Source organism: Lactonifactor sp. BIOML-A5 (genome assembly GCF_009677585.1).
Classification (GTDB): Bacteria; Bacillota; Clostridia; order Lachnospirales; family Lachnospiraceae; genus Lactonifactor.
Genome location: NZ_WKYV01000007.1, coordinates 1 through 50,590, shown reverse-complemented (window position 1 = coordinate 50,590; position 50,590 = coordinate 1). Strand labels below are relative to the sequence as shown.

The following is a 50,590-nucleotide window of genomic DNA, read 5'->3' as shown; positions in this document are numbered from 1 at the left end:
CTATATCCTGGCAGAGACTCACTTCACATTCACGGAAAACGGGTGGGGAAGGTCGAGAGTTGTACACTTTTCCTCTGGTTTCACACTATTGATAACTCGATATTTTGGATAAATAGCCCCCCCTGGAACTTCCCCATACCCAGGTGAGAGGAATTCTGTGGCGGTGGGCTGGCTGGTTCGGGCGGGAGGGAGGCTTAAGTTCCGGGGACGATTCCGCAGGAGTGAGTAGAGAGTCTTAGGCAAAACCGGGATTCACGCTGGAGATTTTTTCGGCAGTCAGGGCCGAAAAAAAGTGAGCATGGGCAGAGAATGCACATCAAGCATTCTTTGCACATACGAACGGTGCTCCGGCGGGGATTCCGGTTTTGTCTTAGACTCTCTTCTCGACGGAGGTGTCCCCGGAACTTAAGCCTCCCTCCCGTCCGAACCAGACGGACCGCTGCCGCGGGATTTGTCTCACCGTCCCCCTGCCACCTACACCTGCCGTCCTGAATCACCTTGAGCCGAAGTCCAAGTGCTACACCCCTAAATCCCAATTAGTAACAACTGCCCCATCTAATAAATATACCTATACCTCTCCACAGCCCTCCCCATCTCAATCACATTTTCAGGCGAACACCATGCCGGAATGCTGTTTGAGTCTGATAGGATATACCCTCCCCCAGGTCCCAGCAAATCAATGCAGTTTTTAACTTCCCGATCAACCTCCCCCAAAGGGGCATCTTTCAGAATGTAATTAATATCCACATTCCCTACCATACAGAGCTTTTCCCCATATGTCTCCTTCAGCCATCTGGTATCCATAGATCCTTTTTCTATGGGATGAATGCCGTAAGCTCCGATATCCACAATATCATCCAATAGCAGCTGATAATTTCCATCGCTGTGATAAATCCACGGCTTGCTTATGGTGGATGCTGCCTTTTTCATATTATCCTTGAAAAACTTCCTGAACATATCCGGGGATATCAGAAGACTTGAAGTAAATGCCACATCGTCGAAGGCCCAGAAGAAATCAAAGTCCAATTCACTGAGATTTTTGTTCATTCTGCGGCTCCAGTCTGTAAACATTTCAATGGTTCTGGGCAGCGTCTCATCTTCATCTGCGTAGAATGCGGCAATATTTTCCATTCCCATACTCAGGAGTGCAGGAGAAACTCCCAGCCGGATTCTGGCGCCCATGGCGAAGTCCCCTTTATAGCGTTTTATCATCTCATCAACAGATTTCAGAAGCTTTTCATCGTCCGGATCAGGCATCTGGATCTGTCTTAGTGCGTTCTCTCCGTCTATCAGTCCCTGACTGACACAAGCATCTCCGTCTTTTACCACCCAATTCACAAACATGGGAGGCAAAACCTGTATCTGAATAGCGTCCAGTCCAATCTTTTTGGCCGCTTCGGGTATTACTGTCAATGCCGGTACTACCTGTGCATTCTCTGCCGGACTGCCGAGCCATCCTGCATTATTCAGACCGTTGTAGGTAGGCTCCTCTATTTTGTGTCTGACTATCTGTTCCTGAACATTTATCATAACAGTGTTTAAAATAAACGGTACTTTATCCGGTTTGCCCCCTTTAAGAGCTGTCACAACACGTTCCGCATTTTGCATATGTATTCCTCCCATCAAAACAGTAATTTCGGTAAAAACATTGATACCGGTTCACAAAATACTGTAATTAAAAGTGCAATTACCAGGGCCGCAAAAAATGGCCACAATTTTTTGCTGAATTCCCCGATAGAACAGCCGCTGATTCCGCATCCGATATACATGCACATTCCGACAGGGGGAGTAATCAGGCCAATACAGAGATTCAATATCATAAACACACCGAAATGTACGGGGCTAATTCCCAAAGTTGTCATAAGCGGCAACAAAACCGGCGTCATTAAGAGCACTATTGCAGTTGTTTCCATAAAACATCCCAGCACTAATAGTATTAAGTTCACCAGCAGCAGAATAATAACCTTATTGTCAGTGACAGAGAGCAGTGCCTCACTGAGGATAGTAGGTATGCGCTCTTTTGTCATCAGCCATCCAAGCACCCCGGCTGCGGCAATTATAATTGTAACCTGAGCGGTTTGTTTGAATACCTGCCGGCAGATAGGAAGAACATCTTTTAATTTTAGTTCCTTATAGACAAATTTACCTACCAAAAATGCATATAATGAGGCAATTACTGCTGCTTCCGTAGGGGTAAATATTCCAGTCAGCATACCGCCTACAATCAGAATCGGCATTAACAGGGCCCAGAGAGCATCCAAAAACGCTTTGCCCCTTTCTTTTCAGGTAGCCTTTGGATCTTTCGGCCACTTTTCTTTTTTAGCTATAATCCCGGTTATCAGCATCAGCATGACTCCCATGACAATACCCGGGAAAAATCCCGCAATCAGAAGCTGACCCACGGATACGCTGGCCGTAACCCCATAGATAACCATCTGTATGCTGGGAGGGATAATAGGCCCGATGGTAGCTCCTGCTGCCAGTATCACTGTGCTGGTGGCTACAGGATATTTTTTTCCTTCATTCTTGGCAAAAGAACGGTTCCCAGCATAGAGGCATCCGCATAGGCAGAACCTGAGATCCCCGCGAACAGCATACTTGCCAGTATCATGACCTGGGCAAGTCCCCCCTTAATATGACCCACTAAGGTAGACGCAAATTTTATGATGCGGTTGCTGATGCCTCCATGATTCATAAATTGCCCTGCCAGTATAAAAAAAGGAATGGCCAGCTGTGAAAAAGAATCTACGCCATACTGCATACGCTGGGCCACTATTTGAATGGGCATTTCCGTCTGCAGTCCAAACACTACAGCTGAGGATAATACCATAGCTATAGCTATAGGTGCCCCAAGCAGCATCAGGCCAAAAAATAAAATAATAAGAAGTGCCATGCTCAATCCTCCCCTCCTCTGCTGAATGCGCCCTTAACATCCTGAACAATATTCCACAGGGAAAAGAGAATTATTAGCAAGGCTCCCAGCAATACGCTAAAACCTATATAGTTCATGGGTATGTGCATGGCAGTAGAAAAAGATCCTTCTGCCACATCCATAGACGCCTTCGCCGATATAGTAAGAAAAACAGAAAATCCCAGTATTATCACATCGAGAATAAGCTGCAGGATTTTTCTTATTCTTATGGGCAGATTGTTGAAAATAATTTCAACGTATAAGTGCCCCCGCTCATATATTAGCAGTGCAGCGCCCAGAAATGTTATGTACACAAACAGATATCTTGCAAATTCCTCCGTCCATGTCAGCGGGGAGTTAAATATATATCTCATAATCACCTGAAGCAGGACAACAACCGTCATCAGCAAAATCATTAAACCGCCTATCCATTCAAGTCCCTGTGACATTTTCTGAATGATTTTTTTCATATGTCAGCTCCTTTCGAAGGTTCCTGCAGTATTTACTTGTACGACATTACCTTGTCATATAAGCCGTCTCCCCATTCATTCACCATATCAGGAAGCATTGGTTCCACTGCATCACGGAATGGCTTTAAGTCAGGCTCATATACCTTAACCCCTTCCTCTTTCATCATCTTCAGATACTCCTCTTCCTTTTCGTGCAACAGATCATTCTGATAATTTCCTGCATCCACGGATGCTTCTTCCAATATTTTTTTCTGTTCATCAGACAGCATATTGAATTTCTGATCGTTAATCAGTACAGTCATTACAGAATACACATGATTTGTCATAACCAGATTCTTACACACTTCATAAAATTTATTGTCGTAAATCCAATCCAAAGGACACTCCATACCGTCAACAACACCTTGCTGCAGTGAGGAATATGTCTCGTTAAAGGCAATGATTGTAGGCTTTGCGCCAAGAAGTTCATACCCTTTTAAATAGGAATCTATTTCCGGCAAACGGATTTTTACCCCCGCAAAATCCGGCAGATCTTCCACATCCTTAGAAAAGATACTCTGTCTTGTACCCCGTTCCCAGTTTTGAGTAAGGACGCGCACTCCCGTCTTATCCAGAAACTTATCCGCAATTTCCTGCCCTAATTCCCCTTCCGCTACCTTTTTTAAATGTTCCTCGCTCTCAAACATATACATCGCATCGAAAATATAATATTCAGGAAGATAGAGTGCCGAAATTCCAGCCGCAGGAATTCCCATATCAATAGTGCCTCCCACGATTCCTTCCAGAATATCTCTGTCCGCACCCAACTGGCTGGCAGGATAGTTCGTGATCTTTATGGAACCCCCGGACCTTTCCTCTACCAGTTCTATAAAGTGCTCTACTGCAAGGTTCGAGGGAGATTCTAAGGCTCCAATATGAGCAATAGAAAGTTCTACTGTATTCTCTCCGGAAGACGCCTTGTCTGACGCCTGGGCTGTGTCTTCTTTTTTCGCTGTATCTGCATCTGATTTAGAGTTTCCAAAGCATCCTGTCAAAAGCCCGCAAGTCAACGCTGCCATACATATTACCGCGGTAATTCTAAAAAACTTCTTATTGTTTTTCATATAATCTCTCTCCTTTTCATCTTCTCAACCCAGACACCGTATTTCATCATTTACTACCGGAATTGTGACCGGGCCTTCCGGCATCACTGTCACACTTGCCCCAGTTCCTTTAATTAAAAAAGCTTTTTTCACAGCTTCCTCTATACTGACTGCATGAATTAGAAAAAGCTTTTCGGAAAGTGCTTGATCAATGCCGTCACTTACCAGAATTATTTTATATTTTTTTAATGCTCTGGCAAGAATCTGCACCTGCCATTTGTCTGCCGTTGACGGCGGAGATGACATTTTGCAGTGCAGTTCTTCAACGCTGCGGCAGGAAAGAATCAAATCCTCAAAGTTTTTATGACCTACTTTTTCCATGCACTCTGCAGCAACTATTATTACCCCTCCTTCCTTTACAATCTTTGATGCTGTATCTATCCCTTTTACAACCTGGTACAAATTTCGGTCTAATGGATAGCCGTTATTAGTGGCGATGACAATATCCGTTCGTTTTGCCGCAACTGACATCATTCTCTTAACATATTCACATCCGCATGTGTGGGCTTTCACCGGATCTCCCGCAAAAGCCCCCACAATCTTTTTACTGCGATCCAGCGCCACATTTAATATAAATGCAAGTTTTCCCATTTTAGCCGCCTCCTGGCACTCTTTATGTATGGGATTGCCATCTAAGTTAGCTCCTGTTGCATATGGGCTTGCTATATTTTCAGGCCTGTGATTATGTAATATTGTCTCTTCTCCTGCAACCCCCGGCAGTATACTTTTTCGCCCTCCGCTGTAACCGGCAAAAAAATGAGGTTCTATAAAGCCCTCTGAGATGATTAGGTCATGCTCCACAAGAAGCTTGTTCAGCCAAAGTACATTTCCCGATGACAGTCTGCCAAAATCAACTAACTGTGTACGATCCGAAGCATTATGATTCACTATTCTGTATTTGCTGCAGATTTCCTCCCCAAATTGTTCCCGCATTTCTTCTTCTCTCATCTCCCTGTGGAGACCATTGGCAATCAAAATAGTAATATCATAATACCTTTCATCCCAATAAAAACTCCTTATGATAGCAGGAATCGTTATTTTACTTGGCATTGGACGAGTATTATCATTGGTTATAATCAGAATTTTCTTCACGCCTTTTGTAAGTTCTTTTAAACTTATAGAGCCCATTGGATGCTCCAAAGCTTCTCTTACAATCACTTCCTCATCCCGTTCATTTAGAACAGGATTTGGTTCTACGAGCTGGACACTGCCCAATTTGTTCAGATCCAGCTCAATAAATCTTTTCCCATAAGGTAATTTTTGCACACGTCCCATAATTTAACCCCACTCTAATTTTCTACTTTAATATAATCCGGTGCACCTTCCTCGTTAAACTGCTTAATTAAGGCCAGTTTTCTCTGCTCTACATGGTTCTCCATAACAATCCTGGCTTTCTCCTCGTTATGTTCTCTAATTGCTTCCACAATCTCTATATGCTGTTGTAAAGAACTTTCTACTGTAGAGAAAGAAAGATTGCTCTGTGTAATATAATTTTTAAGGATATCTTTAATTGTTTTGTAGGTAGCAGACATAATGTGATTTCTGGACATTTCTCCAATCATCTCATGAAATAAAATATCCAATTGGTTAAAACGGTTGGTATCTTTATGATTCACCACCTCCCTCATTTTCCGCAACAGCTCATCTAAAGTCTCTAGTTCTTCTTCCGTCCGATTTCTGGCAGCAAGTCTGGCATTCCCGGATTCTACAAACAGCCTTGCATCATAGATTTGGCTAATCCCCAGATTATCCAATACAATAGCAGAGAAAAGTGGTTTCATCATTGTGCCGAAGTCAATTCTGTTTACAAAGGTTCCCTCTCCCTGCTTTATTGTTACAACCCCAAGCATGTTAAGCTTTTTAAAGCTTTCCCGGATTGTCACACGGCTTACGCCAAAATAATCCACAAAATAATGCTCCGGCGGCAGCTTCTCATTCTCCGAGTACTCACCTCTGCTGATCATTGATAATATTTCCTCTACTACAATATCACATTTCGTTTTTGCCTGAAGCATCCCTGACTTTTTCCCTGCCATATCATCACCATCCAAGTTCCTTTATAGGCCGATAATATCATAATACCTTTAACGTGTCAATATATTTTGAACTGTTCTCTATAAAATGTAACTTATCAGACTATAGTTAACGCTTACTGTATTATTTCTATTCTTTATTTGTTTTTCCGCACACCCTTCTTAAAAAGGGACAGGCCGGATCGATTTGGGGACGTGTTCCTTTTAGAAAGAACACGTCCCCAAATGCACCAAACTTATTATTTATTCTTATTCACAATTCTTGTCTCGTAGTCCCCTGTAGTAATATCAATAAAACGTACGAACAGGGATACTTTATTGTCTTCATTCAGGCTGGTCCATAACGTATCGGTAAAGGCGTCAATGTCATCCGGAATATCAACCAGGGTGGGCTCTCCCTCAAAGCTTGGGAGAGGATTGCCGTCACATTTATATGTATGGATAAAGTGTCCTTCCCCTGCTGCTGCATTTTCATAGGCAAAGGTATAACGGTTGCAGGAATCAGGGTTTCCGTTGTTGCTTTTTAAGATAGACATTGCATAGCTGTATGTTCCGTTTTCTACATGCATAACACCGGAGATCCTGGGGGTATAATTGGGTGCGTCCGGCTCAAATTCTCTGGAGCGGAGAGACTGCTCAAAGGTCATCTGCCGATCCATTCCCTCGTAGATTGTATCTGTCTGATCTCCGTTTGTGACAATGGTCTTATTGCCCAGCACTCTTACAGGTGCATAGATAATGAGACTGGGATCCTGCATTTTAGAAGGGTCGTAAGCCTGGGTGCGGATTCCCTCCCCGTCTTCTACGAAGATACGGTTTCTGCTGTTCTCACTTCTTCCCATAATAAAGTAAGCTGCCACTGCCTTTGTTCCGTCAGCGGATCGTCCAAGAACAATACCGCGTCCCGGATATGCATTCTCCTGTAATTCCTTTGCGATTGACACCATTTCCATAAATTTCTCTCCTTTTTTGCATTTGTTGGTAATGTTTTCATGTTCTTTTTATAATACCATTCCCTGTGAAGGAATAATATGCAGCAACACAATCAGCCTAACCTAAAGCCCCAGACGCTTTCTGAATTTATTCCACACCTGCACCTGAAAATATTCGTACGCCCTGTCAAATATAAACAAAACCACCTGACCGCCTGCGATAAAAGCCAGCATTACTCCTCCATGCACTTCCCCTGCAAATAAGAGTTTGGGAAAGAAGTACAGCATGGGAAGGTACATAACATTAAAAACCAGATATTTCATAATCCAGAAAACCGCTTTTCTGTTTTGAAACCGTTTGGTTTTTCCCAGGGCCACCCAGGATACCTCTACCATCAGGACATAGAATCCCATGGCTGCGAAGGTAATACAGTACAGCTTGTTAGGGGCAACCAATACTCCTAATATAATGGCCGCAATATAAAATGCCACTCCCATCCGCAGATTAAATTCACGGATGATAATTCCCACAAAAAAAGATGCGGCAGCTAAAAGAAACAGTGTATTAGTCTCAATGATGCCGCTGAGCACAATGAATACTACCGCAAGGGCCAGCGACAGGCCCCCAACTGCCATCCTCTTTCCTTTTAAATACATGGACAGAGATCTCCTCCCATACATTCACAGCAACTGTCAGCACACCACAAATCACAGCAGAAATTCCCGGTAGAATATGCCGGCCGGCCGCCCCCGTAGCTGTTCGTCTGATACCTCTGAGAACTCCACTGGAGCTGATTCAGAAGGTTCGTATATTCCGGATTGTTGGGTTCCATATTCACAGCCTGACGGGCATGATTCAAAGCCTCCACATTATTCCCGATTCCTGCATTGGCTGCAGCGCTGCAGTAGTACCATCTGGCACTTCTTCTGCTCATCCGGGTCAAAACGTTCAGGGCCTCCCGGTAATGGCGGGAGTTTATATAATTCACAGCCGCATTCAGCTGTACCATATCCTCACTGCTGTCCTGGCTGTAGCTTGTGCCGGCATCCTGATAACCGCTTTGGGAATACCCTGCCCCGGCATATCCGCCCTCTCTGTCTTTCATAATTTGATCGTAGGCTTCCTGCACCTCTTTAAATTTCTCCTCCGCCAGGTCTGCCAGAGGATTATCCACATAAGAATCCGGATGATATTTTCTGCTTAGATCCCTGTAAGCCTTCTTTACTTCATCATTGGAGGCATTTGGTGAGATTCCCAAAATGCTGTATGGATCATTTACCATTTTTTTGTTCCTTTCCTTCTTTCCTGTCTTTTTGAATTTTATCATATTTAGTCCAGACGCCTGCATACAGGATATTCCTCAGGATATCCGCGTCTAACAGGCAGGGCAGCTTTTCAAACTCACTGCTGCATTCTGCCATCATCATGGTCATCATCTGCCGGCACTCTTCTTCATAGACTTCATTTTCTTCTTTTTCATAAAGGAAATTCAGAGGATTGTAATTTCCTTTCTCCCTGTCTTTTTCCAAATCATCATAGGCATCCATAATGTAGATAAATTTCCCCAGATAAAAGGCAAGCCTTCTAAGGCCTTCCTCCCACTGATCCCTTCGGTAGATAAAGAGCTCTTCCATAAGCCTTCCGAAACATCCTGCCACTTTATCAATACTTGTCTCATTTGCCTCTTCACAGCGGGACAGTTCTTCCAGACAGGTGTAAATTTTCTTGCATTTTTTCGGATATTTTCTGATGACCCCGGACGCTTTGCTTTTTAAAGCATGAATCCCGGAGAGACCGGTTAGTTTTCTTTCATCCTTCCAGTCATCCAGGAAATGATAATAGGCTAAAAGCAGATTCATCTCTGCGGCATATTCCGTAATTTCATTCTGGAGCATCCCGGTCTTTTTCACCGGATGCACTTTACAGTGTTTCATAGACATCCTGGACTCACTTTCATACAAAGATGTCAATAAAAGGGTAACAAAAGTAAAATCATACGTCAGAGTCATCTGCCCAGTAAACCCGTATTTTTCTTTCAAGGTCTGGCACAGGCCGCAGTAGTATGCTTTATACTTATAGTAGTCCTTTACTTTCAGCTCAGGTTTATAAATCGTAACATATCCAAACATCTATCAGTTCTCCACTTATTTTTAGCCTTTATACCGGATTATACTACATAATTATTTAAAATACAATTTAGGACGTCATTTTTTCATAAAAACAACGTCCTAACCTATTTTTCTTCTGCTATTTTATAAGTTCTACTTCTACCGGTATGGATGGATCTACCGTTTCTCCTGCCAAAATCTGAAGTGCAGCTGCAACAGCGGTTTCCCCCATCTTGTCAGGCTTCTGAGCAACTGTTGCTGCCATCTTCCCTGCTTTTACAGCCTCCTGGGCATCATCCGTGGCATCAAATCCTACCACTTTAATATCTTTTCCTGAGGCGGCAATGGCCTCCACAGCCCCCAGCGCCATCTCATCGTTGTGGGCAAATACCCCTTGAATACTGCTGTCTGACTGGAGAATATTTTCCATTACCGTCATGCCCTCCGCACGGTTAAAGTTTGCAGTCTGACTTGCCACCACATCAAAAGCCGTATCTGCCACCTGATGGAATCCCTCTCCTCTGTCAATGGTGGCAGATGCCCCCGGTACGCCTTCCAGTTCCGCAACCTTGGCGCCTTTTCCGATGAGCTCTTCCAGATACTCAGTTGCCATTTTGGCACCCGCCACATTATCAGACGCAATCTGACAGTCAACCTCCACTCCGTTTACTACCCGGTCAACGGCAATGACCTTAATCCCTTTGGATACCGCATTTTTTACAGCCGGGGCAACTGCGTCGGAATCCACCGGATTCACAATCAATACCCCTACATTTCTGGAGATTAAATCTTCTATGTCACTGGTCTGCTTCGCCGCGTCATCCCCTGCATCTACCACGATCAGGTTTGCTCCCTCTTCTTCCGCCTTAGCTTTAGCCCCGTCTGCCAGAGATACAAAAAATGGATTATTCAGGGTTGAGACAGAAAAGCCAATGGCATTCCCCCCTTTTGCAGAACCTTCTGAGGTATCCTCCCCATCGATCGTAATCGCATTGCAGCCCGCAAGGCCGGCTGCCAAAGCGATGGCTGCCGCAAATACCGCACATTTTTTAAGGAACGTAAATCTTTTCATGAGTTCTTCCCCCTATCTTTTTCTATCAGATAATACAGCTACAAGAATAACCAGGCCTTTGATAACATCCTGATAGTAAGAGGATACCCCCAGAATGTTGAGACCGTTGTTCAGCACCGCTATAATCAGCACACCAATAAATGTTCCGTAAATCTTACCTCTTCCTCCGCTCATACTGGTTCCGCCCAAGGCTACCGCAGCGATAGCATCCAGTTCATACCCGTCCCCCAGTGTGGGCTGGGCCGATCCTAATCTGGAGAGAAGAATCAGTCCGGAGAGTGCTGCCATAAGGCCGGAGATACCATACACGATAATCTTTGTCTTATGTATATTTACCCCTGCCAGCTTCGCAGACTTCCAGTTGCTGCCGGTTGCGTAAACCCGTCTTCCAAACGTTGTCTTGTTCAGCAGAAAGAAGAAGATCAGGAAAATAAGAATCAGAAGAATGACTGGGATAGGTATATGATAAAAGTTCCCTTTTCCTACTAATTTAAGGACAAAGCTGTCACCCAGATTGGAAATGGGTTTTCCATTGGTAAAGATCATAGTCAGTCCCCGGTACACGGTCATAGTAATCAGTGTAGCGATAAACGGCTGGAGACGTCCCTTTGTAACCAAAACACCGCTGACAACACCCAGGGCGGCTCCCAGGATAAGAGCCAGAATCATAGCCAGACCTGCCGGAACTCCGGCTGTAATCATACCTGCACACAGAGCCGTACTGAGCGCCAGCACGGAACCTACAGACAGGTCAATGGCATCTGTGAGAATTACACATGTCATACCAAATGCAATCAGTCCGTTGATGGAAGACTGACGCAGCAGTGATAAAAAGTTGGACCAGGTTCTGAATTCAGGGCTTGCGATACTGATTCCCAGGATTAATACCACCAGAGCAATCAGAGCTCCGAAGTCCTGGGCATAGTTTAAAACTTTTTTCTTATTTTCATTCATTATAAGGTACCTCCCGTAGCTAATGTCATTACTTTTTCCTGATTTGCCTCTTCCTGAGCAATGATTCCCCGAATCAGCCCTTCCCGCACAACCATAATCCGATCGCTCATTCCAAGTATTTCCGGCAGTTCTGATGATACCATGATAATTGCTACGCCCTTGGCTGCCAGCTCATTAATAATACTGTATATTTCCTTTTTTGCGCCTATGTCCACACCCCTGGTTGGCTCATCCAGTATCAGAATTCTGGGATTCGTATAAATCCATTTGGCAAAGACTACCTTCTGCTGGTTTCCTCCGCTTAAATTATTGCATTCGTGGAAAGGACCAAAGCATTTGATGCGGAGCTCTTCTATCGCCTTGCCCACAAGTTCATCCTCCGCCGCTCTGCTGATAACTCCGGCCTTTCCTGAGATCCGCCCCAGATTTGCCAGGGAGATATTATTTTTGATGCTCTCTTCCAGCATAAGCCCCTCGGTCTTTCGGTCTTCTGTGATAAAACCAATGCCTTGCTCCATAGCGTGAAGCGGATTCTTTATCGTAGCCTTCCGGCCGTCAATATAAATATTTCCCTGATCCCAGGACAGATTTCCGAAGATAGTCTGCATGATCTCCGTCCGGCCTGCACCCATCAGGCCGGATACTCCCAGCACTTCACCGGCGTGCACAGAAAAGTTCACATCCTGAAACACTCCCTTTTTTGTCAGTCCTTCAACCCGGAGCATCTCTCTTCCTATGGTAACCTCCCTTTTCGGATAACGCTCTCCGATTTCACGCCCTATCATCATTTTAACAATTTCATTCATATTCGTCTCAGGAATGTTCTTTGTCCCTATATAGGATCCATCCCGAAGCACGGTGATCCTGTCGCACAATTCAAAAATCTCTTCCATCCGATGAGAGATATAGACAATAGACACCCCTTTTTTCCTCAAAGACTGAATCACCTCAAAAAGCACTGCCGTCTCGCTCTGGGTAAGGGCAGCGGTAGGTTCATCCATAATAATCACCCTGGCATCCACCATAAGGGCTTTGCAGATTTCAATCATCTGCTGCTGTCCCACAGAAAGCTCAGACATTACCCGATCAACGGGAATCTGAACCCCAAGCTTTTCCAGGGTTGCTTCCGCTTTCTTTCTCATGGCCTTCTGATTGCACATCCCCAGCCGGTTTCTAATCTCTCTGCCCAGAAACAGATTCTCTTCCACTGTGAGGTCAAACAGTACATTTAATTCCTGATGGATAAACACAATGCCGGCTCTCTCGGCCTCCTGAGGGTTCTTAAACAGCACTTCCTTCCCGTCTACGGTTACCGTTCCCCCATCTCTGGTATACACTCCTGTAAGAATCTTCATTAACGTAGACTTGCCGGCGCCGTTTTCCCCCATTAATGCATGTACCTCGCCGGGAGCCAGCACAAACCCGGCATCCTTCAGCACCTGATTCTGTCCAAAGGATTTGTCAATCCCCTTCATCTCTATCTGCATGGCAACTTCCTCCCTTCCTTCTTGCTGTCCTATACAGCATTCTAACTACGAAAATATACAGCCAGACTGCAAAATAATATTCGCATAGGGCGTTGTCTCACCGGTACGAATTACTGCCCTGCATTGTTTTGTCTGCTTTTTTAGTTCCTCATGGGAAACAAACTCCACGTTGAAACCGGTTTCTATAACCTGAAAAAGTTCCTTAATCTCGCTCAGAATAGCTGGATTCTTTTCTTTTATTTCTTCAGCCAATACAATCTTTTCTACTTTCATGTCTTCTGAAACCGCTTTCAAAACTTCCATAAAACCAGGTTTTCCCAAAGTCAGCGCCAGGTCTATTCTCTCCGTCTCATCGGGGACAGGCAGACCACAGTCCCCTACTGCAATGGTGTCTGTGTGTCCCATATAGCTGAGCACCCTGGATATATCGCTGTTTACTATTCCATGTTTCTTCATCCTTTTTCCTCCGCTTTCTCTGCCGGTATCTATTTCTCCCATAAGAAATCTATACCGGCCTTAGATTTTACCTTTTATGCTTCCATTTCCTTGATTACTTCTTCCAGAGTAGGCATACCGCCCTGTGCCCCGAACTTTTCTGTGGACAGGCTGGCAGCTGTATTGGCCAGTTTCAGTGCACTTTCTATATCCCTGCCTTTTGCAATCTCTACGGTGAAAGCTCCGTTGAGCGTATCACCCGCCCCTGTGGTATCCACTACATCTGCCTTTCTGGCTGGGACCAGGAGAATCTCACCAGTTTTTCTGCAGGTAATAACACCTTTGGAGCCCAGGGTAATCACAAGCTTTTCCGGATATTTTTTCAGGAGTTCTTCTGTGGAGCACTCATTTCCAAATAAAATAGCCGCCTCGTGTTCATTAGGGGTAAGGTAGGTAACCTTTTCCAGAATCCCCTGCTTTACCGGCCTTGCAGGCGCAGGATTCAGCACCACTTTAATCCCCTGCCCGGTGCAGATATCAACCACATATTCTACAGTCTCCTGAGGAATTTCATGCTGCAGCAGCACGATATCGCACTGGAAAAGTTCCTCTTTTATACTGTCCACATATGCTCTATCCACGCAGTTATTAGCGCCTGCCACCACGATAATGGTGTTGTCATTCTCTCCCACTGTAATCAGGGCGATGCCTGTGGGAACATCCTTCACAATTCTGATATGACCAGTACTGACACCTGCCTCCTGCATGTTCTTTATGAGCTTCTGTCCTGCCTCATCATCGCCCACACATCCGAACATCTCTACCTCTGCTCCCAGCTTTGCCATTGCCACAGCCTGATTGGCCCCCTTGCCTCCGGGGATATAATGAAGCTCGTCTCCCTTTAAGGTCTCCCCTTTTAGCGGAATTCTCTCCGCTGTTACTGTCATGTCCATGTTAATACTTCCCACAACTGCTGTTTTCATTATATTTACTCCTTTTCTTTATTTATTCACCGGCTTATCCACGGTGGTCTCTCTCGGAATCAATCTTACCGGGAACACATTCTGCCGCCGGATCTCTCTTCCTTCAATATGATCTGTAAGTACCTTGACCGCCTCCTGCCCCATCTGGGCAATGGGCTGTTCTATGGTAGTAATCTCAGGGGTAAACAGTCTGCTCAGATTTATATTGTCAAATCCAATCAGCTGAATATCCTGGGGAATCCGGTATCCTTTCTTTGCCAGCACTTTGTATACGGAGATGGCTACCATATCATTTGCCGCTATAATTCCATCGGTCTCCGGATAATTCTCTATGAGTTCTTCCGCCTTTTTTAACCCGTCCTCATAATCATACTCACACTCTAATGTAACCGCTGTCACGTTTCTTTCTCTGCACACATCTGTGTATCCCTGAAATCTCTGTCTGGCACTGGAAAAACGGCTTGGGCCGCTCATCTGCACAATGTTTCTGCATCCACAGTCCAGAAGATGTTCCATCGCCATGCGGCCCCCCATGTAATGGTCTGACTGGATGTATGCAATCTCACTTCCGGTTCCCACCTGACGGTCCAGCATAATGACCGGTATCTGACACTTTCTTACTTCTTCTTTTATCTCCTTCTGATTCGTCATAAGTATGATGCCATCTGCATTCATTCTGCTCAGGAGATTCATATTCCGTTTTTCCTTTTCCAAATCATTATTAGAATTGCATAATGTCAGTCGATACCCCTTTTTGTCACACTCCTCTTCGATTGCCCCTGCCAGTTCATTGAAAAATGGATTCTCGATATTTGGCACAATCACCCCTATAATCCTAGAGGACTTTTTATATAAGGAGCGGGCTACCTCATTGGGTTTGAAACCGGTTTCTTTTATGGCCTGCTCAACCCTCTGCCGCTTCACACTGTCCACATTCGCTGTTTTGTTCATTACTCTGGATACTGTTGCCGGAGATACCCCTGCCAGCTTTGCCACATCCCGAATACTTGTCATTTTGTACTCCTTTTATGTCACTTTGTTATTTGAAACCCGTTTCAAGATGATTTTATTATAAATCCTGACGATATATCTGTCAATGTTGATTTTCCAATTTATACTTTTTTTGCTGTTTTGCATAAATTTTATAAAGCTTCTTCCTACTTAACCACTGATTTTTTATGTACTTTTCATAGGATCAGATAAAATATATCTGCAGACAAAAGCAAGATGGGCATCGACTATTATTTATCGATACCCATCTCACTTTGATTCTTCAATCATTCTTGTACCTCTTTCTCTATAAAACCTTTTCTCATCTTTCACTAGGATTATGTGGTTGACATCACCTTTCTCCATTAAAAAGTATAAGTAAAGTTTTACAGTTCTTTGGGTTTGTTACTTTAAGGTTTTGGCGGTCCGTACCTCCTTATCTTAAATTGAATAACAAAAGGAATAAAGCATTTAATCTGTTATTTATTTCTTTTGTTATTTTATATTGTTATATTAACCCTTTTATACAATTTTGTCAATACTTATTTATATTTTTCATTATTTTATCTGTTTATTAACCGGATACACTACTTTATACATGGTGTTGGCTGACATGCAGTATACCTTGTAATATCCCGGCGGAAAAACTATAATTATAAAATATTTGAGTATGTAAGGGAATATAACCCCACTCTTTCCCTTGTTCCTCCTTATTCTTCCTCTGGTGGATTTTGTTCTACCTGAAGATGGAGCAAAACAATATCGGAAAATTTATTGCTGCCCGCAGAAAGGAACAGGATATGACACAAATGCAGTTTGCTGAAAAGCTCGGGGTGATAAATAAAATGTATTGATAATGTCACTACAAAATGATATACTTAATATATATAGAATTCAATTGTTATTTGACTATATCAGGAGGTATTTTTATGGAGAAAACATTTTTACAGGTGCGTACTGATGCTAAAGATAAGGAACAGGCCAGTGCCATTCTTGAAGAACTTGGAACTAATTTGTCATCAGTTGTCAATATGTTATTAAAACAAATTATATTAACAAAAAGTATTCCTTTTGAAATAAAAATTCCACGTTTATACACATCTGAAGAACAGGTTTCCGAAGTCAGTGCTTCAATGGCAATGGAACAAATGCCGCTAGACAGGGAAGATATAAAATTGTTGAAAGAATATCAGAAAACTAAGGACAAGGACACTATCAGGCAGCAGATTTTGGAGAACTATAAGGAGTGATAAATGAGTGATAAAATCTACTGCTATCCTAATTCAGATGTTTTGATTAACAAATTGAACGTTCAAGACAGTGATAAGCTTCCCGAAGTAGAACGGAAATTGACAATGCTTCATTAATGGATTTGCTGGAGAAACCAGTAACAGGTAAATTTGATTTTGAGCACTTGCGAAATATTCACAAATATATATTTCAAGATATATATTCCTGGGCTGGGAAAATCCGTACAGTTGATATTGCAAAATCAAATATGTTTTGCAAAGTACAATTCATTGAAATGCAGGCAAGTGAACTATTTAGAAAATTACAGAATGATGATTATTTAAAGCGACTCTCCAAAGAGAAATTTGTTCAAAAAGCAGCCTATTATTTTTCAGAAATAAATGCACTCCATCCATTTAGTGAAGGAAATGGGAGAACCCAGAGGGAATTAATACGGCAATTAGCATACGAATCAGGTTATATTCTGCATTTTGCTGTCATTTCTTATACTGCCATCCAGAACCATTGCAGACCGGTCAAAGCGGCAATGGTTTCCTGCCGTCTTCCGCTTGTACGGCGCAATTCTATGTATTGTTAGCGCCCTATTCATTTATGCCGTATTGTCAGGGAAAATCATATTGCCTTTGTTTAAGTAAACCTTACACACGACGGTAAAATAAAGGCCGTCGTGTGCCCTGTCACACGTGAGAACAGAGTGATGATGGTTTACAATGGCTTATTTTTCCTCCTGATCCTCATAAATCTTTTGTACATCTTTTGAGATCATCTTTGCAATCTCGTCCATATCCAAAGGATTCTCATACCCATCCCGGATTCTGTCCTGACGGTTCTCAGAAAGACAAGACTCTTCCAAACGCTCGTCTTCCGGTTCCGAATTTAACTTGTTTCGGTTTGAAGTTTGAGGCCTCTCAGAGTTTGTTCCGCTTTTTTTCTTAGTGCCTCCTGTTCCCCTGCTCTGCCGGCTGGTGGAAGTCTGAACATTCTCTGAGGTATCCGCCTTTCCCCGCTTCTTCTTTTTTTTCTTCCTGCGGGTAGGCAGGTAATCCCTTAGGCTCCTCTTTTTTCTCCGGCTGCGTCCCCGGCTTTTGCCGTCTCTGTGAAAGAGGGACTGGGAATCTTTTTCAAACTCCTCTTTTCCTCTCTTAGTCCCAAGCTGATATTGAAACAGGATCCCCAAAGCTGCAAGGATCAGTCCCACCAACACTGCAAGAATCCCCGCCTCCCGGCCGGTCATTGTAAATAAAAGCCTGGAAGCTCCAAAGCCTCCGCAGATTCCCGTTGTCAGAATCACAATAATTCTCTCATACTGGAGCGCCAGAACACCTACCACCACTCCTGCAACGATGCAAATCCCTCTAGCCATAGAGGTATCGGCTGAGAAAAGCTGTCCAAGCATCCAATAGGTCAGCCCCCCGCACAGAACAAAGAGTCCCAGACGATAGATTTGGAATGCAAATACCGCCAAAAGAATCGCTCCGCCTGCAGCAATGGCAGCTGACAGCTTCACATCCTTTAAAAAGTAATACCCCGCAGCACCTCCTGCTGCAGCACCTGCCAGCGCACCTACCAGGGTAATCCATACCTTTCTCAGTTTATACCCGAAAAAACAGTTCAAAAGTGCGAATACAATTCCCACTGTCATCAGTATACTGCTGTACTTATTGGTCAATCCCCCCAGATCTCCCAAATATTTTCCTATGTAGTTCATGATTTCCTCCCTTCGTAAAGTGCTTGTGCACTTACAGCCGATGATGCTCCCCTGTTTTTGCACCGGCATTATTTATACTCCTGCAAATGGCCCCCATCTGCTTCTGCCTTCTAAGCAGAATACAGAAGCAAAGGTTCCATTTATTCAACAGTTTACCCTATAAGGAGAAAAATTTCAATCTTAATAGTATTCCTGGATATCGTTATTCAATTTTGGAAAAAGGCTTTTTAAGGGCTCCCCCTCAAGCGCTCCGCCGCGTACGATTGCTCCCCGGGTCAGTAATTCTTCAAAAGAGGAGGAGCCCATCAGCAGCTGTGTAAAGCTTTCAATTCCCATACAGTAATCCCACTGGACCTCCTCTCCAAGCCTCTGAGACTCCTTCTTTCCGTCCGTCTCCCAAAACTTGAATACGGCATTATTCCACTCCAGAAGCTCATCCTCTATACGGATGATCACAGGTTCTTTCATGGCAAGAACTGCAAACTCCCGCCAGGCCTGTATTACATCCACAACTCTCGCCATCAGAAAAGGCTGTAAGGTGCATACACTTCTGCCGGGATTCAGATAGCAAAATGTTGTATCCCCGCTTTCTGCCGCCCACTCTGCCTTAACAATATGAGAACGGTGTCCGTAAATGAAGTCCAGACACTCCCGTTTTGCCTGCTCGCCTGTATATAGCATCTCATGGATGCGCATCACCGTACCCTCTATAGAGTATACCATATATGCCTGTTGGACTTCCTTCCCGGAAAGGACATAGCAGACTGCATGTTCCAATTCCCAGCTTTCCGTTAGAAGCTCCCATTGCTCCTCCCCTCTTAGAATACCGCCGTTTCTGCCGTTCTGATAGGATTGATAAATGTTCTGCATCACCTGAACTGCGTCCTTCATCCGAACCCGGCGAAAGGTCCCGTGTTCCTGTGCCGCCCCTCCCAGGTGCGGCTTTCTGGCATAGTTTAAGTCCCAAGGGTCTATCACATAGTTTTGTTTAAAATAGCAGAAAGTCCACTGCAGAGGAAGGTAGAAGCCAGGCGAGAATGGCATCAGAAGGCTGATACAGCGCTTTTCTCTGCGCATTTCTTCCATACTGTACTTCAGGAGTTTTCTTCCCACTCCGCCTCTGCGGTATTCCGGAGCAGTATCCAGCCCCACCACATAAGAGGCCCTCATTTTTTTTCCTCTTACTAAGAGTTCATAGGGAATCATCTGAACACTTGCGGTCAGATCCCCATTTAAAAAAGCGCCAAAGGTTCTCTCTGTCCTGTAATATCTGCTGAAATACCATTCTGTAAATTCTCTGGTATCAGTGAAGCAGTATTCCCACAGTCGCTTCACCTCCTCCTTATCTTCGTCCGATGCTCTATGACAGTAAAGTGTATCTTTCTCCTGGTACTCCGCCTTCCATTTCCTGGCGAACGCAGTAGGATAAAAAGAAAGCTTCGCTTTTCTCAGACCTTCATCTCCCATATCCTCTTCCCGGTTTACATACAGGATATCCGGCCATTCATGAAGGAGATACTCCTGATGAATCACCCCGTATAAACCAGGTATCTCTACGTTTGCTTTCTCTATATGAATCAGAACAGTGTCCTTATTCAGCTGCTCTCCTATGGTAAATGCTTCAATTTTTCCATTTACCCTCATAGCTCCCCCTGTGCATTTTAGCTGCTCCCAACTGGAAAAAGCTTCATAAATGGCTTTTTTTTCGCAGTACAGCTCTCTGTCAAAGTCGCTCTTGCACTGCCGGTAAAAGCACCAGCGCTCCAAAAATTCTTTTACCTCCGGAATGTTCTCCGCGGTAATCTTCTCATATCCATAATCTGAATATCGTTTTTTAAACTGGTTGATGTGATTGCGCTTACCGTGATATTTCTTTCCTTTTAAAAGCCTGAGATCTTCTCCCCGGTAGATATAATCAAATATTTCTCTCTCCTCCTCCATCCAGAACCAGCCGGGCACCTCTTTCTTCAGTGCTTCAGCTGCCGCTTCCGGAATGGCCCGGATTACAAATGGCATGGCTTTTTCCTGAAAATATACTTTCAGAAGTTCCATTACTTTTTTCAAATCTCCATCCTGATAATTACCGAACGGCGGTAAAATCCAGCTTTTTCCTCTGACCGTGGTCAGAATCACCAGATACCCTTCCACAATCGCCCACTGGACATGATAGCATTTTCTCCATATAAATAAATTTGTAAAACTGCATTCTGAATTATTTGCCTGAAGTCTCTCAAAGTAACTGTTTATCATATCCTGATCCTCCAGGGTGAGATCCCGAAATGTAACCATAATTTCCTCCAATCCCAAGTATGTTCTACTTAACAGCTTAACCAGATTAAATTTTCCTTATACCATAAGAAAAAGAACTTCCTGTGAGCGTCACAGAAGTTCTTTTTCTTTTTCTTATCTTCTATATCTGTTTTCCCGCAAACTGGGAATTGTAAAGCTGTTCGTAGAACCCATGTGCCGCCAAAAGAGACGCATGTGTTCCCTGTTCAACAATATTTCCGTCCCGGATCACAAGAATCATATCCGCATTTTTAATGGTAGACAGCCGGTGGGCAATCACAAAGCTGGTTCTTCCTTCCATAAGCCTCTGCATGGCATCCTGCAGTATCCGCTCGATTCTGGTGTCAACTGAAGAAGTAGCCTCATCCAGGATCAGGATATCCGGGTCCTTTAAGATAGCCCTGGCAATGGTTAGCAGCTGTTTTTCTCCCTGAGAGATGTTACTTCCTTCCTCGTCAATTACCATATCATATCCTCCCGGAAGAGTCCGTATAAAGTGATGGATATTAGCCGCCTTTGCCGCGTCGATGACCTCATCTTTTCTGGCATCCAGACGCCCGTAACGGATATTATCAAATATACTTCCGGAAAACAGCCAGGTATCCTGCAGAACCATTCCGAAGATATTCCTCAGATCCCTCCGCTTCATATCTCTGATATCAACACCGTCAATTCGTATGCTGCATTTGTTCACATCGTAAAAGCGCATCAAAAGATTAATCAATGTGGTCTTTCCCGCTCCGGTAGGCCCCACAATGGCAACCATCTGCCCTTTCTTTACCTCAATGGTAAAGTCCTGGATCACCGGGCGTTCTCTGTATCCAAAGGAGACATGGTCGAAGGTAACATTTCCCTCCGCCTTTTCCAAAATCACAGGCGGATCGGCCTCCTTCACCTCTTCCTCTTCCCTGAGAATCCCGAATACCCTGTCCATGGCCGCAAAGGCTGCCTGAATCTGGGCAGACAGCTGGGAAACCTGAGACAGAGGATCGTTGATCTGCCATACATAACGGATAAAGGCCTGGAGATTCCCTATGGTAATCACGCCGCTTAACGCAAACAGTGCACCGGTTACAGCTATAGCGCCTATGGTCAGATAAGTAACCAGTGAGATTAGAGGGGAAAGCATGGAGGAAAGGAACTGGGCGGAAAAAGCATGCTTCCGCAGTCTGTCGTTGATCTCCTCGAATTCCCTTACAGAGTCTGCCTGACGGTTAAACAACAGAATCTCCCGAAAGCCGGTGTACATTTCAGTAATAGCACCGTTCAGCTCTCCCATAGAATTCTGCTGGGCATTAAACTGCTTCTGACTTTTTTTTATGATAAACCTGGTAATCAGAAGACTAAGAGGGATAATAACCAAAGCCATACACGCCATCACAGGCTGTATCGTAAACATCATAACAATTGCCAGGATTAAAGTGAGGATCCCGTTGATGATCTGCATGAAACTCTGCTGCAGTGCATTAGATATGGTGTCAATATCATTGGTAATCCGGCTCAGTACGTCCCCAAAGCTGTTGGAATCAAAATACCGGACCGGAAGTCTTCTCACCTTATCCTGCACCGCATTTCTCATATCGTGCATAGCATTTTGTATGGAATTCGTCAGCATAATGGCGCTGGCTGCCTGAGCCAGCGTTTTTACAAGATAAATCACAGCCAGCACGGCCAGGATATGCAATACGGTTTTAAAATGGACGCCGGCTCCCGGCAGTTTCTGCATGAGATCCGAGGCATCCTTTGCCAGCTGTGTTGTAATCATACCTTCTATTCTTGGAGCTGTAGTCATAGCTGCAATGGAGATGATTCCCATAAGTACAGCTCCCCAGAACCCCCACTTGTAAGGGGCGATAAAAGGACTCAGCTGTGCGATATTATCTTTTAATTTCTGTAGCTTTTTATGCATTCGCCAATTCCTCCTCACTCAGCTGGGAGACTGCGATTTCATGATAGATGGAGCAGGATTTCAGCAATTCTCTGTGGGTTCCCATCCCCACAATCTTTCCTTCGTTGAGCACGACAATCTGGTCTGCGTCCATAATGCTGGCAATCCTCTGAGCAACTACCATGACAATCGCATTCCTTGTCTCCTTCTTCAGTTCTCTTCTCAGGGTCGCATCTGTCTTAAAGTCCAAAGCAGAGAAGGAATCGTCAAATATATAAATCTTCGGACGCTTTACCAGTGCCCTGGCAATGGAAAGCCTCTGTTTCTGTCCGCCGGAGATATTCGTGGCACTCTCAGTGATATTCTCGTCAAAGCCGCCCTTTTCCATAATAAAGTCATAGGCCTGGGCAGTCCTTGCCGCCTGCTCTACTTCCCGATCTGTGGCATCTTCTTTGCCGAATCGGATATTGTCGGCTATGGTTCCCCTGAATAACATGGTTTTCTGAGGAATAAAGCCAATGGCATCCCTCAGGGAAGCCAGATTAAAATCTCGGATATCCCTGCCGTTGATTCGAATACTCCCTCCGCTCACATCATACGCTCTTGGAATCAAATTGATAAGCGTGCTCTTACCGGAACCCGTGCTGCCGATAAAGGCAATGGTCTCCCCCTTTTTGGCAGAAAAGGATATATCTTTCAGAACTGCTTCTTCTCCGTCTGGATAGACAAAGGTAACGTGATCCCACACCACCTCTTCCACTTCCCCCTTGAGAGGGATGCCGTCTTCCTGATTCTTAATGGCAACCTCCTGATTCATTACTTTCTCAATCCGTTTTGCGCTGACTCTTGCCCTGGGGTACATCATGAATACCAGGCAGAACAGCATAACGGAAAACATAGCATGGAACAGATAATCCATAAAGGCTACCAGCTGCCCGATTTCCAGATGACCCGCGTGTATCATATTGGCAGCTACCCAGAAGATACCCATCCCAGCTATATTCATCAGAAAAAAGAAAATAGGCTGTGTCAGGGACATGAGCTTGAAGAGCTTTTTCGAATACTTCATATACTGATTATTCGCCTCATTAAACCGCTTCTGCTCATATGGATCATTGTTAAAAGCCCGGATCACCCGGATTCCGCTCAGGTTTTCCTTGGATATTCGGTTAATTGCCTCCATGGACAGCTGCTGATTCTCACTGAGCGGCTCGGAGATTTTTGCCACCACCAGCACCCCAATGATAATCACCGGAACCGTAGAGATAATGATCAGGGACAGGGGCAGAGAAGTCCGAAGTACCAAAGTAAAGCTAACGAATATCATCACAGGTGTCATAAGTGCTGTTCTAAATAGAATATTCATAAACATTTGAATCTGAAACGCGTCATTGTTCGTCCTTGTAATCAGTGATGCCGCCCCGAATTTTTGATACTCACGGTTGGAAAATCCCTGAATTTTACGAAACATATCATTCCTGATATCGCAGGTGATCCCCGTGGAGATAAATGCACAGCAGTATCCCATCAGGATCGTTCCTCCCACTCCCACAATAGATATGATTACAATCACTCCCCCCATCTTTAAAATATAAGACGGATCGTTTGTGGTCACTCCTTTGTCGATCATCTGGGCCACGATAGTGGGAATCCCCAGTTCCACTAAGGCGAAGCCAAAGACCGAGAGAAGATTCAGCAGAAAGACTTTTTTATAGTTTTTCAGATACTTTGCTATGAGTCTCATTTTTCTTCCTCCCTTCTTTTCTCACAGAAACTCTCAAAAGCGGTCAAAAAAATAGGCACATGGGAAACTGAAAGTTTCTGTCCTGCACCCTATTCCATCAGATGAAGCCACTTTATGAGTAGTAGTTCTATTATAACGAGTATTCCCATTTATTACAATCCCTGAAATATAAAAATCCGGTAAAGAAAAGGCGCAAGCCCTCTTTCTCTACCGGAAATCAGTTTATCTTATATTTTTGTGGAATTCCTGAAGTGACTGAACAGAGAATTTACCGGCTTTCGCCGCCCTGATTCCTTCTACCGTCGCCTTGGCTTCAGCCATGGTTGTCACGTATGGAATCTTATACTTGATAGCGGCCTTTCGGATGTAACTGTCATCCACGGCACCCTTCTTGCCCACCGGAGTATTCACTACCATAGAAATCTTCTGGTTTGTCATCTCATCCAGTATATTAGGCCTTCCCTCATTTATTTTAGCAATCTTCTTAACCGGAATTCCCGCATCTGCGATCAGTTCCTGCGTTCTGCCTGTGGCCATAAGCCTGAATCCCAGTTCATGCAGTCCCCGGGCCACCTCTGCCACCTCAGGCTTATCCCTGTCGCTGACACTGATAAGGACAGTTCCCTCCAGAGGCAGTTCTGTCTTAGTAGCTTCCTGCGCTTTGAAGAACGCCTCCCCGAAATTCTCAGCCATTCCCAGGACCTCCCCGGTGGAACGCATCTCCGGCCCTAGCAGAGGGTCTACTTCCTGGAACATATTAAATGGGAATACGGCCTCTTTCACCCCATAATGGGAGAAGGTCTTTTCTTTCAATTCCGGAACCGGAGACTTTCTGCCGGTAAGGTGTGAAGTCATAATATCCGTGGCCAGCTTCACCATCTTAATGTTGCAGACCTTTGATACCAGGGGTACGGTTCTGGATGCTCTTGGATTGGCCTCAAGCACATAGACCACACCGTCCTCAATAGCATACTGCATATTCATAAGTCCCACAACATTCATCTCTACCGCAATTTTTCTGGTATATTCCTTGATCGTTTCCACCTGTTCTGCGGTCAGATTTTTAGAAGGAAGTATGCAGGCAGAGTCCCCGGAGTGAATCCCGGCAAGCTCAATATGTTCCATAACAGCGGGGACAAAGACATCTGTGCCGTCGCTTATAGCATCCGCCTCACACTCTGTGGCATGGTGGAGGAAACGGTCAATCAAAATAGGACGGTCCGGTGTTACTCCTACCGCGGCCTTCATATAATAAGTCAATGCCTCTGCGTCGTGCACCACTTCCATCCCGCGCCCGCCCAGTACAAAGGACGGACGTACCATAACCGGATATCCGATCTTCTCAGCAATGGCAAGCGCCTCTTCCACGTCAACCGCCATCCCAGCTTCAGGCATAGGAATATTCAGCTTATCCATCATAGCCCGGAACAGGTCTCTGTCCTCTGCCATATTAATGGTCTCAGGAGTAGTGCCCAGAATATTTACCCCGGCCTTTTTTAGATCTTCCGCAAGATTCAGAGGCGTCTGCCCGCCAAACTGGGCAATGACTCCCACCGGTTTTTCCTTCTCGTGTATACTGAGCACATCTTCCAGGGTCAGAGGCTCAAAATATAACTTGTCAGAGGTATCGTAATCCGTGGAAACTGTCTCCGGATTACAGTTAACAATAATTGTCTCGAAACCCAGTTCTTTTAACGCTATAGCCGCATGCACACAGCAGTAGTCAAATTCAATTCCCTGACCAATTCGATTGGGACCCCCGCCCAGAATCATTATCTTGGGCTTGTCTGTATTCACAGGACTCTCATCTTTTATATGGTAGCTGGAATAGTAATATGCGGCATCTTTGGTTCCGCTGACATGCACTCCTTCCCACGCTTCCACAATGCCTGCCTCCGTGCGGGCTGTACGAATCTGTTCCTCCGGGACTTCCAGAATCTGGCCCAGATATTTGTCAGAAAATCCGTCCAGCTTTGCCTGACGAAGCACATCAGCAGCAGGAACCTTTCCTTTCTCTGCCTTTAACGCTTCTTCCTCCTCTACCAATTCCTTCATCTGCTCAATAAAGTACCGCTTAACCTTGGTAAGTTCAAAAATCTCCTCTACAGACGCACCTTTTCGTAGTGCTTCATACATAATGAAGTGGCGCTCACTGCTGGGGATTGCCAGCATTTTCAGAAGTTCTTTTTTGCTTTTTACAGCAAAGTCCCTGGCTCCCCCCAGTCCGGCTCTTCCTATTTCCAGACTGCGGATGGCTTTCTGAAAGGCCTCTTTATAGGTTTTGCCAATACTCATAACTTCCCCAACCGCACGCATTTGTGTGCCGAGTTTATCCTCAGCGCCTTTAAACTTTTCAAAGGCCCAGCGGGCGAATTTAATCACAATATAGTCTCCGCCGGGTACATATCTGTCCAAAGTACCATATTTGCCGCAGGGTATTTCATCCAGAGTCAGTCCGCTGGCGAGCATGGCTGAGACAAGAGCAATGGGGAATCCGGTGGCCTTGGAAGCCAATGCGGAGGAGCGGGAGGTTCTCGGATTGATTTCTATTACAATAATACGATCTGTAACCGGATCATGGGCAAACTGTACATTTGTACCGCCGATGACTTCAATTGCCTCCACAATCTTGTATGCCTGTTCCTGAAGGCGGTCCTGAACCTCCTGAGATATAGTAAGCATAGGAGCTGAGCAGAAGGAATCTCCTGTGTGAACCCCCAGAGGATCAATGTTTTCAATGAAACATACGGTTATCATATTATTCTTAGCATCTCTTACCACTTCCAGTTCAAGCTCTTCCCAGCCCAGTATAGATTCTTCCACCAGCACCTGTCCTACCATGCTGGCCTGAAGGCCTCTGGCACACACAGTTTTCAGCTCTTCCACATTATATACAAGGCCTCCCCCTGCGCCTCCCATGGTGTAGGCGGGACGCAGGACAACCGGATATCCCAATTTCTCTGCAATAGACAGCGCTTCCTCCACAGAATAAGCCACCTCGCTTCTGGCCATCTCGATGCCCAGACCAGCCATGGTTTTCTTGAATTCTATTCTGTCTTCCCCTCGTTCAATGGCGTCTACCTGTACGCCGATTACCTTTACATTATATTTCTCCAATACACCTGCAGCTGCCAGCTCGGAACAAAGGTTCAGCCCAGATTGTCCTCCCAGATTGGGAAGAAGTGCGTCGGGGCGCTCCTTCTCGATAATTTGAGTCAGCCTTTTTACATTCAGAGGTTCGATATAAGTTACATCAGCAGTCTCCGGGTCTGTCATAATGGTCGCGGGATTGGAATTGACCAGTACAATTTCATAACCCAGATTTTTTAATGCCTTACAGGCCTGAGTTCCTGAGTAGTCAAACTCACAGGCCTGTCCGATGATAATCGGTCCGGAACCGATTATCAGTACTTTGTGAATATCTTCTCTTTTCATAAAGTAGTGTATCTCCTTTTCTCTCTAGATAATAGTAGTTTACCATGAGATGTTTATTAACGCAATCAAAGGGAATGAAAGTTGCTGTAGATTATATCCGTCACAGAAAGTTTTTTTCGTACCATATGTATATATATGCAGATAATATATTGCATTCCGCTAAACAAAGTAATAAAATATATAGAAAACAGATACAATTTCTCTAAATCGATTCAAATAGTTTTAGTTAACAGGAGATATATAAAAATGTACAAAACACAAAATAGTGTATCCCACCGCCGCAGGCCAGCTTTCACCCCAGGAACGCAGCTATGTATTCTCTCTGTTATTTTAATTATCATTATTGTTTTAACACTTTGGAATACTTCAAATCTGCGGTCCGTGCTCAACTACAGTACAGAGAATTATGCAAAAGATGTTACCTGTCAGCTGGCAGAGGATATTACTGCACGCCTGGAGAGTAATCAGCAGAACATGATCCTGCTTGCAGACTCCATATCCAAAATTGATTACAGTACAGGTACTGAAGCACTGAAGGAATTTCTTAACAGAAAAGCAGAGATTTTGGACTTTGATATTCTAATTTTTATAGATTCCCGGGGAAACACAATTCCTTCTGTATCTGATGCTCAGGATCTTTGGCAACTGCCCAGTGTCCAAGAATCCCTGCAGGGAAATACTGAGGTAGCCTACATAGAAGGACAGAGTCTTCTCTACTCCACTCCGGTTTATTCCGGCAGCGAGATTATTGGTGTCCTGACAGGAATCCACAGGAAGGAAAATATTCAGTCCCTGATTCAGCCCAAGGCATTTTCAGGGGAAAGCCTGACCTGTATCATTGATAATAGCGGGAAAGTGGTAGTCTCTCCCACAGAGTTAAAACCTTTTCTACAATTAGATGATATATTTAAAAGCGGAAAAGACAGGAATACAGAAAATGAAATAGTTAAAATGATGGACAATATGAAGTCGAATAGGGATGGGGTCTTCCCTTTTACAGCAGTAAACGGTGATGAACTGATTATGTCCTATCACCCTCTCAATGTTAATCAATGGGTGCTTCTGACTTTAATCCCTGCGGACTTGATCTCCTATGGGGCTAACGTTTATACTGTGAAGACATTCCTTATTATCGGAGGCATTGCCGTTGTTTTTATTCTATTCCTGGCTTCTATACTCCGATTTTACAGTTACCACCGGAAGCATCTGGAGCAGCTTGCTTTTTCTGATCCGGTTACGGGCGGTATGAATTATTCTGCATTTCAGCTTCAGTATGAGGAACTAGTTAAAGCAGCTCCTCCTCTTACTTATACGCTTATCATGCTTAACGTAAAGGGATTTAAGCTTATAAACGAAAATTACGGAACTGCAGCAGGCAATGATACCCTGCGCTACATCTATAAGATACTGCTTCGCCATACGGAACCCGGGGAATTTGCCGCCCGCAGTGAGGCCGACAATTTCTTTTTGTGTATCAAAGAGCGGGAGAAGCAGGCCATTCAGTTCAGACTTGATGCCATGATTCATGATATTAATTCTTTTAACAAAACCAGAGAGACTCCTTACTATCTTACCATTCTGCAAGGTGCCTATCTGATAGATGATCCCACCCTTGAACTCACAATTATCCAGGATCGTACAAGAACCGCTTATCAGAATCAGGCCTCCGGCGCTCATCCGTCATGTGCCTTTTATGATGCTGATTTTACAAGGCAGCTGCAGACAGAGCAGGAGCTCAACGACTTGTTCGAGCAGTCACTGAAGAATCACGATTTTCAGGTATATCTGCAGCCTAAAGTCAGGCTGCTTGATGGCGGTATCGCTGGTGCGGAAGCTCTTGTCCGTTGGATACATCCTCAAAAAGGAATTATCTTTCCATCTGATTTTATTCCTATTTTTGAACGAAATGGGAAAATCTGCCGTTTGGACCTTTATATGTTTGAGGAAGTATGCAGACTTCTGCAGCAATGGAATCAAAAGGGGCAGCCCTGGCTCCCCGTATCTGTCAATCTGTCCCGGCAGCATTTTAAAAATCCAGAGTTTCTGAAATCATTCTCTGAAATTGCCGGGAGATACCATATTCCCCAAAATACCATAGAATTTGAGTTAACAGAATCTATTTTACTTGATCCTCAGCAGATTGAGATTGTGAAAAAAAGTATTCATAAAATGCATTGTCTGGGTTTTCTATGTTCTCTGGATGATTTTGGTTCCGGCTTCTCCTCTCTGGGCTTATTAAAAGAGTTTGATGTAGACACCATAAAACTGGACCGTCAGTTTTTCCTGGACATTTCGAAAGAAAAATCAAGAGACGTCATTGCTTGCTTAATTGAGCTTGCAAAGAAACTGAATGTACGCACAGTAGCCGAAGGTATCGAAGTGCAGGAACAGCTGGATTATCTTAGAGATATAGGCTGTGATATGGTACAGGGATATATCTTCTCAAGGCCCCTGCCGTCAAAGGAATTCGAAGTCTTCTGCGCTGTATAACCACATTTCCCATCTCTTTATACACAGAAAAACGGCATACTGCATGCCGTTTTTCTTACTCTGTACCCAGGGGTATATATTGGGGGGCCCCTGAGTATACACTATAGGAGGAAAGGATTATAAGGTTGTCGTAAAACCGCCGTCTACGCTGATGCTCCAGCCGTTTACGTAGTCAGACGCCCTGCTGGCCAGATAAATTATGGTCCCCATGAGGTCTTCCATCTCGCCCCAGCGTCCTGCCGGAATCCGGTTTGTAATCTTATTGTAGAAAGCAGGGTCCTTGCGAAGCTCTGCATTTACTTCAGTGGCCAGAAATCCGGGAGAAATCGCATTTGTCTGTATATTAAATTCTCCCAGCTCATTGGCAAACACCCTGGTCAATCCAATAACACCGTGTTTTGCCGCTGTGTATGGAGGACAGTGCTTATCAGCGGTATACGACAGTGCGGAACCTATGTTTATAATTTTGCCTCCGCCCTGCTGCTTCATAATCTTAGAAACCGCATGAGACAGGAAATATACCGCGTTCAAATCCAGATTGATGCACATATCCCAGTATTTGTCAGGGTACTCATCAAATGGGGCAAAGGCGCTGGCGCCTGCATTGTTCACCAGAATATCTATTCTTCCATATTTCTCCACACAGGTATCTACCACCTGCTGAATGTAATCCTTTTTGGTAAGGTCACCCTGAAGGAATTCTACCCGCCTGCCTTCTGCCTCTACCAACTGCTTTACCTCTGCAGTGTCTGGTGTAAAGTGCGGAATAAACAGATCTGCCCCGGCCTTTGCAAAGGCTGCCGCATATGCCATGCCAAGTCCCTGATTGGCTCCTGTGATAATTGCTACCTTCCCCTTCAGACTAAAAAAATCCAGGGAGAAATTTCCAAAATCCGTCATTCGTCTTGCCTCCTATCCCAGCATGGTTCTGATTGTCTTAGCAATACTTGCCCGGTCCATGCCATAGTATTTATAAATCTCGTCCGGATCTCCCAGTACAGAGAATTGATCCGGCATTCCGATTCGTTTGAATTTACCCCTGTATCCGGCTTCGCATAAAATCTCGGCTACTGCTCCGCCCAGACCGCCGTTGATGGAGTGATCCTCCACTGTCACAACGTTTCCGGTGGTATTGGCAACTCTTAAGATCGCTTCTGTATCCAGCGGCTTAATTGTGTGCATATCCAAAACACCTACACTGAGTCCTTCTTCGCCTAAAAGCTTAGCTGCCATCATGGACTCATAGATACTTGATCCGGTAGAAATAATTGCAGCGTCCCTGCCTTCCAGCACATCTATGGCTTTGCCAATCTCATATTCGTAGTCTTCCGCATAAATATTAGGTGAACCGGCTCTGTCTATCCGGATAATCATAGGGCCTTCATGGTCCATGGATTTCCTGATAACCTTCCGGCACTGGTCAGCGTCTGCGGGAACTACCACCGTAAGGTTAGGTATGGCACGGTATAAAGCCAGATCCGCAATGTCGTTATGGGTGGGGCCTCCCCCTGCGGTAACACCGGAATGGGTCCCAATCAGACGTACATTCACATCGTTGTACGCAATATCGGTATGGATTTGGTCTGCTGCACGCAGTGGAAGGAAGGGACCAAACACTTGAGCAAATACAATGTGCCCTGCCAGCGCCATACCTGCGGAGGCGCCCACCTGGTTTGGTTCTGCGATGCCAAAGTTAAAGCATCTGTCCGGATACTTTGCAACCATTTTTCCTGCACTGGAGGATGGGGCAACATTATCACTGTACGTAAACAGGAATTCTCTTCCTTCATCTGCAAGTTTCATTAATTCTTCTCCATATGCCTCTCTTGCATTGGATAACATCTGGTCAAAATCAAAAGTTGTTTGTACTGCCATACTATCTCACCTTCCTATTCTTTTCTACGTCAGCAAGTGCTTCTTCTAACTGTTCTTTCGCGATACCGCCTCCGTGCCATTTATAATTGCCTTCCATAAAGTCAACGCCTTTGCCTTTTATGGTATTGGATATAATGAAAATAGGTTTCCTTGGAGTAACCGGATCCGCCTTTGGAAGCTTCTCCAGCGCTTCACATACCTGAAGCATATCATTGCCGTCCTCCACATTGATGACCTCCCAGCCAAAGGCCTCTAACTTTTTATCCAATGGATCCAGGTTCATAACATTGGCTGTAGGGCCTGTCATCTGTACCTGATTCTTATCCACAATAGCAACCAGATTCCCCAGCTGGTAATGGCCCGCTGCCATAATTGCCTCCCAGTTGGTACCCTCGTCCATTTCACCGTCTCCTACCATAACAATGGTTCTCCAGGGTGCTTTTTTTGCTCTTGCACCCAGAGCCATACCCACAGCGACAGGAAGTCCATGCCCCAGTGAGCCCGCGGATACTTCTATGGCAGGCACATATTTTCTGTTCGAATGCATACCAAATTTTGCTGTGTCAAGGGTTTCGAAGTGCTCTACCATGTAGTCCATGGTATACATGCCCATATCCTGGAAAATCGTATATAACGTCTCGCTGCAGTGCCCCTTGCTTAACACAAAGCGATCTCTGTCCTCCATCTTCGGATCTGCCGGATCATAATTCATATATTCATAGTACAGGGCGACTGCCATCTCAACAATGGATAATTCTCCTCCCAGATGCCCCATTCCAATGCGGTAGATAAAGTTCAAAAGATCCTTTCTGATTTTTAAACACTTATCCTCTAATTCAATTACACGTTTCATTTCTACTGTACTCATTTGATAGCTCCTTTCCAGACTTTCTTTATATGTCCTCGCTGCATTTAATTAATATTTTCGGATACTTCCCGGATACCTGGGCCTTGAATGCTTCCTCTGCCTCATCGATGGAGAAGATCTTGCTGGTAAAATCGGAAAGATCATATTTGGATAAGACCTGCACCGCCCTGGGGAAGGTATAGGGGGCCACATAAAATCCGGTTACTGTCAGTTCATTAAAATAACAGTATTTATACAGATTGAATGGCATCTCAAAATCATTTGGATACATAGCACCGTAGATCAGTTTTCCGCCTTTTGCCGTAATTTTCGGCAAATCATATACCGCTTTTACAGAACCGGAACAGTCAATCACGGTATCAAAACCTCTTCCGTCTGTTATTTTCATTGCCTCCTCCACTGTGCTGGAATTCACGGGGTCAACCACATATTCCGCTCCGTATTTCAAAGCCAGCTCTCTTCGCTCAGGGATAGGCTCTATCAAGGTCAAACTGGTGGCCCCATACATTTTTAATGACTGCAGTGCCAGTAGTCCGATAGGGCCTCCCCCGGATATAGCGATTCTCTCCCCATATCTGGGACTTACCTTATCCATCAGACGGACGGCAATGGAAATCGGCTCCAGCAGGCATCCTTCCTCAAGGCTTACATCGTCAGGAAGTTTATATACCTGAGATTCATGCCAGACAATATATTCACTCATTCCCGGGCGGTTATACTCATCTGCGTGTTCACAGAACTGCTGCTGTCCGTTCTGGCAGTAATAGCAAGTACCGCAGAACCTGAGGAAATTGCCGGCAACCCGATCCCCCACTTTTAACCCTTTCTGCGTTGCTTTTTCCCCCAGCTCCACGATAACGCCGGAGACTTCATGCCCAAGGCCAAAGGGGGGTTCCCACCCAAAGATATTCTCCACCAAATGAGGATCCGAACCGCAGATTGCACAGTATGCGACTTTGATTTTTACATCCTCCGGCCCTACTTCCTGTTCCGGAATATCCAGAACAGCTACTTTCCCTCTCTTACTCTCGTCCGGGTCTCTTAAGCTTCCCACTTTAACTACTGATATTGATTTCAAATCAATCCCTCCATTTCGTTTTTTCTGTTCTATTTTTACTTTATTATGCCGATTTTCTGGCTGCATTTCTTTCTGCTATCTGCCTCTGAATCTCAACCACTTTTTCTTCATTGAGGTGATAGAAGGCTCCGAAGATAACCATGGTGACCACAACCACTGCCAGAGGAAGCAGGGACGTCAGATTCCTGATAGCTGCAAGAGTGCTCTCTGTCTGAGCTTCGTTTGCCACATAACCTGAAGCACTCAGCACTGCGGTAGGCAGAGAACCGCCGATAATCATAGCAAATTTTATTCCTAATCCAATTAATGTCATTACAATGGCTGTATATCTTTTCCCGGTTTTTAAGTCCGCATATTCTACCGGGTCAGTGATGATAGACCACAGAATTCCCATTAAGATACCATATCCAAATGCTGTTACTCCCCGGGATGCCATCATTCCGGCAATGGCGGAAGGAGGCATTAAGTAGAGAAGCAGAGACCCTGCTGCTGCCAGTGCAAGTCCTAACATAACCGTACCTTTTTTCTTTATCTTCTTTGTCAGGAATGGTACGCAGGGTACACCAAATACAGAGGGAAGCATCATCATCATAGAGAACCAGGAAAGCATATCCTCTCTTCCGGCATAGTATTTAATATAATAGGCACCCATGGTGGACTGTACCTGACTTAAGGTATATACACCCAGAAACAGGACAAACATAAGGAAGACAGGTCCTACCGTAAATAAAAGGGTAAATACATCTTTAATATTTGCCTTGTTGTTAGGGTCAATCGGCGGGGCCGGAACTCTCTCAACAATCTGATGGGAAGCCCAAAGTAAAATTGTTACCATGATGACCGCCATAATAACAGTCGTTACCATATATCCCTGAGCAAGTGTCATATATCTCGTAAAGAAACCGCTTAAATTCGGCAGCATAATGGCACAGAGAACACCGCCGGACTGTGCAAACATCATTCGTGTGGACTGAAGCTTCGTTCTCTCATCCTGATCGTTTGTCATGAGGGAGGCCGCTGATATATATGGCTGAATAATAAATGTATACAGCATATTTAACAGATTGTATGTAATAGCCGCCCACACAAGTTTCATGTTATACGCAAATCCAGGGGTAGTATACGTGAGCACTGCTACCACGCCAAAGGGAATCGCCCCATACATAATGTATATCCAGTACTTACCCTTCTTTGGATTCAGCCGTTCACATATAGTTCCCATCATAGGGTCATTGATGGCATCCCAGAGACGGGAAACCGCGAACAGCATAGCAACATGGGATGCTTTCAGTCCAAAAATGTCTGTATAGAAATAACTGATGTACAAGGCAATACACTGAAACACCAGGTTCATTGCAAAGTCTACCGATGAATACCCCAGTATTTCTTTTTTTTCCAACTTGTAGTATCCATACTGTGAACTGGTCTTCACCCAGTTAGCGGGATCCTTAAGGTTTTTACTCATAGAAATTTCCTCCGTCTGATTTGGATTTCTGGACGATAGCGGTTACTTGGGCGCCCTGTACTGCCTTTGTCCGGTACTTATTTCATAAGCCGCATACACTTCCCGTTATTTTAACCACTTATTTTTCCTGCTCCTCCCGTATGTTCGGTAATATAACTTGATTTGCGACTTATCTTTGTTGTATTTAGTATATATTGCACAACATTTTTTTACCATTCTTCAAAAGGACACGTAGAAATTCAATTCCGTCCTTTTTGAATAAGATTGTTGATAAAATATCAAATCAATTACGACGAAACAGATTCCTTTTTTTTACTTATTGTGTTATAATATCTAAAGGTTTTTCTTTTCAGAATTCTTTTTCTATACAGCATTATTGACTATCATTATCTAAAGGAGGGAATCTGTCATGTACCATCAGCCTATACACCCGCTTTGCAATCCTAACACAAACACGGTCTCTCTGAATTCCTATGATTTATGTATCAGCTATGTAGACCGTCATGACGAAAACACGGTGGAATTTCCCCACAGTCATCCAAGGGAATTTGAAGTATATTATGTTGTGGAGGGGGAATTAGATAATCTGGTGGAGGGGACACCGCAAAATGTCAAAGCGGGAGAGTTCTTATTTTTAAATCCCGGGGTAAAGCACGGTACGCTGTACAAGCCGGAACAAAGAAAGGTATACATCACCGTAGTTTTCAATATCTATCCCAGAACCTCCCCCTACTCAAATGACTATACCGTGGAATTCGAACCGATACATATGGATACTTTTTTTAAATTTGCTCAAAAGCAGAACTTTTTAATCTGTAAGGATAACTATAACTGTTCCAAATACCTTCCCTGGATGGAAGAAGAGGCTGTAACAAAGGAGTGGGGGTGGTTTTATATGCTGAAATCACACTACACTGCATTTCTGCTCTCTATCATCAGGAACTTTATGCCTCCTACTCACACAACCTCCCAGGCAGAAGCCACAACGCTGCCCATTGCATTCACTAAATTTCTGCATGCTAACTATCAGAACAAGGATCTGGCACTGAAAGATCTGGCAGATCATTTTTATATGACTCCCAGACACGCCAACCGGCTGTTCAAGGAGTATTTTGGAGCAAGTCTTTCCAAGACATTAACCCAGTACCGAATCAGTTATGCCAAAAATTATCTCCTTGATACAGATTACTCTGTTGACGAGATCGCTGACGCCGTAGGTTTTAGCTCTGCCAGCACTCTGTCCCGTCTTTTTAAGGAGACAGAAGGGATCAATATCTCAGAATACCGGTATCTGTGCAAGCAGCAAAAGCTGCTTGCACAGAATCTGGACGCGCAGCCATAGAACAACCGCGTATTATAATAACAGGGACGGTATTGGCTCATCCTCATCGGATGAACCCATATCGTCCCTGCATCTTTCTTTATTCAACTATTCTATCACTTCATGTCATCCCGTATGCCCCTGGCATAAATGAGATGCTCCCCCTGTGGAAATGATTGGCAACTCATAAACTCTTGATTGAAATTATTTTTAGATTAGTCGATAACCTCAATACTCTCGATCACCGGCTGATCCCCTGCCGCCACAGTTCCGTTCGCATCTTCTGTCTGGATATCTTCACATATCTTATCTACAATTTCCATCCCTTCTGTTACGTATCCAAACACAGCGTAGTCCCCGTCCAGAGATGGACTGTCCTGATGGACAATAAAGAACTGAGAGCTGGCACTGTCCATCTCCCTGGCGCGGGCCATAGAAAGCGCCCCACGGGTATGAGACAACGGATTGTCCACGCCATTATTCGCAAATTCACCTTTTATGGTCTCATCAGCCCCTCCGGTACCATTTCCGTTAGGATCTCCCCCCTGAATCATAAAACCGCTGATAATGCGGTGGAATGTCAGTCCATCATAGAATCCCTCCCCGGCAAGCTTCATAAAATTAGTCACGGTTATGGGCGCACTGTCCCCGTCCAGTTCTGCAGATATGGTTCCATAATCTTTTATGTTAATTTTAATGTGATGTGTTCCTGTCTGCTGTTCCCCACCGGAAGTCACTTTATCTGCTTCCTCTTGTGTGCCGGCAGACTCTGTATCTGTCTTATTTTCTTCTGCATTCTCTGTTTTTCCACATCCGCTTATCAAAGCAGACATCATAGCAGCCATTACAAGTAGTGTTATTAATTTTTTCATGCTGTGTAACCTCTCTTATAGCTTATGGTATTCTCTTTTTTCTCTCTGCCCTCTTGGTTCAGGTCATAATAAAACATATATTGCTGTAAAATCCCCGCATACCCCTGATACCGCAAGTAGGGAAACCCCTCCGGATAGTGCAGATCCAATATCCTTTTTATATGTGTATCCACCGGAAAGGCTTCCACATGGTACAGGCCAAACAGGCAGATACAGTCTGCCACTTTCCTGCCGATTCCATATTGCAGCATCAATTCTTTGTGTGCACTTTCATAATCTGCTTTTTTCAGCTTCTCCAGATTCAAACTTCCTTCTGCAACAGCTTCTGCCATCCGGCAGATATACTTCTCCCGGTACCCAAGCCCCAGTTTTCCCAAAACTTCAGGGCCTGCCTCCAGCACTGCTTCCGGCGAGGGAAAGGTAAAATATACACTTCCCTGCCTTGTATCTCTCTTTTCCCCAGCTGCTTCGCAAAGACGCCGGACACTGTTTCTGATTCTCGGTATATTATTATTCTGAGAAATAAGAAATGTAATTATCATCTCCCATAAATCCTGCTTTAATATACGGATTCCCCAGCCATAGTTCGCTGCGCTGTTCAAATACGAATCTTCCGTATCTATAGAATTTTTTATTTCTCCGTAATCCGTATCCAAATCCAGATATTCCCGCCACAGCTTCTGAAACTCCTTTTCAGAGCAGGATAGCGTATAATCTTCCCCGTGCTGGGTGATCTCCAGGTACACACCGTGGGCGATGATTGAATATGTACTGCTGTTCTGTCTCTCCATACGAAAGCATTGGCCCGATTGAGCAATCTGCTGCAGATCCAGGTCTTTTATCTTTTTTTGTATCATTGTGTCCTCTTTTTCTAAAGGTGGCTGCAATTTATCTTGTTTCAATCCAAATTCGGCAATTTTGCACCGTCAGACTAATATTTTATAGATGCGCGGATTGACCTTTTGTCAATAAGGAATACCCACTCCCATCCGCCGGTAACTGCCTTTGCTCATGCATTTGGTGACTCACTTCTCCAACTATAGAGGTACAGAATCCTAGCTTCTCTTTTTGAAGAAGAAAATGTTACTTGTCTATGGTATCATTTTATTGTTTTATCTTCAACTGTAAATTAGTGTATGTAGGATATATAGATAAGCACAAACCCTCTCTCCCTTAGTTTCTCTGATGATTCCATCAAACAAAAGAACAATAAGAAGTTATTGAATTACATTTCCATCCGTAACATCTGCAGCCAGAAGCCGGAAAAAGCAGAGCAGAACATACCACTACACACTGGCAGGAAAATTGCCTATTTCCATTTGTCAGGCGTTGTGGGAATCAATCAAATGGTACTACCTATGGAGAGCGACGATGATGATGTAATCGCTGTTCTGAACGGATTTAATTTCAATCCACGCTCCCGTAAGGGGAGCGACATAAAGCCCTGCACCATTTCCTTTTCTTCTTTATTTCAATCCACGCTCCCGTAAGGGGAGCGACAGCAAAAGTGCACAAAATATCAGCATTCACAACGGAACATATATACATTTTATACACTTTTATCTTCTCAGCATATCATGTGGCATCCTTTTTGTCTACTTTTACTATACATTCTCTTGCTTTTTCAGGTGCGAATCCCCCGGCATTTTTATGTTCACTTTACATTCGCACTAGAATATTAATGTATCAACAACATCAACTCCGCGTTCCACACCCATGTGTTCAACCTTATTTTTAAAATTATTTCCCAGATAATAGAACCGCAGGCTGTCAACATTTTCATCAATAATTTATGATAGGATTGCTTTTAATGTAACACATTGGGTGTTATCCAAAATACATTCAAACACTGAATTTTGCACACGAGTTCCGTAATTCACGAACTGTTTTGCTACCTTTCTTAAACGAGCCTTACCTGCATTTGTTTCTGTATTGACATCATATGTAATCAAGACAAGCATATAAAACCTCTCTTACTTCCAAAAAAATGGTGGGTATTCATCCAAGTCTCCTCTCAAATACCTGGCAAGCAGCATTGCCTGAGTAAACGGTACCATCCCCCACTCTATCTTTTCACCAAGATATGGATGGGTAATTATATCCTTTTTCCTGTTCTGCCATTCTGTGAGTACTATTTTTCTAGTTGCATCATCCATCACAATCGCACCATCTTCTTTTTTTGTAAATCCCTTTCCATTGACTATCTTTTTATTAATCAGGGTTAAGACGAACCTATCTGCCAGCACGCGACGCAGTTCTTCAATTAAATCCAAAGCCAGGGAGATTCTCCATAGTATCAGTCAGCGGCTTAACAATCTCCATACGCCTATAGTGCTGCTGCAAATGTTGAAGAATATTTCCGAAACTGTCCTGATAAAAGAATCGGACAGCAATTCTTGCAGCATTGGGTGCAAGTCCCAGTATAAAAAACTTCTGAGACATTTGTAATTTTGTCGTTATGCCTTCCACATCAACGGCCTTTCCGGACGAAAGGTTTTGAAATACGCCTGCCACAATCTCCTGATTATCAACGCTTGGCTCAGACACTGCAGAGAACACGTTCTGGTACTCTTCTAAGCCATTTTCAGCCCAATATACCACCGTGGTATCCCCGATTGTGCAAAAATATTTTCTGTTTCTGAGCAGGTAATTCAGTGCTGTCGTATACGCAAAGGCTGCATATGTCCCAACCGGTGCATTATAGCTTTGCTCCTTTCCATAAGATTCGAATGCTGTGGCATTAAAGGATACAAGTGCTGCACCGCTGGATTGTGCTCCCTGCACCCCTTTTATTGTCCCATGGGTTCTGGCAATTTCCGAATGTCTTCCAGTTACCATGCAGAGACCGTCCGGAGCCTTGGAGCTGTCTTTCAGGTATTCCTTCCACCTCTCTTTAATCTCAAAGTCCTCCTGAGGATACACCCCGTCTACATAAAATAGTAAATTTCCACCTGCCAGTATCTCCTCTTTCATCGGTACCAAAGCAGGGCTTGTGAGGGCTTCCTCCGGATTCCAGTGTTCAAAAAAGGCTTTGACAGCAGCAGCGATTTCATTTTCTACAGGCTCAAGGATTTCCAAATGTTTTTCCTTTGCACATTGGAAGCACTCTATGGAGCGTTCGGGTTTTCCTTTATTGTCAACTCCCAAAATATAGCTGGAATTATCACACAAAAAATTTGCAGAAACCCCGGAAGATCGGGATACCATCTGGGGAACCTTCTTTCTCTGAGGCAGTTCTACTTTCTTCTTTCCCCGTTCTTCTACCCTGGTCAATGGAATTACACCAAGCAGCTCTCCCTCATAAGAAATATCCAAAGCAAAAGACACATTTGCCTCACACCATCCAGGTTTAGTCACCTTACCGTCACCAGCCAAAGCCTCATAGTAGTTTACCAGAGATTGAAGTATCATCGTACCACCTCACAGTCTCTTACATCTAAAATCCCTTTGCATAAACCAGCTCTGAAAAACATAGGCTGGATATTTTCCGGATTTGAATAATCGAAGTCATATAACATATACCCCAAATCCTTATCCTCCTCCGGATATGCAGTCTGTACTTCCTCGTTTATGTAAAGTTCAAATTTAGCAGGAAACTCTCTGCATCCAAAGTAAGGGGTGTGATAGCACTCTCCCCTTTTTAAGCGCCGTACAATAATATCTTTGAATTTGCCCGAATTGTCGCCGGCATTCGCCTGATTCGTCATTTCAAAGTGGGCCTCTATAATATAGTCTACGTCTTTTAACAGAATTGCTGCCCTCTGGGCAATTTCCTCTCTGCTGCACAAGTATAATGCCTTATCTCCCCCATTCATAACATTCAGCACATTGCTGCCTGAAATCTTACTCTTAACCTCATTCCTCCTTACACTCGTAAATTGTATTGGACTTCTTACATAGATCTTATCTATAATCCACTTCATGCCCGGGTGCCAGTATATGGCTTCCAACATTCCCCGTGCGGCTGATGGCGTAATCACATCATAGCTGCATCGTTCCACTTTCATCTCAGGGCGGCTAAATAGTGCATAATCACCCCAAAATCTTACTTTCACACCACGACTCATAACTATTTCATTTCCTCGTATTGATTCTCTAATAAAATACGGCATCCCCTCTGCTTGCATCAATGATAAGACCTACATCCTCTGAATACAGCTCACAGTTGCGCAGCACAGCAAACTCTTCATCCAGAACTTCAAGTTTTCCGGCAGCATTTAAGGCTTTAAAATCCTTTTCATAAACACTGACACAATAGTTTCCCACATCCCTCAGCAATTTCCTGGTTCTCAAACCTAACCGCATTTTTTCAGCCAGCCTGGCTCCTTCCTCCTCCTGACATATCAGAATGGTTTTTGTCTTATTTTCAATAATACGAAATTCATTTGCTGCGGTCTCAAAAGGGTAACTGCTGGTTTTTACCCCATCTTCAAACTGTGAAACGATCTCTTTTGCATCCAGCCCTTCGCCTTTAAAGCAGTATAACCGTTCGAAATATTCATGTATAGCTTCTAACGAGGAAATGTCCTTATATTTTCTGCAGATTTGTTCCGTCACAGCGATCGGCTGTTTCAATACGGAAGGCACTCTGAATTCATCACTTTTCGTAAACGCAAAAAACTTGGTCTTACAGTTTTCCCGGGTATTATTGCAGCTCTCCTTCACCTGAACCTCCCCTGGAAATATCTTATTCAGAGAGGGCTGTGTAGCCGTACACAGTACAGCAGTGCTGTGATAATTGCAGATCAACTCACTGATTGCACGTACACAGGGACTCAGATAATTTACCGGCAGCATCTGTGCCTCGTCAAAGATAACAACACTGTTGGCAATGTTATGCAATTTACGGCATTTGGAAGAGCGGTTGGAAAACAGGGACTCAAAGAACTGTACATTTGTAGTTACGACTAAAGATTTATCCCAATTTTCGGCTGCCAGCTGCTGATGCAGCAGCTCTTCTTCACTCTCGTAGGATACATGGCAGTGGTCTTCCAGCACATTTTCACTCCCCAGTATGTCCCGGAATACCTGGGCATTCTGTTCAATACTTGAAGTATAAGGTATCACATAGATTACTCTGTCCAAATGATGTTCTACGGCATGTTGAAGAGCAAAGGCAAGTGAAGATACGGTTTTTCCTCCCCCTGTGGGAACGGTCAGCGTGTAAAGCCCCTGTTTTTCTTTTCCTTTATCCAGGCAGGCCTGTAAGATTGCTGTTCTTTTGCCATTCACTGTTGCTTGTTCGGTCTGCTCCATCCATGGAGTAATGTAGGCCCGGAGACTTTGCAGCAGCTCTTCCATAGAAGCTTTTTGTATTCTTCTGGCAGTTCCGTCTGACATGAATTGTTCTGTATCCAGAAAGTCTGCATCTACCAGACAGGAATACAACATCCTGATAAAAAAAGATACACTAAAACCTCCGCGGCCCACAGGCACAAGCGGAGGGTTTGTAAACTCCGGCATCACAATCTCTGACTGATATGCCTGATAATCTTTTAATTGCTTTTTCATCCTGCCATACAGAGTGGAACTGCCTGCAATATCTGCCTGTGTTCCTCCATACGGCAGACCGGAATGGTGTCCGGCAACGCAATAGGCCGCCATAAGATAGCCGCGGCTGTATAGTTCCCTAGCGCCAGCAGTTGCATGATCTACAATAGGACCGCCGGGAAGTCTGAGTTGAAATTCTTTTGAATATTTACCAATATCGTGAAGCATTCCACAGCCGAAGCCCCAATCTCTGCAGCAAAATTTATCCGCAAACTGGCCGGCTAGCAGGGCAGTATTTTTAAGATGTTCTTGAACGCTTTGCTCTCTTGACTTATCATCGCTAATATGTGCCAAAAACTTTGCCATAAAAACTCCTTTTGTAGATATATGTTGGTTTTTACGCGTCTATTACAAATAATATACCAGGTTTATCCAGATAAGTCAGTATATATATGCAAATCGAATACTTTTTCTTGAGATAATTTGTGTGATTTGTTGATATCTGTACTTTTGCAACAAAAAAGAACGTTTACCCCTACTAGGAAATAAACGTTCTTTTTGTACATTTTAAATTATTTATTGTTCAAAGCCGCCTGAGCTGCTGCCAATCTAGCAATCGGCACACGGAACGGTGAACAAGATACATAGTTCAAGCCAATCTTATGGCAGAATTCGATGGAGCTTGGATCTCCGCCGTGCTCACCACAAATTCCCAACTTAATGCCTGCCTTTGTAGAACGGCCTTTCTTAGCAGCCATCTCTACTAACTGTCCTACACCGCTCTGATCTAATCTTGCAAATGGATCGGACTCATAAATCTTAGCTTTATAGTACGCATCTAAGAATTTGCCGGCGTCATCACGGGAGAAACCGAAGGTCATCTGTGTTAAGTCGTTGGTTCCGAAGGAGAAGAATTCAGCTTCCTCTGCAATTTCGTTAGCCAATAAAGCGGCCCGGGGAATCTCAATCATGGTTCCGATGCGGTACTGGATATCAGAGCCTTTTTCATCCTTCACTTTTTCAGCAGTCTCAACAACTACATCTTTCACAAATTTTAACTCTTTCTTTTCTCCAACTAACGGAATCATAATCTCCGGAACAATCTTAAATCCTTTCTCTCTGGATACCTCGATTGCTGCTTCCATTACAGCTCTTGTCTGCATCTTTGCGATTTCAGGGTAGGTTACCGCAAGACGGCATCCTCTGTGTCCCATCATTGGGTTAAACTCATGAAGGTCATCGCATTTTGCTTTTACTTCTTCCGGAGTTAAGCCCATATCCTTTGCTAATGCTGCGATATCTTCCGGATCTGTAGGTACAAACTCGTGAAGAGGCGGATCCAGGTAACGAACAGTCATTGGCTTGCCTTCCAGAACTTCATACATTGCTTTGAAGTCTGCTTTCTGGAAAGGAATCAGTTCATTTAAGGCTGCTTCTCTTGCTTCTACAGAATCAGAGAGGATCATTTTACGGATCTTCGGAATTCTCTCAGCGTCAAAGAACATATGCTCTGTACGGCAGAGGCCGATTCCCTGAGCACCTAATTTAATTGCATTTTTTGTATCAAGAGGAGTGTCAGCATTTGCTCTTACTTTTAATGTTCTGAACTTGTCAGCCCATCTCATGATTCTGTCGAAGTTTCCGCTGATTGCAGCTTCTTCTGTCTTAATATCTCCTAAATAGATTTTACCTGTGGATCCGTCTAAGGAGATGTAGTCTCCTTCCACGATTTTCTGTCCGCCAAGCTCAAAGTATTTAGCTTCTTCGTCGATCTGAATTTCACCGCATCCGGATACGCAGGCTGTTCCCATTCCACGAGCCACTACTGCAGCATGTGATGTCATACCGCCGCGAACTGTTAAGATACCCTCTGCTGCATGCATACCTTCGATATCTTCCGGTGAAGTCTCAAGGCGAACCAGGACTACTCTTTCGCCGGCTGCTGCTGCATTTTTAGCGTCATCCGCTGTAAAGTATACTTTACCGGCTGCTGCACCTGGAGATGCGGGAAGAGCGGAACCGATTACCTGGCCTGCTTTTAAAGCGTCTGCATTGAAGGTTGGGTGCAGTAACTGATCCAGTGATTTAGCATCAATTCTGCAAACAGCCTCTTCTCTCGTGATCTTTCCTTCGTCTACCAGGTCACAAGCGATCTGGATAGCAGCAGGAGCTGTTCTCTTACCGTTACGTGTCTGTAAGAAGTATAATTTGCCCTCCTGGATGGTGAATTCCATATCCTGCATATCACGGTAGTGATCTTCCAGTTTATGAGCGATTTTCATGAATTCATCATAGCATTCCGGCATATCTTCCTGTAATTTGGAGATTGGCTGAGGAGTACGGATACCAGCAACTACATCTTCGCCCTGCGCGTTGATTAAATATTCCCCATAGATACCCTTTGCGCCTGTGGATGGGTTACGCGTGAAGGCTACACCTGTACCGGAGGTTTCTCCCATGTTGCCGAATACCATTGCCTGTACATTAACGGCAGTGCCCCAGTCACCAGGGATATCATTCATACGGCGGTATACAATGGCACGAGGGTTGTCCCAGGAACGGAATACTGCTTTTACAGCTTCCATTAGTTGAACCTTGGGATCCTGAGGGAATTCATCTCCCATTTTTTCTTTATAAATTGCTTTATATTTAGCGATTACTTCTTTTAAGTCATCGGCTGTTAAATCTGTATCGAATTTTGCGCCTTTTTCAGCTTTTACTTCGTCTAAAATTCCTTCGAAGAATGATTTGCTCATCTCCATAACAACATCGGAGAACATCTGAATAAATCTTCTGTAGGAATCATATGCAAATCTTGGATTTCCTGTTTTCTTAGCAAAGCCCTCTACGGAAACATCATTCAAACCTAAGTTTAAGATGGTATCCATCATACCAGGCATAGATGCTCTTGCTCCGGAACGTACAGATACTAACAATGGATCTTCTGTGTCACCGAAACTTTTGCCCTGCATTTTTTCAAGCTCTTCTAAAGCTTTAAAAATCTGGCCCTGTACTTCATCGGTGATCATTTTACCACTTTCATAATAATCAGTACAAGCTTCTGTTGTAACTGTGAAACCCTGAGGGATAGGAAGCCCTAAATTAGTCATCTCTGCTAAGTTAGCTCCTTTTCCGCCAAGAAGGTTTCTCATATCTGCGTTTCCTTCTTTAAATAAGTAAACCCATTTTGCCATTTGATAATTCCTCCTAAATGTAAATGTATAATTTTTGAATATTTTCCGCTGCCATGAATTCGAAAAATACTCAATAGTTACCTTGTCTACGAATAATCGCACATAAATCATTTTAACACAAGACTTTTCATAGTCAAGTGTCATTTATAAGTTTTTCCCAGTTTCATACATTTACTCAAAAGCAGGTAAAAAAGTCATAAAATAAAGGGCGAAATCCACAACGGATCTCGCCCTTTTGCCTGCATTAACGCTTATTTCTTCGGAAAATATAAGTGTCTTGGGATTCCATTTACCATAAACGGAGCGTAGTCTCCCTGAATCAAAGGCCTTACATAATTAAGGAAATCCTCCGTGATATAAGTGCCGTCTCTCGTTATCCACTCTCTTGGCACCAGCTTCTCATCATTGGCAATCTTATGTACATCATAGATTCCAGTTGCACACTGGTACGGATCGTCAGATACTCTGTCAATTACCACCATCTTGCCGGTATCCCCTTCATCTGCGGCCTTCACAGCTGCCCCTCCAACCATAAATGCTTCATTAATATCTACTCTGGAGGCAAGATGCGATGCACTTCTTTGGAGGCTGCTGAACTCCACAGAGCGAGTCTTACATCCTATTTCTGAGCTGATCAGATTACAGAGATACGTAGCAGAACCTGTGAGCTGCTTATGTCCAAACGCATCTACATACTCTGCATTTCCGGAAAGCTCACTGACATACCGGCCATCTTTTAGCTTGATGCCCTCAGACACTGCAACAACAACATTATTCTTTTTCTTGATAAGATTTCTGATTTTTTCCATAAATTTATCTATATCAAATGGTATCTCTGGAAGATAGATAAGATCCGGTCCGTCACAGTCCTCGCCTACAGACAAAGCAGAAGCTCCTGTAAGCCAGCCTGCATTTCTGCCCATGATTTCAATCACAGTGATGAGAACCTTCTTATAAGAAAGGCCCATTCCGTCACGGATAATTTCCTTCGTCGATGTTCCGATATACTTTGCCGCGCTCCCGTATCCAGGGGTATGATCTGTAAGAGCAAGATCGTTATCGATCGTCTTGGGAACTCCCACAAACTTCTGGGACTGTCCTGTAATAATCGCATAGTCGGATAATTTCTTTATTGTATCCATAGAATCATTGCCGCCGATGTATATGAAGCATTCAATCTCCAAGCGATTTAAAATTTCAAAAATCTTCTCATAAATAGCCTTGTCTTCGTGGATTTCGGGCAGCTTATACCTGCAGGATCCAAGGTAAGCAGAGGGTGTTCTCTTTAAAAGTTCAATGTCCATATCACTCTTAATATGCTTTGATAAATCTACATATTGCTCATCCAGAAATCCCTGAATGCCGTATCTCATGCCGTAAACTTTAGCTGCTCCTCTGTCAATCGCTGTTTTATATACACCTGCCAGGCTAGAATTAATGACCGCCGTGGGTCCTCCTGATTGTCCTACAATTACGTTACCTTTCATATTCCGCACCTCCATATTTTGCACAATTTCTACGCATAATTATATCAAAAATGTACAAAATATACAAGTGTATTTTGAAGAAAAGGGGACGTGTTCTTTCTAAAAAGAACACGTCCCAAAATCATTACACGGTGTCCCAAACTGAACCAGACCTGTCCCTTTTACCTACAAAACCTTCTCAATTTGTTTAATCAAAACATCTGTTTTTTTATCGGAAAGATGTAGGTTTTTTCTTATTTCTTTCCTGAAATTTGTTTTAAATAATGGCATTTTCAATACCTCTTTCATTGGTATTCCAGATGCTTTTTCCTGCAAATCCGCTAAGATTCCCAAAGAGATATCAACTCTGACTATTTCCATATCAGATTCTACGTCATCCAGGAGTATCCTGTTAGGCTGTTTATGAAACCATAAAAATTCTTTTTGTCCCATAAATGCCTCCTCATATCGTCTCTTAGCATTTTCATGTATTATATTAGAATTTAAACTGGAAAATTCTCCGAAACTGGAGAAAAGATAGGACCTTATGTCCTTTGTCAGATTAGCTTTTACTGGATTCATATGAATATATCGAAGGCAGTTCCAGTAGTATCCTTCATCCTCAATACTTTGACTTTTATAACGACTCTGAAACACATAACCAGATCTATTCTTTTTTCTATTATAATATTCCGCAAAAGTAGAAAGAATATAAGCCATGTATTTAGATAATTCCGGCATTTCTGCCTTTATTAAAAGGTGGAGATGATTGCTCATAATACAGTACGCATGTATTTCCACAGGAACTTTTTCCAGATACTTTTTGATAAGGTATTGCATGACCTTTTTATCGCTTTTGTCATGAAATATGTCCTCTTTATTAATTCCTCTCGCCATAATATGGTAAAGATCTGTAGAACTTCTTTTTCTTGCTGTTCTCGGTATAAATATTCACCTTCTCTCATTTAGTTTTTTATAATCTACATATGGGACAGGTCTGTTTTGAAATGGGACACCCCAGATGTATTTTGGAACGTGTTCTTTTTAGAAAGAACACGTCCCCCTCCTCTGGACACTAGAACGTAAATTTATCTTCAAAATATGCTTTCAAATCTTCTATCTTAATTCTTTCCTGTTCCATCGTGTCTCTGTCTCTTACAGTTACTGCTCCGTCCTGCTCGGACTCAAAGTCAAAGGTTATGCAGAATGGAGTACCTATTTCGTCCTGACGGCGGTAACGTTTTCCTATGTTTCCTCTGTCGTCGAATTCACAGTTGTATTTCTTTGACAGTTCTTCATAGATTTTCCATGCTCCATCATTTAATTTTTTTGACAAAGGCAGCACACCAATTTTTACAGGTGCAAGGACAGGATGGAAATGAAGAACCGTACGTACATCTCCCTTTTCTTTATCCAGAACTTCTTCATCATAGGCACTGCATAAGAAAGCAAGTACCATGCGGTCCGCACCAAGAGACGGTTCAATTACATAAGGAATATATTTCTGTTTCTTCTCATCATCAAAATAAGTAAGATCCTGACCGGATACGTTCTGATGCTGTGTCAGGTCATAATCTGTTCTGTCTGCAATTCCCCAAAGCTCACCCCAACCAAAGGGGAAAAGGAATTCCACATCTGTAGTCGCCTTGCTGTAAAAGCTCAACTCTTCTTTATCATGATCCCTGTAACGAACTTCATCGTCTTTTAATCCAAGAGTGCTAAGCCAGTTCAGGCAAAAATTCTTCCAGTAGTCAAACCATTCCAAATCTGTGTCTGGTTCACAGAAAAATTCCAATTCCATCTGCTCAAATTCACGGGTACGGAAAGTAAAATTACCCGGTGTAATCTCATTCCTGAAAGATTTACCAATCTGTCCAATGCCAAAGGGTATTTTCTTTCTTGAAGTCCTCTGTACATTTTTAAAGTTAACAAAAATCCCTTGTGCTGTTTCAGGGCGCAGGTATACAGTATTTTTTGCATCTTCAGTAACACCCTGGAAGGTTTTAAACATCAGATTAAACTGACGGATATCTGTAAAATTATGAGCTTTGCAGGTAGGACATGGTATCTGATGCTCGTCGATAAAATTTTTCATCTTTTCCTGTGACCAGGCATCCACTGAACCATCAATGTCGATTCCCTTTTCCGCACAGTAATCTTCAATAATCTTGTCAGCACGGAACCTTTCATGACACTCTTTGCAGTCCATCAGAGGGTCAGAAAAACCGCCGAGATGTCCGGAGGCCACCCATGTCTGAGGATTCATCAAAATTGCACAGTCCACACCCACATTATATGGACTTTCCGTAATAAATTTCTGCCACCAGGCTTTCTTAACATTGTTCTTTAATTCCACACCTAAATTGCCGTAATCCCAGGTATTGGCAAGGCCACCGTAGATATCAGAACCCGGATACACAAAACCTCTGGATTTTGCCAGAGCGACAATCTTTTCCATTGTTTTTTCCATTATTCTTTCTCCTAACTTTCCAAACTTTCGTAATCAATCTGTCTTATTATAACCTTTGTATATGATCTTTTCAAGTTCTAACCCGTAGAATTGTTGTTAACTTGTGATAATGTCACCTTAGGATTCACTTATGAAAATGTCACTTTTGTGGAACCTATAATAGTATGA

At 43.7% G+C, this 50,590-nt stretch carries 38 protein-coding genes and 3 pseudogenes; 4 read left to right on the top strand and 37 right to left on the bottom strand.

Features of this window, described 5'->3' with window-relative positions:
- Positions 1–555: 555 nt before the first annotated feature.
- From GKG41_RS07530 to GKG41_RS07445, 16 genes and pseudogenes are all read right to left on the bottom strand, one after another.
- Positions 556–1,608, bottom strand: a complete 1,053-nt coding sequence (locus GKG41_RS07530; protein ID WP_173015660.1) for a uroporphyrinogen decarboxylase family protein — start codon at positions 1,606–1,608, stop codon at positions 556–558.
- Positions 1,609–1,622: 14 nt separating this feature from the next.
- Positions 1,623–2,830: pseudogene (locus GKG41_RS23430) on the bottom strand (TRAP transporter large permease).
- A gap of 65 nt (positions 2,831–2,895) precedes the next feature.
- Positions 2,896–3,381: a TRAP transporter small permease gene (locus GKG41_RS07510; RefSeq protein WP_154257920.1), complete on the bottom strand. Its 486-nt coding sequence runs from the start codon at positions 3,379–3,381 to the stop codon at positions 2,896–2,898.
- Positions 3,382–3,413: 32 nt separating this feature from the next.
- Positions 3,414–4,484: a TRAP transporter substrate-binding protein gene (locus GKG41_RS07505; RefSeq protein WP_154257919.1), complete on the bottom strand. Its 1,071-nt coding sequence runs from the start codon at positions 4,482–4,484 to the stop codon at positions 3,414–3,416.
- 24 nt (positions 4,485–4,508) lie between these two features.
- Positions 4,509–5,798: a nickel-dependent lactate racemase gene (larA, locus tag GKG41_RS07500; protein ID WP_154257918.1), complete on the bottom strand. Its 1,290-nt coding sequence runs from the start codon at positions 5,796–5,798 to the stop codon at positions 4,509–4,511.
- A 14-nt stretch (positions 5,799–5,812) separates the two neighbouring features.
- On the bottom strand, positions 5,813–6,559 hold the full coding sequence (locus GKG41_RS07495) for a FadR/GntR family transcriptional regulator (protein WP_154257917.1): 747 nt from the start codon (positions 6,557–6,559) through the stop codon (positions 5,813–5,815).
- A 236-nt stretch (positions 6,560–6,795) separates the two neighbouring features.
- Entirely contained in the window at positions 6,796–7,509 is a 714-nt protein-coding gene (locus GKG41_RS07490; protein ID WP_154257916.1) for an IMP cyclohydrolase, read from the bottom strand.
- 102 nt (positions 7,510–7,611) lie between these two features.
- On the bottom strand, positions 7,612–8,145 hold the full coding sequence (locus GKG41_RS07485) for a hypothetical protein (protein ID WP_154257915.1): 534 nt from the start codon (positions 8,143–8,145) through the stop codon (positions 7,612–7,614).
- Positions 8,136–8,771: a J domain-containing protein gene (locus GKG41_RS07480; protein ID WP_154257914.1), complete on the bottom strand. Its 636-nt coding sequence runs from the start codon at positions 8,769–8,771 to the stop codon at positions 8,136–8,138. The genes GKG41_RS07485 and GKG41_RS07480 overlap by 10 nt, the downstream gene beginning before the upstream one ends.
- Positions 8,761–9,618 (bottom strand): DUF5685 family protein, encoded by an 858-nt coding sequence (locus GKG41_RS07475; RefSeq protein WP_154257913.1) that lies wholly within the window; start codon positions 9,616–9,618, stop codon positions 8,761–8,763. The genes GKG41_RS07480 and GKG41_RS07475 overlap by 11 nt, the downstream gene beginning before the upstream one ends.
- Positions 9,619–9,736: 118 nt before the next feature.
- The gene (locus GKG41_RS07470) at positions 9,737–10,669 is read right to left on the bottom strand and encodes a D-ribose ABC transporter substrate-binding protein (RefSeq protein ID WP_154257912.1); all 933 of its coding nucleotides are present in this window, start codon (positions 10,667–10,669) and stop codon (positions 9,737–9,739) included.
- A 12-nt stretch (positions 10,670–10,681) separates the two neighbouring features.
- On the bottom strand, positions 10,682–11,623 hold the full coding sequence (gene rbsC, locus GKG41_RS07465; protein ID WP_154257911.1) for a ribose ABC transporter permease: 942 nt from the start codon (positions 11,621–11,623) through the stop codon (positions 10,682–10,684).
- Positions 11,623–13,110 (bottom strand): sugar ABC transporter ATP-binding protein, encoded by a 1,488-nt coding sequence (locus tag GKG41_RS07460; protein ID WP_154257910.1) that lies wholly within the window; start codon positions 13,108–13,110, stop codon positions 11,623–11,625. The genes rbsC and GKG41_RS07460 overlap by 1 nt, the downstream gene beginning before the upstream one ends.
- A gap of 45 nt (positions 13,111–13,155) precedes the next feature.
- Positions 13,156–13,566: a D-ribose pyranase gene (rbsD, locus tag GKG41_RS07455; RefSeq protein ID WP_154257909.1), complete on the bottom strand. Its 411-nt coding sequence runs from the start codon at positions 13,564–13,566 to the stop codon at positions 13,156–13,158.
- A 74-nt stretch (positions 13,567–13,640) separates the two neighbouring features.
- Complete coding sequence (gene rbsK, locus GKG41_RS07450) at positions 13,641–14,528, bottom strand: ribokinase (protein ID WP_154257908.1); 888 nt, start codon at positions 14,526–14,528, stop codon at positions 13,641–13,643.
- Between the two features lie 18 nt (positions 14,529–14,546).
- Positions 14,547–15,542: a LacI family DNA-binding transcriptional regulator gene (locus tag GKG41_RS07445; protein WP_154257907.1), complete on the bottom strand. Its 996-nt coding sequence runs from the start codon at positions 15,540–15,542 to the stop codon at positions 14,547–14,549.
- 905 nt (positions 15,543–16,447) lie between these two features.
- Between GKG41_RS07445 and GKG41_RS07440 the strand changes: the two genes are divergently transcribed.
- Both GKG41_RS07440 and GKG41_RS07435 read left to right on the top strand, forming a co-directional pair.
- Complete coding sequence (locus GKG41_RS07440) at positions 16,448–16,768, top strand: type II toxin-antitoxin system RelB/DinJ family antitoxin (protein WP_173015659.1); 321 nt, start codon at positions 16,448–16,450, stop codon at positions 16,766–16,768.
- Between the two features lie 116 nt (positions 16,769–16,884).
- Positions 16,885–17,346 (top strand): Fic family protein, encoded by a 462-nt coding sequence (locus GKG41_RS07435; protein WP_154257905.1) that lies wholly within the window; start codon positions 16,885–16,887, stop codon positions 17,344–17,346.
- Positions 17,347–17,484: 138 nt separating this feature from the next.
- On the opposite strand, the gene GKG41_RS07430 is transcribed toward GKG41_RS07435, so the two are convergent.
- The 5 genes from GKG41_RS07430 to carB all read right to left on the bottom strand — a co-directional run bounded on the left by GKG41_RS07430 (position 17,485) and on the right by carB (position 27,833).
- On the bottom strand, positions 17,485–18,477 hold the full coding sequence (locus tag GKG41_RS07430; RefSeq protein WP_173015658.1) for a DUF4203 domain-containing protein: 993 nt from the start codon (positions 18,475–18,477) through the stop codon (positions 17,485–17,487).
- A gap of 180 nt (positions 18,478–18,657) precedes the next feature.
- Positions 18,658–20,766, bottom strand: a complete 2,109-nt coding sequence (locus GKG41_RS07425) for a GNAT family N-acetyltransferase (RefSeq protein WP_154257903.1) — start codon at positions 20,764–20,766, stop codon at positions 18,658–18,660.
- Positions 20,767–20,887: 121 nt separating this feature from the next.
- The gene (locus GKG41_RS07420; RefSeq protein ID WP_154257902.1) at positions 20,888–22,675 is read right to left on the bottom strand and encodes an ABC transporter ATP-binding protein; all 1,788 of its coding nucleotides are present in this window, start codon (positions 22,673–22,675) and stop codon (positions 20,888–20,890) included.
- Positions 22,668–24,398: an ABC transporter ATP-binding protein gene (locus GKG41_RS07415; RefSeq protein WP_154257901.1), complete on the bottom strand. Its 1,731-nt coding sequence runs from the start codon at positions 24,396–24,398 to the stop codon at positions 22,668–22,670. Before GKG41_RS07415 ends, GKG41_RS07420 begins: the two co-directional genes overlap by 8 nt.
- 222 nt (positions 24,399–24,620) lie before the next feature.
- Positions 24,621–27,833: a carbamoyl-phosphate synthase large subunit gene (gene carB / locus GKG41_RS07410; RefSeq protein WP_154257900.1), complete on the bottom strand. Its 3,213-nt coding sequence runs from the start codon at positions 27,831–27,833 to the stop codon at positions 24,621–24,623.
- A gap of 246 nt (positions 27,834–28,079) precedes the next feature.
- Here carB and GKG41_RS07405 point away from each other — a divergent pair, with 246 nt between their 5' ends.
- Positions 28,080–30,323 carry an EAL domain-containing protein gene (locus tag GKG41_RS07405; protein ID WP_154257899.1) on the top strand — a complete coding sequence of 748 codons (2,244 nt, stop codon included), beginning with the start codon at positions 28,080–28,082 and terminating at the stop codon, positions 30,321–30,323.
- 117 nt (positions 30,324–30,440) lie between these two features.
- Here the strand turns inward: GKG41_RS07405 and GKG41_RS07400 are convergent, their stop codons facing one another.
- Genes GKG41_RS07400 through GKG41_RS07380 form a run of 5 tightly spaced genes read right to left on the bottom strand, consistent with a single transcriptional unit; the run spans position 30,441 to position 35,609 of the window.
- On the bottom strand, positions 30,441–31,223 hold the full coding sequence (locus GKG41_RS07400; RefSeq protein WP_154257898.1) for an SDR family oxidoreductase: 783 nt from the start codon (positions 31,221–31,223) through the stop codon (positions 30,441–30,443).
- Between the two features lie 12 nt (positions 31,224–31,235).
- The gene (locus tag GKG41_RS07395; protein WP_154257897.1) at positions 31,236–32,198 is read right to left on the bottom strand and encodes a transketolase C-terminal domain-containing protein; all 963 of its coding nucleotides are present in this window, start codon (positions 32,196–32,198) and stop codon (positions 31,236–31,238) included.
- Position 32,199: 1 nt separating this feature from the next.
- On the bottom strand, positions 32,200–33,066 hold the full coding sequence (locus tag GKG41_RS07390) for a transketolase (protein WP_154257896.1): 867 nt from the start codon (positions 33,064–33,066) through the stop codon (positions 32,200–32,202).
- A 25-nt stretch (positions 33,067–33,091) separates the two neighbouring features.
- Positions 33,092–34,144: an alcohol dehydrogenase catalytic domain-containing protein gene (locus GKG41_RS07385; RefSeq protein ID WP_154257895.1), complete on the bottom strand. Its 1,053-nt coding sequence runs from the start codon at positions 34,142–34,144 to the stop codon at positions 33,092–33,094.
- A 43-nt stretch (positions 34,145–34,187) separates the two neighbouring features.
- Positions 34,188–35,609, bottom strand: a complete 1,422-nt coding sequence (locus GKG41_RS07380; RefSeq protein ID WP_154257894.1) for a glycoside-pentoside-hexuronide (GPH):cation symporter — start codon at positions 35,607–35,609, stop codon at positions 34,188–34,190.
- Positions 35,610–36,018: 409 nt separating this feature from the next.
- On the opposite strand from GKG41_RS07380, the gene GKG41_RS07375 reads away from it, so the two are divergent.
- On the top strand, positions 36,019–36,951 hold the full coding sequence (locus GKG41_RS07375; protein ID WP_154257893.1) for a helix-turn-helix domain-containing protein: 933 nt from the start codon (positions 36,019–36,021) through the stop codon (positions 36,949–36,951).
- 194 nt (positions 36,952–37,145) lie between these two features.
- On the opposite strand, the gene GKG41_RS07370 is transcribed toward GKG41_RS07375, so the two are convergent.
- From GKG41_RS07370 to GKG41_RS07320, 11 genes and pseudogenes are all read right to left on the bottom strand, one after another.
- Positions 37,146–37,802: a peptidylprolyl isomerase gene (locus GKG41_RS07370; protein ID WP_154257892.1), complete on the bottom strand. Its 657-nt coding sequence runs from the start codon at positions 37,800–37,802 to the stop codon at positions 37,146–37,148.
- Entirely contained in the window at positions 37,799–38,659 is an 861-nt protein-coding gene (locus GKG41_RS07365) for a DNA glycosylase (RefSeq protein ID WP_154257891.1), read from the bottom strand. Before GKG41_RS07365 ends, GKG41_RS07370 begins: the two co-directional genes overlap by 4 nt.
- A gap of 813 nt (positions 38,660–39,472) precedes the next feature.
- Positions 39,473–39,763 (bottom strand): annotated as a pseudogene (gene cas2 / locus GKG41_RS07360) (CRISPR-associated endonuclease Cas2).
- A gap of 12 nt (positions 39,764–39,775) precedes the next feature.
- A pseudogene (locus GKG41_RS07355) lies at positions 39,776–40,090 on the bottom strand (CRISPR-associated endonuclease Cas1); the annotation flags it as partial.
- Complete coding sequence (gene cas8c, locus GKG41_RS07350) at positions 40,062–41,213, bottom strand: type I-C CRISPR-associated protein Cas8c/Csd1 (protein WP_154257889.1); 1,152 nt, start codon at positions 41,211–41,213, stop codon at positions 40,062–40,064. The gene cas8c and the pseudogene GKG41_RS07355, both read right to left, overlap by 29 nt.
- Complete coding sequence (cas5c, locus tag GKG41_RS07345; protein WP_154257888.1) at positions 41,210–41,869, bottom strand: type I-C CRISPR-associated protein Cas5c; 660 nt, start codon at positions 41,867–41,869, stop codon at positions 41,210–41,212. Before cas5c ends, cas8c begins: the two co-directional genes overlap by 4 nt.
- 28 nt (positions 41,870–41,897) lie before the next feature.
- Entirely contained in the window at positions 41,898–43,658 is a 1,761-nt protein-coding gene (locus GKG41_RS07340) for a CRISPR-associated endonuclease Cas3'' (RefSeq protein ID WP_154257887.1), read from the bottom strand.
- Between the two features lie 206 nt (positions 43,659–43,864).
- Entirely contained in the window at positions 43,865–46,486 is a 2,622-nt protein-coding gene (ppdK, locus tag GKG41_RS07335; RefSeq protein ID WP_154257886.1) for a pyruvate, phosphate dikinase, read from the bottom strand.
- 251 nt (positions 46,487–46,737) lie between these two features.
- Positions 46,738–47,973 (bottom strand): 6-phosphofructokinase, encoded by a 1,236-nt coding sequence (locus GKG41_RS07330; RefSeq protein WP_072851395.1) that lies wholly within the window; start codon positions 47,971–47,973, stop codon positions 46,738–46,740.
- 165 nt (positions 47,974–48,138) lie between these two features.
- The gene (locus tag GKG41_RS07325) at positions 48,139–48,849 is read right to left on the bottom strand and encodes a transposase (RefSeq protein ID WP_154257885.1); all 711 of its coding nucleotides are present in this window, start codon (positions 48,847–48,849) and stop codon (positions 48,139–48,141) included.
- A gap of 178 nt (positions 48,850–49,027) precedes the next feature.
- A complete protein-coding gene (locus GKG41_RS07320; protein ID WP_154257884.1) occupies positions 49,028–50,422 on the bottom strand; it encodes a glycine--tRNA ligase in 1,395 nt (464 codons plus the stop codon).
- Between the last annotated feature and the right edge of the window lie 168 nt (positions 50,423–50,590).

Coding starts and splice junctions, on each gene's coding strand:
- GKG41_RS07330 (WP_072851395.1), bottom strand. CDS start 47,973: ATGAAAGGTAACGTAATTGTAGGACAATCAGGAGGACCCACGGCGGTC.
- carB (WP_154257900.1), bottom strand. CDS start 27,833: ATGAAAAGAGAAGATATTCACAAAGTACTGATAATCGGTTCCGGACCG.
- GKG41_RS07490 (WP_154257916.1), bottom strand. CDS start 7,509: ATGGAAATGGTGTCAATCGCAAAGGAATTACAGGAGAATGCATATCCG.
- GKG41_RS07400 (WP_154257898.1), bottom strand. CDS start 31,223: ATGACGGATTTTGGAAATTTCTCCCTGGATTTTTTTAGTCTGAAGGGG.
- GKG41_RS07445 (WP_154257907.1), bottom strand. CDS start 15,542: ATGACAAGTATTCGGGATGTGGCAAAGCTGGCAGGGGTATCTCCGGCA.
- cas8c (WP_154257889.1), bottom strand. CDS start 41,213: ATGATACTTCAATCTCTGGTAAACTACTATGAGGCTTTGGCTGGTGAC.
- GKG41_RS07420 (WP_154257902.1), bottom strand. CDS start 22,675: ATGCATAAAAAGCTACAGAAATTAAAAGATAATATCGCACAGCTGAGT.
- GKG41_RS07365 (WP_154257891.1), bottom strand. CDS start 38,659: ATGATACAAAAAAAGATAAAAGACCTGGATCTGCAGCAGATTGCTCAA.
- GKG41_RS07470 (WP_154257912.1), bottom strand. CDS start 10,669: ATGAAAAGATTTACGTTCCTTAAAAAATGTGCGGTATTTGCGGCAGCC.
- GKG41_RS07480 (WP_154257914.1), bottom strand. CDS start 8,771: ATGGTAAATGATCCATACAGCATTTTGGGAATCTCACCAAATGCCTCC.
- GKG41_RS07340 (WP_154257887.1), bottom strand. CDS start 43,658: ATGGCAAAGTTTTTGGCACATATTAGCGATGATAAGTCAAGAGAGCAA.
- GKG41_RS07380 (WP_154257894.1), bottom strand. CDS start 35,609: ATGAGTAAAAACCTTAAGGATCCCGCTAACTGGGTGAAGACCAGTTCA.
- GKG41_RS07370 (WP_154257892.1), bottom strand. CDS start 37,802: ATGAAAAAATTAATAACACTACTTGTAATGGCTGCTATGATGTCTGCT.
- larA (WP_154257918.1), bottom strand. CDS start 5,798: ATGGGACGTGTGCAAAAATTACCTTATGGGAAAAGATTTATTGAGCTG.
- GKG41_RS07415 (WP_154257901.1), bottom strand. CDS start 24,398: ATGAGACTCATAGCAAAGTATCTGAAAAACTATAAAAAAGTCTTTCTG.
- GKG41_RS07510 (WP_154257920.1), bottom strand. CDS start 3,381: ATGAAAAAAATCATTCAGAAAATGTCACAGGGACTTGAATGGATAGGC.
- GKG41_RS07320 (WP_154257884.1), bottom strand. CDS start 50,422: ATGGAAAAAACAATGGAAAAGATTGTCGCTCTGGCAAAATCCAGAGGT.
- GKG41_RS07395 (WP_154257897.1), bottom strand. CDS start 32,198: ATGGCAGTACAAACAACTTTTGATTTTGACCAGATGTTATCCAATGCA.
- cas5c (WP_154257888.1), bottom strand. CDS start 41,869: ATGAGTCGTGGTGTGAAAGTAAGATTTTGGGGTGATTATGCACTATTT.
- rbsD (WP_154257909.1), bottom strand. CDS start 13,566: ATGAAGAAACATGGAATAGTAAACAGCGATATATCCAGGGTGCTCAGC.
- GKG41_RS07375 (WP_154257893.1), top strand. CDS start 36,019: ATGTACCATCAGCCTATACACCCGCTTTGCAATCCTAACACAAACACG.
- rbsC (WP_154257911.1), bottom strand. CDS start 11,623: ATGAATGAAAATAAGAAAAAAGTTTTAAACTATGCCCAGGACTTCGGA.
- GKG41_RS07460 (WP_154257910.1), bottom strand. CDS start 13,110: ATGCAGATAGAGATGAAGGGGATTGACAAATCCTTTGGACAGAATCAG.
- ppdK (WP_154257886.1), bottom strand. CDS start 46,486: ATGGCAAAATGGGTTTACTTATTTAAAGAAGGAAACGCAGATATGAGA.
- GKG41_RS07325 (WP_154257885.1), bottom strand. CDS start 48,849: ATGGCGAGAGGAATTAATAAAGAGGACATATTTCATGACAAAAGCGAT.
- GKG41_RS07390 (WP_154257896.1), bottom strand. CDS start 33,066: ATGAGTACAGTAGAAATGAAACGTGTAATTGAATTAGAGGATAAGTGT.
- rbsK (WP_154257908.1), bottom strand. CDS start 14,528: ATGAAAACAGCAGTTGTGGGAAGTATTAACATGGACATGACAGTAACA.
- GKG41_RS07505 (WP_154257919.1), bottom strand. CDS start 4,484: ATGAAAAACAATAAGAAGTTTTTTAGAATTACCGCGGTAATATGTATG.
- GKG41_RS07495 (WP_154257917.1), bottom strand. CDS start 6,559: ATGGCAGGGAAAAAGTCAGGGATGCTTCAGGCAAAAACGAAATGTGAT.
- GKG41_RS07430 (WP_173015658.1), bottom strand. CDS start 18,477: ATGAACTACATAGGAAAATATTTGGGAGATCTGGGGGGATTGACCAAT.
- GKG41_RS07530 (WP_173015660.1), bottom strand. CDS start 1,608: ATGCAAAATGCGGAACGTGTTGTGACAGCTCTTAAAGGGGGCAAACCG.
- GKG41_RS07440 (WP_173015659.1), top strand. CDS start 16,448: ATGGAGAAAACATTTTTACAGGTGCGTACTGATGCTAAAGATAAGGAA.
- GKG41_RS07435 (WP_154257905.1), top strand. CDS start 16,885: ATGGATTTGCTGGAGAAACCAGTAACAGGTAAATTTGATTTTGAGCAC.
- GKG41_RS07485 (WP_154257915.1), bottom strand. CDS start 8,145: ATGTATTTAAAAGGAAAGAGGATGGCAGTTGGGGGCCTGTCGCTGGCC.
- GKG41_RS07475 (WP_154257913.1), bottom strand. CDS start 9,618: ATGTTTGGATATGTTACGATTTATAAACCTGAGCTGAAAGTAAAGGAC.
- GKG41_RS07405 (WP_154257899.1), top strand. CDS start 28,080: ATGTACAAAACACAAAATAGTGTATCCCACCGCCGCAGGCCAGCTTTC.
- GKG41_RS07425 (WP_154257903.1), bottom strand. CDS start 20,766: ATGGTTACATTTCGGGATCTCACCCTGGAGGATCAGGATATGATAAAC.